The sequence below is a fragment of the Dactylosporangium maewongense genome, assembly GCF_039531485.1.
Taxonomy (GTDB): Bacteria; Actinomycetota; Actinomycetes; order Mycobacteriales; family Micromonosporaceae; genus Dactylosporangium; species Dactylosporangium maewongense.
The window spans coordinates 171,742-227,951 of sequence record NZ_BAAAQD010000011.1 but is presented as its reverse complement, the minus strand read 5'-3'; the positions used below and the strand labels follow the sequence as shown (position 1 = coordinate 227,951).

53 protein-coding genes and 2 pseudogenes (2 of these 55 only partly in view) are annotated in these 56,210 nt (G+C 73.5%); 31 read left to right on the top strand and 24 right to left on the bottom strand.

The genetic code is table 11. The features are described from left to right. The 3 genes from ABD332_RS27465 to ABD332_RS27455 all read left to right on the top strand — a co-directional run. A protein-coding gene (locus ABD332_RS27465; protein ID WP_344505035.1) for a lysophospholipid acyltransferase family protein crosses the window boundary here: on the top strand, positions 1–637 show its 3' portion. The gene continues 77 nt to the left of window position 1, outside the view; the window shows 637 of its 714 coding nt (coding positions 78–714); the start codon falls outside the window, past its left edge; its stop codon occupies positions 635–637. 53 nt (positions 638–690) lie between these two features. Next, entirely contained in the window at positions 691–1,635 is a 945-nt protein-coding gene (locus ABD332_RS27460) for an acyl-ACP desaturase (protein ID WP_344505034.1), read from the top strand. Between the two features lie 132 nt (positions 1,636–1,767). Next, a complete protein-coding gene (locus ABD332_RS27455) occupies positions 1,768–2,133 on the top strand; it encodes a histone-like nucleoid-structuring protein Lsr2 (RefSeq protein WP_344505033.1) in 366 nt (121 codons plus the stop codon). 62 nt (positions 2,134–2,195) lie between these two features. Here the strand turns inward: ABD332_RS27455 and ABD332_RS27450 are convergent, their stop codons facing one another. From ABD332_RS27450 to ABD332_RS27430, 5 genes are all read right to left on the bottom strand, one after another. Next, the gene (locus tag ABD332_RS27450; RefSeq protein ID WP_344505255.1) at positions 2,196–4,466 is read right to left on the bottom strand and encodes a fibronectin type III domain-containing protein; all 2,271 of its coding nucleotides are present in this window, start codon (positions 4,464–4,466) and stop codon (positions 2,196–2,198) included. 123 nt (positions 4,467–4,589) lie between these two features. After that, positions 4,590–5,288, bottom strand: a complete 699-nt coding sequence (locus ABD332_RS27445) for a GNAT family N-acetyltransferase (RefSeq protein WP_344505032.1) — start codon at positions 5,286–5,288, stop codon at positions 4,590–4,592. Between the two features lie 122 nt (positions 5,289–5,410). Further along, on the bottom strand, positions 5,411–7,942 hold the full coding sequence (locus ABD332_RS27440; protein WP_344505030.1) for an FtsX-like permease family protein: 2,532 nt from the start codon (positions 7,940–7,942) through the stop codon (positions 5,411–5,413). Between the two features lie 5 nt (positions 7,943–7,947). Next, a complete protein-coding gene (locus tag ABD332_RS27435; protein ID WP_344505029.1) occupies positions 7,948–8,721 on the bottom strand; it encodes an ABC transporter ATP-binding protein in 774 nt (257 codons plus the stop codon). A gap of 17 nt (positions 8,722–8,738) precedes the next feature. Beyond that, on the bottom strand, positions 8,739–8,876 hold the full coding sequence (locus tag ABD332_RS27430) for a hypothetical protein (protein WP_344505028.1): 138 nt from the start codon (positions 8,874–8,876) through the stop codon (positions 8,739–8,741). 131 nt (positions 8,877–9,007) lie between these two features. Between ABD332_RS27430 and ABD332_RS27425 the strand changes: the two genes are divergently transcribed. Then, positions 9,008–9,208: a hypothetical protein gene (locus ABD332_RS27425; protein ID WP_344505027.1), complete on the top strand. Its 201-nt coding sequence runs from the start codon at positions 9,008–9,010 to the stop codon at positions 9,206–9,208. A gap of 7 nt (positions 9,209–9,215) precedes the next feature. Here the strand turns inward: ABD332_RS27425 and ABD332_RS27420 are convergent, their stop codons facing one another. Genes ABD332_RS27420 through ABD332_RS27410 form a run of 3 tightly spaced genes read right to left on the bottom strand, consistent with a single transcriptional unit; the run spans position 9,216 to position 13,389 of the window. Beyond that, entirely contained in the window at positions 9,216–12,080 is a 2,865-nt protein-coding gene (locus tag ABD332_RS27420) for an AfsR/SARP family transcriptional regulator (protein ID WP_344505026.1), read from the bottom strand. A gap of 41 nt (positions 12,081–12,121) precedes the next feature. Then, positions 12,122–13,195: a flavin-containing monooxygenase gene (locus tag ABD332_RS27415; RefSeq protein WP_344505025.1), complete on the bottom strand. Its 1,074-nt coding sequence runs from the start codon at positions 13,193–13,195 to the stop codon at positions 12,122–12,124. After that, entirely contained in the window at positions 13,192–13,389 is a 198-nt protein-coding gene (locus tag ABD332_RS27410) for a heavy-metal-associated domain-containing protein (RefSeq protein ID WP_344505024.1), read from the bottom strand. The genes ABD332_RS27415 and ABD332_RS27410 overlap by 4 nt, the downstream gene beginning before the upstream one ends. Before the next feature lie 186 nt (positions 13,390–13,575). On the opposite strand from ABD332_RS27410, the pseudogene ABD332_RS27405 reads away from it, so the two are divergent. After that, positions 13,576–15,834, top strand: a pseudogene (locus tag ABD332_RS27405) (heavy metal translocating P-type ATPase); the annotation flags it as partial. A 1,021-nt stretch (positions 15,835–16,855) separates the two neighbouring features. Here the strand turns inward: ABD332_RS27405 and ABD332_RS27400 are convergent. Then, a complete protein-coding gene (locus ABD332_RS27400) occupies positions 16,856–17,383 on the bottom strand; it encodes a helix-turn-helix domain-containing protein (protein WP_344505022.1) in 528 nt (175 codons plus the stop codon). 61 nt (positions 17,384–17,444) lie between these two features. Between ABD332_RS27400 and ABD332_RS27395 the strand changes: the two genes are divergently transcribed. Next, positions 17,445–17,792: a hypothetical protein gene (locus tag ABD332_RS27395; RefSeq protein WP_344505021.1), complete on the top strand. Its 348-nt coding sequence runs from the start codon at positions 17,445–17,447 to the stop codon at positions 17,790–17,792. Continuing rightward, the gene (locus ABD332_RS27390; protein ID WP_344505020.1) at positions 17,789–18,778 is read left to right on the top strand and encodes an alpha/beta hydrolase family protein; all 990 of its coding nucleotides are present in this window, start codon (positions 17,789–17,791) and stop codon (positions 18,776–18,778) included. Before ABD332_RS27395 ends, ABD332_RS27390 begins: the two co-directional genes overlap by 4 nt. Here the strand turns inward: ABD332_RS27390 and ABD332_RS27385 are convergent. Next, positions 18,772–19,356: a helix-turn-helix domain-containing protein gene (locus tag ABD332_RS27385; protein WP_344505019.1), complete on the bottom strand. Its 585-nt coding sequence runs from the start codon at positions 19,354–19,356 to the stop codon at positions 18,772–18,774. The two genes, ABD332_RS27390 and ABD332_RS27385, sit on opposite strands and share 7 nt — an antisense overlap. 66 nt (positions 19,357–19,422) lie before the next feature. Between ABD332_RS27385 and ABD332_RS27380 the strand changes: the two genes are divergently transcribed. Further along, complete coding sequence (locus ABD332_RS27380; RefSeq protein WP_344505018.1) at positions 19,423–20,028, top strand: class I SAM-dependent methyltransferase; 606 nt, start codon at positions 19,423–19,425, stop codon at positions 20,026–20,028. Positions 20,029–20,069: 41 nt separating this feature from the next. On the opposite strand, the gene ABD332_RS27375 is transcribed toward ABD332_RS27380, so the two are convergent. Further along, on the bottom strand, positions 20,070–20,639 hold the full coding sequence (locus tag ABD332_RS27375; RefSeq protein WP_344505017.1) for a DUF1349 domain-containing protein: 570 nt from the start codon (positions 20,637–20,639) through the stop codon (positions 20,070–20,072). A 110-nt stretch (positions 20,640–20,749) separates the two neighbouring features. Between ABD332_RS27375 and ABD332_RS27370 the strand changes: the two genes are divergently transcribed. Then, positions 20,750–21,442 carry a type 1 glutamine amidotransferase domain-containing protein gene (locus ABD332_RS27370; RefSeq protein ID WP_344505016.1) on the top strand — a complete coding sequence of 231 codons (693 nt, stop codon included), beginning with the start codon at positions 20,750–20,752 and terminating at the stop codon, positions 21,440–21,442. Positions 21,443–21,476: 34 nt separating this feature from the next. On the opposite strand, the gene ABD332_RS27365 is transcribed toward ABD332_RS27370, so the two are convergent. The 8 genes and pseudogenes from ABD332_RS27365 to ABD332_RS27335 all read right to left on the bottom strand — a co-directional run bounded on the left by ABD332_RS27365 (position 21,477) and on the right by ABD332_RS27335 (position 31,754). After that, positions 21,477–22,652 (bottom strand): MFS transporter, encoded by a 1,176-nt coding sequence (locus ABD332_RS27365; RefSeq protein WP_344505015.1) that lies wholly within the window; start codon positions 22,650–22,652, stop codon positions 21,477–21,479. 62 nt (positions 22,653–22,714) lie between these two features. Next, positions 22,715–23,953, bottom strand: coding sequence for a type III PLP-dependent enzyme (locus ABD332_RS27360; RefSeq protein WP_344505013.1), 1,239 nt, complete (start codon positions 23,951–23,953; stop codon positions 22,715–22,717). Positions 23,954–24,117: 164 nt separating this feature from the next. Next, the gene (locus tag ABD332_RS27355; protein ID WP_344505012.1) at positions 24,118–26,904 is read right to left on the bottom strand and encodes a putative bifunctional diguanylate cyclase/phosphodiesterase; all 2,787 of its coding nucleotides are present in this window, start codon (positions 26,902–26,904) and stop codon (positions 24,118–24,120) included. Between the two features lie 116 nt (positions 26,905–27,020). After that, positions 27,021–27,965 (bottom strand): ROK family protein, encoded by a 945-nt coding sequence (locus ABD332_RS27350; protein ID WP_425552300.1) that lies wholly within the window; start codon positions 27,963–27,965, stop codon positions 27,021–27,023. A gap of 267 nt (positions 27,966–28,232) precedes the next feature. After that, a pseudogene (locus ABD332_RS60110) lies at positions 28,233–28,427 on the bottom strand (sugar kinase); the annotation flags it as partial. 100 nt (positions 28,428–28,527) lie between these two features. Next, entirely contained in the window at positions 28,528–29,787 is a 1,260-nt protein-coding gene (locus ABD332_RS27345) for a sugar ABC transporter permease (RefSeq protein ID WP_344505010.1), read from the bottom strand. Next, on the bottom strand, positions 29,784–30,557 hold the full coding sequence (locus ABD332_RS27340; RefSeq protein ID WP_344505009.1) for an ATP-binding cassette domain-containing protein: 774 nt from the start codon (positions 30,555–30,557) through the stop codon (positions 29,784–29,786). Before ABD332_RS27340 ends, ABD332_RS27345 begins: the two co-directional genes overlap by 4 nt. A 99-nt stretch (positions 30,558–30,656) precedes the next feature. Next, a complete protein-coding gene (locus tag ABD332_RS27335; protein ID WP_344505008.1) occupies positions 30,657–31,754 on the bottom strand; it encodes a sugar ABC transporter substrate-binding protein in 1,098 nt (365 codons plus the stop codon). A 303-nt stretch (positions 31,755–32,057) separates the two neighbouring features. Between ABD332_RS27335 and ABD332_RS27330 the strand changes: the two genes are divergently transcribed. Continuing rightward, complete coding sequence (locus tag ABD332_RS27330) at positions 32,058–33,020, top strand: hypothetical protein (RefSeq protein ID WP_344505007.1); 963 nt, start codon at positions 32,058–32,060, stop codon at positions 33,018–33,020. A 5-nt stretch (positions 33,021–33,025) separates the two neighbouring features. Here ABD332_RS27330 and ABD332_RS27325 read toward each other — a convergent pair whose 3' ends face one another. Then, positions 33,026–33,898 (bottom strand): L,D-transpeptidase family protein, encoded by an 873-nt coding sequence (locus tag ABD332_RS27325; protein ID WP_344505006.1) that lies wholly within the window; start codon positions 33,896–33,898, stop codon positions 33,026–33,028. Between the two features lie 19 nt (positions 33,899–33,917). Here ABD332_RS27325 and ABD332_RS27320 point away from each other — a divergent pair, with 19 nt between their 5' ends. The 13 genes from ABD332_RS27320 (at position 33,918) to ABD332_RS27260 (ending at position 45,277) form a co-directional block, all read left to right on the top strand. After that, positions 33,918–34,688 carry a M15 family metallopeptidase gene (locus tag ABD332_RS27320; RefSeq protein ID WP_344505005.1) on the top strand — a complete coding sequence of 257 codons (771 nt, stop codon included), beginning with the start codon at positions 33,918–33,920 and terminating at the stop codon, positions 34,686–34,688. Between the two features lie 91 nt (positions 34,689–34,779). Further along, a complete protein-coding gene (locus ABD332_RS27315) occupies positions 34,780–36,297 on the top strand; it encodes an outer membrane protein assembly factor BamB family protein (protein ID WP_344505004.1) in 1,518 nt (505 codons plus the stop codon). A 14-nt stretch (positions 36,298–36,311) separates the two neighbouring features. Next, positions 36,312–37,664, top strand: coding sequence for a tetratricopeptide repeat protein (locus ABD332_RS27310; protein ID WP_344505003.1), 1,353 nt, complete (start codon positions 36,312–36,314; stop codon positions 37,662–37,664). Positions 37,665–37,758: 94 nt separating this feature from the next. Then, positions 37,759–38,019: a hypothetical protein gene (locus tag ABD332_RS27305; protein WP_344505002.1), complete on the top strand. Its 261-nt coding sequence runs from the start codon at positions 37,759–37,761 to the stop codon at positions 38,017–38,019. A gap of 1 nt (position 38,020) precedes the next feature. Next, entirely contained in the window at positions 38,021–38,587 is a 567-nt protein-coding gene (locus ABD332_RS27300) for a tetratricopeptide repeat protein (RefSeq protein ID WP_344505001.1), read from the top strand. 159 nt (positions 38,588–38,746) lie between these two features. Then, entirely contained in the window at positions 38,747–39,385 is a 639-nt protein-coding gene (locus ABD332_RS27295; RefSeq protein ID WP_344505000.1) for a TetR-type transcription factor C-terminal domain-containing protein, read from the top strand. A gap of 74 nt (positions 39,386–39,459) precedes the next feature. Further along, a complete protein-coding gene (locus ABD332_RS27290; protein ID WP_344504999.1) occupies positions 39,460–40,437 on the top strand; it encodes a nuclear transport factor 2 family protein in 978 nt (325 codons plus the stop codon). Continuing rightward, the gene (locus tag ABD332_RS27285) at positions 40,434–41,186 is read left to right on the top strand and encodes a nitroreductase family protein (protein ID WP_344504998.1); all 753 of its coding nucleotides are present in this window, start codon (positions 40,434–40,436) and stop codon (positions 41,184–41,186) included. The genes ABD332_RS27290 and ABD332_RS27285 overlap by 4 nt, the downstream gene beginning before the upstream one ends. Then, positions 41,183–41,890, top strand: coding sequence for a nitroreductase family protein (locus ABD332_RS27280; RefSeq protein ID WP_344504997.1), 708 nt, complete (start codon positions 41,183–41,185; stop codon positions 41,888–41,890). Before ABD332_RS27285 ends, ABD332_RS27280 begins: the two co-directional genes overlap by 4 nt. Further along, positions 41,887–42,849, top strand: a complete 963-nt coding sequence (locus tag ABD332_RS27275; RefSeq protein WP_344504996.1) for a zinc-binding dehydrogenase — start codon at positions 41,887–41,889, stop codon at positions 42,847–42,849. Before ABD332_RS27280 ends, ABD332_RS27275 begins: the two co-directional genes overlap by 4 nt. Next, positions 42,846–43,607: an enoyl-CoA hydratase/isomerase family protein gene (locus tag ABD332_RS27270; protein WP_344504995.1), complete on the top strand. Its 762-nt coding sequence runs from the start codon at positions 42,846–42,848 to the stop codon at positions 43,605–43,607. The genes ABD332_RS27275 and ABD332_RS27270 overlap by 4 nt, the downstream gene beginning before the upstream one ends. A gap of 2 nt (positions 43,608–43,609) precedes the next feature. Further along, positions 43,610–44,095 (top strand): MaoC family dehydratase, encoded by a 486-nt coding sequence (locus ABD332_RS27265; RefSeq protein WP_344504994.1) that lies wholly within the window; start codon positions 43,610–43,612, stop codon positions 44,093–44,095. A gap of 150 nt (positions 44,096–44,245) precedes the next feature. Continuing rightward, the gene (locus tag ABD332_RS27260; protein ID WP_344504992.1) at positions 44,246–45,277 is read left to right on the top strand and encodes an extracellular catalytic domain type 2 short-chain-length polyhydroxyalkanoate depolymerase; all 1,032 of its coding nucleotides are present in this window, start codon (positions 44,246–44,248) and stop codon (positions 45,275–45,277) included. Between the two features lie 86 nt (positions 45,278–45,363). Here the strand turns inward: ABD332_RS27260 and ABD332_RS27255 are convergent, their stop codons facing one another. The 4 genes from ABD332_RS27255 to ABD332_RS27240 form a co-directional block, all read right to left on the bottom strand. Then, positions 45,364–45,630 (bottom strand): DUF6289 family protein, encoded by a 267-nt coding sequence (locus tag ABD332_RS27255; RefSeq protein ID WP_344504990.1) that lies wholly within the window; start codon positions 45,628–45,630, stop codon positions 45,364–45,366. A 78-nt stretch (positions 45,631–45,708) separates the two neighbouring features. Further along, positions 45,709–46,221 (bottom strand): flavin reductase family protein, encoded by a 513-nt coding sequence (locus ABD332_RS27250; RefSeq protein WP_344504988.1) that lies wholly within the window; start codon positions 46,219–46,221, stop codon positions 45,709–45,711. Next, the gene (locus ABD332_RS27245) at positions 46,218–47,039 is read right to left on the bottom strand and encodes a VOC family protein (protein ID WP_344504987.1); all 822 of its coding nucleotides are present in this window, start codon (positions 47,037–47,039) and stop codon (positions 46,218–46,220) included. The genes ABD332_RS27250 and ABD332_RS27245 overlap by 4 nt, the downstream gene beginning before the upstream one ends. Next, positions 47,036–47,758 carry an enoyl-CoA hydratase/isomerase family protein gene (locus tag ABD332_RS27240; RefSeq protein ID WP_344504986.1) on the bottom strand — a complete coding sequence of 241 codons (723 nt, stop codon included), beginning with the start codon at positions 47,756–47,758 and terminating at the stop codon, positions 47,036–47,038. The genes ABD332_RS27245 and ABD332_RS27240 overlap by 4 nt, the downstream gene beginning before the upstream one ends. A 198-nt stretch (positions 47,759–47,956) precedes the next feature. On the opposite strand from ABD332_RS27240, the gene ABD332_RS27235 reads away from it, so the two are divergent. The 8 genes in view from ABD332_RS27235 to ABD332_RS27200 are tightly spaced (at most 32 nt apart) and all read left to right on the top strand, a layout consistent with a single transcriptional unit that may run on beyond the window. Beyond that, positions 47,957–49,477, top strand: a complete 1,521-nt coding sequence (locus ABD332_RS27235; RefSeq protein WP_344504984.1) for an ABC transporter substrate-binding protein — start codon at positions 47,957–47,959, stop codon at positions 49,475–49,477. A 2-nt stretch (positions 49,478–49,479) separates the two neighbouring features. Next, a complete protein-coding gene (locus ABD332_RS27230; protein ID WP_344504983.1) occupies positions 49,480–50,349 on the top strand; it encodes an ABC transporter ATP-binding protein in 870 nt (289 codons plus the stop codon). Further along, positions 50,346–51,380: an ABC transporter permease gene (locus tag ABD332_RS27225; RefSeq protein WP_344504982.1), complete on the top strand. Its 1,035-nt coding sequence runs from the start codon at positions 50,346–50,348 to the stop codon at positions 51,378–51,380. Before ABD332_RS27230 ends, ABD332_RS27225 begins: the two co-directional genes overlap by 4 nt. Before the next feature lie 4 nt (positions 51,381–51,384). Then, complete coding sequence (locus ABD332_RS27220) at positions 51,385–52,260, top strand: ABC transporter permease (RefSeq protein WP_344504981.1); 876 nt, start codon at positions 51,385–51,387, stop codon at positions 52,258–52,260. Next, on the top strand, positions 52,257–53,048 hold the full coding sequence (locus ABD332_RS27215; RefSeq protein WP_344504980.1) for an ABC transporter ATP-binding protein: 792 nt from the start codon (positions 52,257–52,259) through the stop codon (positions 53,046–53,048). The genes ABD332_RS27220 and ABD332_RS27215 overlap by 4 nt, the downstream gene beginning before the upstream one ends. Before the next feature lie 32 nt (positions 53,049–53,080). Further along, positions 53,081–54,514 (top strand): zinc ribbon domain-containing protein, encoded by a 1,434-nt coding sequence (locus ABD332_RS27210; RefSeq protein ID WP_344504979.1) that lies wholly within the window; start codon positions 53,081–53,083, stop codon positions 54,512–54,514. Next, on the top strand, positions 54,514–55,698 hold the full coding sequence (locus ABD332_RS27205) for an acetyl-CoA acetyltransferase (RefSeq protein WP_344504978.1): 1,185 nt from the start codon (positions 54,514–54,516) through the stop codon (positions 55,696–55,698). The genes ABD332_RS27210 and ABD332_RS27205 overlap by 1 nt, the downstream gene beginning before the upstream one ends. Further along, positions 55,695–56,210, top strand: partial view of an SDR family NAD(P)-dependent oxidoreductase gene (locus ABD332_RS27200; protein ID WP_344504977.1) — the 5' portion only. It continues 387 nt past the right edge of the window; only the first 516 of its 903 coding nucleotides appear in the window; the start codon lies at positions 55,695–55,697; its stop codon lies off the right edge, out of view. Before ABD332_RS27205 ends, ABD332_RS27200 begins: the two co-directional genes overlap by 4 nt.

Genomic DNA, 56,210 nt, shown 5'->3' with positions numbered 1-56,210 from the left:
CGAGGGGGCCGAGCACGTGCCGACCACGGGTGGTGCGGTCATCGCCTGCAACCACGTCTCCTACCTCGACTTCATCTTCTGCGGCCTGGGCGCCAACGCGTCGAAGCGGCTCGTGCGGTTCATGGCCAAGGAGTCGATCTTCCGTCACAAGATCGGCGGCCCGCTGATGCGCGGGATGCGGCACATCCCCGTCGACCGGGAGGCGGGCATGGCGTCCTACAAGGCGGCGCTGGAGAACCTGAAGGCCGGCGAGGTCGTCGGCGTGTTCCCGGAGGCGACGATCAGCCAGTCGTTCACCGTCAAGGACCTCAAGAACGGCGCCGCCCGGCTCGCCGCGGCCACCGGCACGCCGCTGGTGCCGATGGTGCTGTGGGGCACGCAACGGTTCTGGACCAAGGGTCACCCGAAGAACCTGAAGCAGCGCGGCGTGCCGATCACGATCATTGCGGGTGAACCGCTGCACCCGACGCGCAAGGACAACGCCGACGCCGTCACCGCGGAGTTGCGGACCCGGATGACGGCGATGCTCGACCGCGCGCAGCGGGAGTACCGGGACCGTCCCGAGGGCGTGTTCTGGCAGCCCGCGCACCTCGGCGGCACGGCACCGACGCCTGAGTCGCTGCTGGCCGCCGACTAGTCGAGCGTGTTTCACTCTGTACCGATTCCGCCCCTGACACCAACGGAGGTTCCGTGACGACCGAGCCCACCGCCACCCTGGCCCTGCTCAACGAGCTGGAGCCGGTGGTCGAGGCCAACCTCAACCGTCACCTGGCCACGGCCAAGGAATGGTTCCCGCACGAGTACGTGCCGTGGAGCCAGGGCCGCGACTTCGACGGCCTGCTCGGTGGTGAGGCGTGGGAGCCCGGCCAGTCGAAGCTGTCCGACGTTGCGCGCACCTCGCTCATCGTGAACCTGCTCACCGAGGACAACCTGCCCAGCTACCACCACGAGATCGCCCTGGTCTTCGGCCGTGACGGCGCGTGGGGCACGTGGGTGCACCGGTGGACGGCGGAGGAGGGCCGGCACGGGATCGCGATCCGCGACTACCTGCTGGCGACGCGCGCCGTCGACCCGGTCGCCCTGGAGCGGGCCCGGATGACGCACATGGCGGGTGGGTTCAGCAACGCGTACGAGGGGCTCATCGAGTCGGTGGCATACGTGTCGTTCCAGGAGCTGGCGACCCGCGTGTCGCACCGCAACACCGGCACCGCCAGCGGCGACCCGATCTGTGAGCAGCTCCTGGCGAAGGTCGCCAACGACGAGAACCTCCACATGATCTTCTACCGCAACCTGCTCAACGCCGCGTTCGACGTCGCGCCCAACGCGGCGATGCGGGCAGTGACGAAGGTCGCGAAGTCGTTCCAGATGCCGGGCCACACCATCGAGAACTTCGGCCGCAAGTCGGTCCAGATCGCCATGGCCGGCATCTACGACCTGCGCCTGCACCACGACGACGTCCTCGCCCCGGTGCTGCGGCAGGTCAAGGCGTTCGAGCGGACCGGGCTGACCGGCGACGGCGAGGCCGCGCGCGAGGAGCTGTCGGCGTACCTGGCCGACCTCGACACGCAGGCGAGCCGCTTCGTGGAGCGGCGGGAGGCCACTCGGGCGCGGCAGACCGCCCGGGCCGCCGTCTGAACGCGGTTACTCTTCGGGTACGCTCCAGCGACCGTTCCGTGCCCGTCACTGCCCGTCTGACCGTTTTTTACGCGGAATTCGGGTTGTTGACGGGTGCGGAAGTAACTCCCCGTACCGGAAGGCAGCATCGTCATGGCCAGACGCGTGATCCATGAGCTGATCGACGACCTCGACGGCGAGCTCGCCGACGAGAGTGTCAGCTTCGGCCTCGACGGCGTGCAGTACACGATCGACCTTTCCGCGAAGCACGCCGCTGAGCTGCGCGAGGCCCTCGCGTCGTTCATCGGCGCCGCGACCAAGGTCGGCCGTCTCACCCCGGCTCCCACCGTCCCGGCTCGTCCGGGTGGCCGGGTCCGGCCGGTCCTGTCCGCCCGCGCCGAGCGGGAGCAGAACCGGGCCATCCGCGAATGGGCCCTGTCCAAGGGCATCGAGGTGTCCGACCGCGGCCGGATCCGTTCGGATCTCGTCGAGCGGTTCCACGCCGAGGCAGGACATTGAAGGTTCGTGTCACCACACACTGAGGGCATCCGCGGCACCGCGGGTGCCCTCAGTGTTCGACCCTAGTGTTTGAACCTCCGTGACGCGCCCACCAGCAGCATGCCGGCGATGACGAGGGCCGCGCCCGCGCCGGCGGTCCGCCCGACCGGGTCGCCCGTGACGGCCAGGACGCTGCCGCCGGCGTCGCCGAACGCGGTCGCCTCGTACTCCACGGCGACGGTCACCGCCATCGTCAGGAACCGCGGCTCCCCGCCCGTGTCGACGCCGGCCGCCACGAGCGTGTGCGGCCCGCCCTTGACGGCCTCCGGCACCGACACCTCGGCGCTGAACGTCCCGGCACCGTCGGTCATCGTCGTGGCGAGCACGATCGGCGTCGAGTAGACCGCCACCTTCACCGTCGAGTGCGGCGCGAAGCCCGACCCGGTCACCGTGAACAGCTCACCCGGCGCGACCTCGTCGCCGCTGGAGCCGCCGAAGTGCCCGATCCCGGCCGGCAGGTCCGCCGGCACCGTCACCTCGTGCGGCACCGCGACCTTCGCCGGCTCGCTCCACGCCGAGTTGCGTCCGTGCCGGCCGATCGCCATCACCGTCACCGAGTAGGTGTCGCCCCACTTGAGCCCGCTGATCGTGCACGAGTTGCCGGTCACGGTCTCGCACACGCCGTGGTCGCCGCCGGGCGCGGTCGCCAGGGCCTGGAACCGCGCCACCCCCGTCCCGGGCGCGCCGGCGATCCACGACACGGTGATCGCCTCGATCTTCGCCTCCGCGGTCACCGCCGTCGGCTCGCCGGGCGCGACGCTGGGCGTGCCGGTCGCGGTCACCCACCCCGACTCGCCCGAGACCGCGCCGTCGCTGCGGACGCTCACGGTGTACGAGGTGCCGTTCGCCAGTCCCTCGATGGTGCAGGTCGGGTGGGTGGTCACGCAGTCGCGGCCGGGCTCCTCCTCGACGTGGACGGTGTACCCGCCGACGGCGTGGTCCGGGTCCCACGGCGCCCGCCACTCGACGAGCAGCTTCTGGTCGCCGGGGGTGACGACGAGGTTGACCGGCTCGGGGATGTCCGTGGACTGCGCGGCCGGGCCGCCGGCGACGACCGGTGCCGACGCCGCGCTCGGTGCCGAGTCGCCGCCGGCGCCCTGCGCCACGACCCGGAACGTGTACGCGGTCCCCGGCTCCAGCCCGGTCACCGGGCACCAGGTGGTGGCGCCGTCCCCGGTCGCGCAGGTCTTCGACGCGTCCTGCACGGCGGTCACGACGTACCGGTCGACGCCCGCGGCCGGTGTCGCCGGCCCGGTCCACCCGACGCGCACCGACGTCGCCGACGTGACGGTGGCGTGCACGCCGGTCGGTGGCGCGGGCGGCCCGGCGACGACGACACCCGACGTGGCGGGGGCGGAGGGATCGGACGCGCCGGCGCCGCCGTATGCGACGACCTTCACGGTGTACGACCCGCCGGCCGCGACCCCGACGCGGATCTCGCAGGTGCCGGTGCCGGCGGTGGCGCCGAGGCAGCTGCCGGCGACGGACCCCTGCTGGTCGTACGCGGTCGCGACGTAGTGGTCGACGCCGGTCCCGTCGTGGGTCCACGCCACCCTGAGCCCGCCCGGCACCGGCACCACGACGACGCCGGTGGGCGCCTGGATCGCGGCCATCACCCCGGCGGTGTTCACGTCCACGCCGGCGTCGCCGGCCGGCTCGGCGTCCGCCGGTTCCGTGCCGGTGGCGTCGCCGTCGGAGGGGCCGCCGCTCGCCGAGTTGGTGGCGGCGGGTTCTGTACCGGTGGGCTCGACGGACGGCGCGGCGCCGCCCGACGGGTCGGCGGAACTGCCGGCACTCGTCGGGTCGCCCGCGCCCGCGTCGCCTGAGGGGGCACCGGGGGCTGGGCCGGGCTCGGCGACCGGTCCGGCGGCGGTCGCGTCGTCGACCACGGCGTCGGCCGGGTTGCCGTCAGCGTCAAGCGGCACGTGCCCCGAAGCCGCCCCACCCGCCGGTCCCGTGCTCCCCGCCGGGCTCTTGCTGCCGGCCGGGTCCGCGCTGCTCGGCGCCGCATTCGACGGCCGGGCGCGCTGCTGCGCCTGCGGCGCCTTGCTGGAGGCGGCCGGCGCGGGCGCCGGCACGGTCACCGCCGCACCCGACGGCCCAGGGGAGGCGGTGCCGCCGCCCATCAGCCCGGCGAACGCCGGCCCTCCCGTGACCACCAGCCCGACGAGCCCGGCGGTCACCAGCGCGAGGCCGGTGCGCGCCCGGCGGCGGCCCGGTCCGCGGCGACCCGCGGCACTCGACGTCAACCCGGACTGCGCACGCATCCCGTCCCCCGTCACGACGACCGTCACGCCCCTCAAGACGCGAACACGTTTCGCAATCTAACGACTACGTTGCGTGTACATCGTGAAAACCGGAGATCCGGGTCAGCTGACGGTGCAGGTGAGGCCGCACCGCGTCGCGATGCACCCCGACTACTGCACGCCTGCCCCCGCGGCACTGTCCGGCCCGGGTCCGGTCCTGCCCACCTGCCCACCCGACACGGCCCGCGCCAGCCGCTCGCGCAGGCCGTCGCGCACCCCCGGCCAGTCATCGTCGACGATCGAGTACACGACCGTGTCCCGCCACGACCCGTCCGCCCGCCGCCGGTGCTTGCGCAGCACCCCTTCCCGCGCCGCCCCGAGCCGTTCGATCGCCCGCTGCGCCCGTACGTTGCGCACGTCGGTCACCAGCCCGACCCGGACCGCTTCGAGGGTGTCGAACGCGAACGCGAGCATCAGCAGCTTCGCCTCGACGTTCGCGCCCGTGCCCCACCAGCGCTGCCCCAGCCACGTGTAGCCGATCGTGACCGAACGCAGCCCCGGGTCGGGGTCCGCGAACGAGGTCGTCCCCGCCACCTCCTCGGTGACCGCGTCGACCTGCGCGTAAGGCAGCCGCTCCCCACGCGCCCGCCCGGCCAGCGCAGCCATGATGTGCTGCCGCGCGTCCTGTACGGTGACCGGCCGGGCGAGCGCCCCACCCGCCGGGCTCTGCCAGCGGAAGATCTCCGCCGCCTCCTCCGGGCTTCCGGCCGCCCGGAGGTACCCCTCCGCGTGCTCGACCCGCAACGGCTCGAGCCGCACCCGGCTCCCCACGAGCTCCGGCATCGCGTACCACAGACCCTGATCAATCACGCCCGCATCATGACACCGGCCGGCGTCCCGCTCGGCCCCGACAGCGAGCTCCTGGGGTTCCGCGGAACCCCAGGAGCTCGGTGGTCACGACCTGCGGGTGGAGCAGGTGGTCGATGAGCGGGTCACGGGTGGGTGATCGCGGTGAGCACGTCGAGGCGGGCGGCCCGGCGGGCGGGGAGCAGGCCGGCGACCAGGCCGGCGGCGAGGGTGACGGCGACGACGAGGGCGAGCTGCGCGACCGGCAGGACGACCGCCGCCTCCGCGGCCGCGCCGAGCTGCCGCACCGTGCCGGCCCCGAGGGCGACGCCCAGGCCGACCCCGACCACGGTGGCGAGGGCGGCGAGGAGCGCCGCCTCGCCCCGGACCATCGTGCGCAGCTGCGTCCTGGTCATGCCGACCGCGCGCAGCAGGCCGATCTCGCGGGTCCGCTCCGACACCGACAGGGCCAGGGTGTTGGTGATGCCGAGCAGCGCGATGACGATGGTGAGCAGCAGCAGGGCGGTCACCAGGCCGAGGACCTGGTCGATGGTGGCGGTGCGGCCGGCGACGGCGGCCGCCTGGTCACGGACCTCGGCGGTGGGCATGTCGGCGAGGGCCGCGGCGAGGGCGCGCTGCCCCGCGGCGAGGCTCACGCCGCCGGCCAGCTTGACGAAGACGCTGGCGTCGACGTCCTCGGCGTAGTGCTTCGCGTACGTGTCCAGCGAGATGATGTAGTCGGTCTGCAGGGCCTGCGCGTCACGGTCGCGCAGGAGGCCGACGACCGGCAGGTCCTGGGTGCCGGTGCGGGAGAAGGTCATCGGCAGCCTGTCGCCGACGGTCAGCCCGCGTTCGGCGGCGACGTGCCCGGCGAGGATGACGCCGCCGGTGTTCAGCGCGTCGAGGCTGCCCGCGGTCAGCTTCAGCGCGGTGACCCGGGGCAGCGTGGCCGGGTCCACGGCGGTGAGTGCCGACACGGTCTCGCCGTCCTTCCAGTGCCCGTAGCGCAGCCGTGACGCCACCGCGACCTCCGGCAGCCCGGCCACGTGGTGGTGGACCGTCGCCGGCAGACCGCCGAGCATCTCGTTGCGGGCGCTCTCCACCACGAAGTCCGCGCTGACCGTCTCCGCGTAGGTCTGCTGCACCGACCGCTTCACCGAGGTCGCCAGCACGGCGGTGAAGCTGACCAGCGCCAGGCCGAGCGCGAGCGCCAGCGCGGTGGCGGCGGTCCGGCGGGGGGTCCGCGCCGCCGACTCGCTGGCCAGGCGGCCCGGCGTGCCGAAGCCGTGCAGCGGCCGGCCGAGCAGCCGTGCGGCGGCCGGCGCGAGGGCTGGCCCGGCCAGGGTCAGCCCCACGATCAGGGCGACCGCGGCCGCGGCGAGCAGTAACGTGCCGCCGGCGTTGAGGATCGCGGCGGTGACCCCGGCGACCCCGGCGGCCGCCGCGACAGTGCCGGCGACGGTGCGGGCGGTGCCGATCGGCTCGGCGGCCGCCGACCGGCGCATCGCCGCCACCGGGGCGACGCGGGCGGCGCGGCGGGCCGGGCCGTACGCGGCCAGCACCGTGACGAGCACACCGACGGCGAGCGACACCAGCACCGTGCGGAGGGTGATCACCATCGCGCCGTCCGGCAGCGCGATGCCGAACACGCCGGCCAGGCCGCGCAGCCCGATCGCGGCGCCGATGCCCGTGCCGAGGCCGAGCGCCGACGCGGCGACGCCGACGAGGAACGCCTCGCCGAGCACCGACCCGAGCACCTGGCGGCCGGTCGCGCCGGTGGCCCGGAGCACGGCCAGCTCGTGGGTGCGCTGGGTGACCACGATCGAGAACGTGTTGGCGATGAGGAAGGCGCCGACGAGCAGGCCGGCCGCGGCCAGCGCCAGCAGCATCACCTCCAGGTAGCCCACCTGGTTCTGGGCGGCGGCGGAGGCGGCGGCCGCGACGTCGCGGCCCGCGGTCACCTCGTAGCCGGAGCCGAGCGCGGCACCGATGGTGCGCCGCAGCGCACCGGTGTCCACGCCGTCGGCCGCCGTCACGGCCAGCTCGCTCACGCCGTCGCCGAGCCCCAGCATCCGCTGCGCGGTCGGCAGGCTGACCAGGGCCACCGTGCTGTTCGGCAGGCCGGGCCGGTCACCGAACCCGGCCAGGCCGACGACCTGGGCGGTCAGGTCGGTCCCGGCGTGGACGGTGACGGTCTGCCCGAGGGTGATGTGGTGGCGGTCGGCGGTGGCGGCGTCGATGACCACCTCGCCGTCGGCGGCGGGAGCCCGGCCGGCGCGCAGCGTGAACGCGCCGACCGGCGGCGGGGTCCAGGACTGCAGCAGGGACGGGCCGGAGGGGACGATCGCGGTGCCCCCGGCGACCAGCAGGCCCTGCCCGCGGACGATCGGTTCGGCGCCCGCCACGCCCGGCAGGGCCCGGACCTGGCGGACCGTCGCCGCGCTCAGCGGGTCGCGTTCGACCTCGACGCCCATCGCCGAGTCGAAGGCGGCGGCGTCGCGGACGGTGAGGTCGGTGCCGGCCGTCGCGGTCCGGAACTGGTCGTCGAGGACCTGCCGGGAGGTGTCGGTGAGGACCAGGGTGCCGCTGACGAAGGTGACGCCGAGGACGACGGCGAGCATGGTGAACGCCAGCCGGGCCCGGTGGGCCAGGGTGGTGCGCAGGATGAGGAGCCACATGGCCGTCAGCGCTCCTTCCGGGTGGTGGTGACGGTGTCGAGGCCGGACATCCGGGACAGCACGGCGGCCACGGTGGGCTCGGCGAGCTCGTCGACGACCCGGCCGTCGGCGAGGAAGACGACCCGGTCGGCGTACGCGGCGGCGTGCGGGTCGTGGGTGACCATGACGATCGTCTGTCCGAGGTCGTGGGCGGCATGGCGGAGGAAGTCCAGCAGCGCCTCGCCGGAGCGGGAGTCGAGGTTTCCGGTGGGTTCGTCGGCGAACACGATCTCGGGGCGGGTGACGAGCGCCCGGGCCACCGCCACCCGCTGCTGCTGGCCGCCGGACAGCTGCGCGGGCCGGTGGTGCAGCCGATCCGCGAGGCCGAGGGTGGTGACCAGCTTGTCCACCCAGTCGGCGTCGGGTCGGCGGCCGGCCAGCCGCAGCGGCAGCTCGATGTTCTCGGCCGCGGTGAGCGTCGGCACCAGGTTGAAGCTCTGGAAGACGAACCCGATCCGTTCGCGGCGCAGCAGGGTGCGCTGCCGCTCGCTCAGGCGGGTCACGTCGGTGTCGCCGAGCAGGACGTGGCCGGCGTCGGCGTCGTCCAGCCCGGCGAGCGTGTGCATGAGGGTGGACTTCCCGGAGCCGGATGGGCCCATCACGGCGGCGAACTGCCCGGCCGGGATGGTCAGGCTGGCGCCGTCGAGGGCGTGGACCGCGGTGTCGCCCCGCCCGTACGTCTTGACGACGTCGCGGGCCTCGACGGCGATGGTGCGGTGGGGTGCGGTGCTGATGCTCATGGACGTGGCTCCTCAGGTCAGGATTCGGCCGCGGCGGTACGCCGGCGGATGGGGATGCGGAAGCGTGCGCGGCGGGCGGAGCGGTACGCCTCGGCGTCGCGGATCAGGTCCGCGTGGCGTTCCCGGACGTAGTCGGTGAGGAAGAGGGGGTGCACGACGGACCTCCTGGCGTCGTCGGCGGTGTGCTGACACGCCGAAGACTCGCGGCACCGGCTGTCCGTGCCCTGGCCGGCCGCTGAGCGGCGGCGGACAGCGAGCGGACAGCGGCCCGCGGCACGCTGTCCGCATGCGTGACGAAGTGACTGTTGCCGTGCCGCCCGACCTGTGCCGGCGCTGCGTGCGGCTGCTCAGCCGGCACGTCAGCGACGTGCCGGGCGTGGTGTCCCTGCACGTGGGCGGGGGACTGCTGGCGGTCTCCGGCGACGTGGACGCCGCAGAGGTGCGGGCGGCCCGGGACCGGGCCGGCTTCCCGGTGCCCGGCGGCTAGCGGCAGGTCAGTGGCCGGCGGCCGCGGCGTAGGCCGCCCGCAGCTGGTCCCGGGCCCACGGGAACTCCCGGTCTTCGAGGAGCTCCAGGGCCCGCCGCAGGTCGTCCGCCGCGGCCGCGGCGTCGCCGCGCGTCAGGGCCAGCCTGGCCCGCCCCCACGCCGCCCACGCCGGGTTGCGCGGGTTGCGGACCCGCCGGGAGATCTCGTCGGCCTCGGCCAGCTCGGCCGGTACGCGCTCGGTCTGGCCCAGGTCGAGCCGGGTGTGCGCCAGGTGCACGAGGGCGAACGCGAGGCCGTGCAGCGAGCCGTACGCCCGGCACTCGTCGGCCGCGGACCGCAGCTGCGCCAGGGCCTCCTCGAGCCGTCCGGTCTGGCGCAGCGCGACGCCCAGGTGGGCGCGGGCGGCGCTGCTCATCATCCGGTCGTCGGCGGCGCCGAGCAGGTCGAGGCTGCGCCGCCAGTCGCGCACCGAGTCCTCGAACTCGCTGCACCGCAGGTTGATCAGCGCCTCCACGTAGTAGGTCATGGCGTGCCACCAGCCGTGGTCCTGGTCGCCCAGGTCCTCGCGGCTGCGCCGGATCAGCGCCCGGTGCTCGTCGGGGTCGCCGCCGTACTGCCCCTCGAAGGCCACGACGATGCGGGAGACGGCGGCCTCGTGGTCGAGGCCGAGGGCGGTGAACAGTGCGAGGCTTTCGCGGGCGGCGGCCCGTGACTCGGGCGTGGGGTAGTAGACGTACAGCAGCGCCAGCCCCTGCAGCGCCCGGGCCCGGGCGACGTCCGACCCGCCGCGGTCCAGCAGCGCGGTGATGGCGCGGACGCCCTCGTAGCGGGGACCGTAGTTCCAGAACGGCACGAGGGCGGCGGCCAGGCGCAGGCCGGGCTCCGGCGACTCCGCGGTGCGCTCGATGCAGAACTCGATGGCTGCGCGCAGGTTGTCCTGATCCTCCACCAGCAGGTCCCACGCCGGGCCGGTGTAGCGCACGAGCGGGCCGTGCTGTTCGGCCATCGCGATGCAGTGCGCGAGATGCCGCCGCCGGCAGTCGTCCTCCTCGCCGGCCTCGCGCAGCTTCATCCACGCGTACTCGCGGATCGTGACCAGCAGCCGGAACCGGCCGGTGCCCGGGTCGGCGGTCACCAGGGACTGGTCGACGAGGCGGAACAGCAGATCCGGGATGTCGGCGGGCTCGCTGCCACCGAATCCGCACACCTGCTCGGCCGCCGCCAGCGTCCAGCCGCCGCGGAACACGGCCAGCCGGCGCAGCAGGCGCCGCTCGCCCTCCGGCAGCAGGTCGTGACTCCAGTCGATGGTCGCGCGCAGCGTGCGGTGGCGCGCCTCGCTGCTGCGCGGCCCGGCGGTCAGCAGCGCGAACCGGTCCCGGAGCCGGTCCGCGATCTCAGCCGGGGGCAGCGCCTTGGCCCGGGCCGCGGCCAGCTCGATCGCCAGCGGCATGCCGTCGAGCCGGCGGCAGATGGACGCGACCGCCCGCGCGGCGTCGGCGTCCAGCTGCAGGCCGGGGCGCACGCTGCGGGCGCGGTCCAGGAACAGGCGGACGGCGGGGGAGGCGGCGATGGCGTCCGCGGCGGCGGTCTCGTCCGGCACGGCGAGCGGCCCCACGGCGATCTGGGTCTCGCCGGCGACGGCCAGGGCCTCCCGGCTGGTGGCCAGCACCCGGACGTCGGTGGTGGCCTGCAGCAGGTGGTCGACGACGACGGCAGCGGCGTCCACGACGTGCTCGCAGTTGTCCACCACGAGCAGCGCCCGCCGCTGTTTCAGGTGCTCGGCGACGGCCTCTGCGGCCGACGCGCCGGGGCCGGGGGTCTGCACGCCGAGCTGGGCGGCGAACGCCTCGGCCACGTCGGCGTCCGGGGCGAGGGCGGCGAGCCGGATGATGTGCACGGTGTCGGCGATCGCCGGCTCGACGAGCCGCGCGGTCTCCAGGGAGAGGGTGGTCTTGCCGACGCCGCCCGGGCCGGTGAGCGTGACCAGGCGGGCGGCGCGCAGCTCCTGGAGGGTCGTGCGGAGGTCCGCGTCGCGGCCGAGGAAGGACGACAGGCGAGCGGGCACGGCCACGGACGGGGCGGCCGGCGTCGCTGCCGGCATCGCCGGAGCCGCCGGGGTGGCCGGCGGAATCTCCTGGCGCAGGATGGCTTCGGTCAGCGCCCGCAGGTCCGGTGACGGGTCGATGCCGAGCTCCTCGGCGAGCCGGTGCCGCAGCCGCTGCTCGACGGCGAGCGCGTCCGCCTGCCGGCCGGCCCGGTACAGCGCCAGCATCAGCAGCCGGTGCAGCCGTTCGCGCAGCGGATGCTCCGCGACCATCGACTCCAGCTCGCCCACGACCGCGGCGTGCCGCCCGGTGCCCACCAGCAGCTCCAGCCGGTCCTCCAACGCGGCGAGCCGCAGCTCCTCCAGGCGCAGCCGCTCGGCGCGGACCCAGTCCGTCTCGCCCACGTCGGCGAGGGCCGGCCCGCGCCACAGGCCAAGCGCCTCGTCGTACGCGGCGAGCGCGGTGTCCTGGTCGGCGGCCGTCCGGGCCCGGGCGACCGCCTTGTCGAAGCGGTGGGCGTCCACCGCCTCCGGCGGCAGGGTGAGCTGGTAGCCCGGGGCGCGGGTGGTGAGCACGGCCGCGTCGAGCCCGGCGGATGCCAGCACGCGGCGGAGCTTCGACACGCGGATCTGCAGCGCGTTCGCCGCGTCGGCGGGCAGCTCCTCGCCCCACAGGGCGTCGGTGAGGGCGTCCGCTGACATCACCCGACCCGGCGACCCGGCGAGCCGGGCGAGCAGCGCGCGCACCGACGGCGCCGGGGACACCGGTGAGCGGCCGGGTGCCTGGACCTCGACCGGTCCGAGCACCCGGATCAGCGGCTCTGACATGTCTCACCCATGGTGCCGACGATCATACGTGCGGCGGCGGGTCAGCCGGTTCGTACAGCCGTCCGGTCGTGACCGGCCGCGGCGGCGGCGTGCCCGGCGATGAACTCGGCGTCGCGGCCGACCCAGCCGAGCACGGCCGAGCCGCGGGCCCGCTGCCACGGCAGCCCGACGAAGTACAGGCCGGGCCGGTCCGTCACGCCGCCGCGGTGCACCGGCGCGCCGCGGTCGTCGAGGACCGGTACGTGCAGCCACGGGTAGCTCGGCCGGAACCCGGTGGCCCACACCACCGTGGCGACGGGGTGCCGGGTGCCGTCGGCGGACACCAGCGCGTCCCGTTCCGCGTCGACGACCCGTCTCGTACGGCGAACGGTGCGCAGCAGGCCCCGCACGTCCGTGCCGATGATGGGGTTCTGCGCCCGGATCCGCGCGCCGATCCCGCGCTCCCCGGACAGGCCCATCGTGCCCAGCCGGGAGAACCACCAGAAGATGTCGCGGCCGAGCAACCGCTGCGGCAACGCCGTGCCCAGCTCGTCGTACGCGATGGTGACGCGCCGGCCGGCCGCGGCGAGCTCGGCGGCGATCTGCACGCTGGTGTTGCCGGCCCCGACGACCACGACGTCGCCGTCCGGGATCCCGGCGGGGTTGCGGTAGTCGCTGCTGTGCAGCTGGACGACCGACGGGGCGAGCCGGGCGGCGACCGCCGGCACGCTCGGCGTGTGGAAGGCGCCGCCGGCCACCACGACCTGCCGCGCCGTCCACTCGCCGGTGCCCGTCTCCGCGACGAACCCGTCGTCCGCGGCCGGCCGGAGCGCGGTCACCGCGCAGCCGGTGTGCACCGGCAGCGCGAAGTGCTCGGCGTAGCCGGCCAGGTAGTCGGCGACCTCGTCCTTGCCGGGGTGGCCGTCCGGGTCGCCGGGGAACGCCAGGCCGGGCAGTGCGTCGAAGCGGCGCGGGGTGAACAGGGTCAACGAGTCCCAGCGCCGCCGCCAGGCGTCGCCGACCCGCGGGTGGGCGTCGAGGATGGCGCAGTCGATCCCGGCCCGGCGCAGGTGGTGGCCCGTCGCCAGGCCGGCCTGGCCGCCGCCGACGACCAGCGTGTGCACGTCGGTGGTCATCGGGCGGCCTCGTAGCCGGCCTCGGCGATGGCGGCGCGGATCGCGCCGGCCTCGCCGCCGGTGACCCGGACGGTCCTGCCGGTGATGTCGACGTCGACGTGGCAGACGCCGGGCACTGCCGCGACCTCCTGGCGGATGGCGGTGGCGCAGTGGCCGCAGGTGATGCCGGGCACGGAGAACAGCTGCTCGTTCATGGTGGCTCCTCTCGGGTGGCGCTCCATGGCGGGGCGCCGGACGTGCCATCACCGTGCGGGCCGCCGCTGTCCGGCGGCTGTCCGTCCGCGCCCCGGTCCTGTCCAGCGCGGCCAGCGCGCGGACAGCGCGCCCCGGCAACGTCTGCGGCATCGGCCCGCGCGGCGGGCCCGACGAGGGAGGACGACATGACGACACCGACGGCGGTCTCGTGCCGGCTCGACATCGGTGGCATGACCTGCGCCTCGTGCGTGGGCCGGGTGGAGAAGGCGCTGATCCGCCTCGACGGTGTCGAGGCGGCGGCGGTGAACCTGGCGACCGAGGTCGCGACCGTCACCTACGACCCGGCCCGCGTCGGCACGCAGGACCTGGCCGAGGCGGTCCGGGCGGCCGGGTACACCGCGGCGCCACCCGCGGCGCGGCAGCCGGCCCGTCAGCCGGCCCGTCAGCCGGCGCGGCGCACCGAGGAGCCGGTCGACGACCGGGACCGGGAGCTGGCCGGGCTGCGGCGGCGCTGGCAGGTCGCGCTGCCGGTGGGCCTGGCGATGATGGTGCTGATGTACGTGCCGCTGCCCATCGACACGATGGACTGGCTGATGCCGCTGCTGCTGGTCGTCGCGTCCGTCGTGCAGGTCTGGGCCGGCGGGCCGCTGTTCGCCGCGGCGTGGGCCGCCGCGAGGCACCGCGCGGTCACCATGAACACCCTGGTGGCGCTGGGCACCACGGTCGCGTACGGCTACAGCGCGTTCGTCACCCTGTGGCCGGCGACCGCGGAGCGGGCCGGCCTGCCGCTGCACGTGTACTTCGAGATCTCCGTGGTGGTGCTCGCGCTGGTGCTGATGGGCCGGTGGATGGAGGCGCGGGCGATGCGCCGGGCGGGCGCGGCGATCCGGGCGTTGATGGACCTGCAGCCGCCGACCGCCCGGGTGGTCCGCGGCGGGGCCGACACGGAGGTGCCGCTCGCCGAGGTCGTGGTCGGTGACCTCGTGCGGGTCCGCCCCGGCGAGAAGGTGCCGGTCGACGGCGTCGTGACCGAGGGCGCGTCCACGGTCGACGAGAGCGTGGTCACGGGGGAGAGCCTGCCGGTCGACAAGACCGCGGGGGACCGGGTGATCGGCGCCAGCATGAACGGCACCGGGTCGCTGCTGATGCGGGCGACCGCGGTCGGCGCGGACACCACCCTCGCGCAGATCGTCCAGCTGGTGGAGCGGGCGCAGGGCGCCAAGGCGCCGATGCAGCGGCTGGTCGACCGGGTGTCGGCCTGGTTCGTCCCCGCGGTCATCGCGACGGCGCTGCTCACGTTCGCCGGTTGGGCGGTGTTCGGCCCGGACGGCGAGGCGCTCACGCTGGGCCTGGGCACGGCGATCGCGGTGCTGATCATCGCCTGCCCGTGCGCGCTGGGCCTGGCGACCCCGACCGCCACCATGGTGGGCACCGGCAAGGCGGCCGAGCTGGGCATCCTGCTCTCCGGCGGGGAGGCGCTGGAGCAGGCCCGGCGGCTGACGACGGTGGTGCTGGACAAGACCGGCACGATCACCCGCGGCCGTCCGGCCGTCACCCGGATCCGCACCGTCGGCGCGCTCACGGCCGACGAGCTGCTCGCCCTCGCCGCGTCGGCCGAGACGGGGTCCGAACATCCGCTGGGCGAGGCCATCGTCGCGTACGCGCGGCAGCGGGGCGGCACCGTCCCCGCGGCACGGTCGTTCACCGCGTTGCCGGGCCACGGCGTCGAGGCACGCGTCGGGGACCGGGCCGTCCTGATCGGCAACGCCGCGCTGATGCACCGCGACGGGATCGCGGTCGCGGCGCTGACCGCCGAGGCGGACCGGATCGCCGCCGAGGGCGGCACCCCGATGTACGTGGCGGTCGACGGCGACCTGGCCGGGCTGATCGCCGTCGCCGACACGGTCAAGCCGGAGTCCCGGGAGGCGGTCGCCCAGCTCCGGGCGCACGGCCTCGACGTGTGGATGCTCACCGGGGACAACCCGCTGACCGCCGCGGCGGTCGCCCGCGAGGTCGGCATCGAGCACGTCATCGCGGACGTGCGGCCCGAGGACAAGGCCGCGCACATCGCTCGGCTGCAGGACCGGGGCTCCGTGGTGGCGATGGTCGGCGACGGTATCAACGACGCGCCGGCGCTGGCCCGGGCCGACCTGGGTATCGCGATCGGCACCGGCACCGACGTGGCGATCGCGGCGAGCGACATCACCCTGGTCGGCGGCGACCTGCGCGGCATCGTGTCGGCGATCACGCTGTCCCGGCGCACGGTCACCACGATCAAGCAGGGCCTGGTGTGGGCGTTCGCCTACAACGTGCTGCTCATCCCGATCGCCGCGGGTCTGCTGTACCCGGTCACCGGGACCCTGCTCGACCCGTCGCTGGCGGCCGCCGCGATGGCGATGAGCTCGGTCAGCGTCATCACGAACGCGGCCCGGCTGCGCGGCTTCGACGCCGCCCGCACCGGCCTGTGGACCAGGCTCGGCGACTACGCCTACCTGGCCGGGATCGCCGTGCTCGCGGTGAGCCTGGGCGCCGGGCTGACCGTGCTGAGCCGCACCGAGGCAGCCGGCCGTGGCATGAACGGCGTGCTCGCCTGGGCGCAGAGCACCGGCATGCCGATGCGGCCCGCGATGAGCGTCATGATGACCACCGACACCCCGCCGCGGCCGGTGGCCGAGGACGACGTCCGGGTGCTGGTGGACGTGCCGGCCGGCACGCTGCCGGGCAGGCCCACCACCGCGCGGATCCGGATCACCGACGCCGTGACCGGCAGGCCGGTCACCGACGTCGGGCGCAGCCACGAGGCGTGGATGCACTTCATCGTCACCCGCGACGACCTGGGCACGTTCCTGCACATCCACCCGGAGCCGACCGGGGCACCCGGCGAGTTCCGGACCGAGCTGACGTTCCCCACCGCGGGCCGCTACCTGATCCACACCGAGTTCCGCCGCCGCGGGGCGATGGCCGACCTGATCGACCGGCACGAGGTGGTGGTGGACGGCCCCCGGCCGGAGCCGGCCGGACCGGCCGGGGCGTCGCCGCGCACCCAGGTCGTCGGCGGGCTGCGGGTCACCCTGGACGGCGACGCGAAGCTGGGCGGGAACACGTTCACGTACAGGTTCGCCGACGCCGCGACCGACGCCCCGGTGACCGGGCTGCGCCCCTTCCTGGCCGCGGCCGGCCACGTGGTGGTGATGCCGCTGGACGGCTCCGGCTTCGCCCACGAGCACGCCGAGGCCACCGATGAACGGGGCAGGCCGGTGTTCGCGCTGCCGTCGGCGCGGTTCGGCCCGGACCTGACGGTGCACGCGGACCTGCCCCGGCCGGGCCTCTACCGGATGTGGGGACAGTTCCGGGACGCCTCGGGCACGGTCCGGACGACCACGTTCACGGTCGAGGTCGAGCCTTAGGCCCGGCAGAGGCGAGGCCCTCCGGGATCCCGGAGGGCCTCGCGCGGTCGCCGCGGGCTCAGTCCGCCGGCATCAGGATGGTGCTCAGCAGCCGCCGGGTGCGGCCTTCCGGCGGCAGCTCCGCCCGCCGGGCGGCCGCCTCGCGCTGCTCGGCGATCAGCTCGGTGAGCTCCTCGTCGGTCAGGTGCAGCGCCAGCTGCCGGTAACCGACCAGGTCGCGGCCCAGGTCGACGTCGCCGCGGGCGAGGTAGCGGTCGAAATCGGCGAGCAGCCCGGCGGTGAAGGCGGCGAACGCTGCGCGGTGCTGCTCGACGGTCAGCTGCGTGGCCGCCTCGGGGCCGACGATCATGGCCTCGCTGTGCAGCCGGTAGGTGCGCTCGGCGGCGCCGCGCACCCGGCGCTCCTCGACCACCTCCAGCACGCCGGCCTCGGCCAGGGTGGCCACCTGCCGGTAGAGGGTCGCGGTCGCCACGTCGGGGAGCAGCTCGCGCAGCCGCAGCGTGGTGAGGTCACGCCCGCCGAGAAAGGCCTGCACGATCCGCAGCCGGACCGGATGCAGCAGCAGCTCCGCCGTCGTCATCGTCATCACGCCTCCCCGACCGTTCTCAAACTTGACATCGTTCGCATCGCTGAGAATAGTACAGGGCATGAGCGTCGTGTCCATGACCGAAGCCGCACTCACCATCGAGCTCACCGCCGCCGAGAAGGTCGCCGGACTCCGCGGCGACGTGACCATCCCGCTGACCGCGATCACCGCCGTCGAGGTCGTGCCGGACGCCCTCGCCGCCGGGCGCGGGCTGCGCGCCCCGGGCCTGGCGGTGCCCGGCCTGCGGAAGATCGGCACGTGGCGCACGTGGGACGGCGCCGAGTTCGTCGTCGCCGGCCGTGGCCAGGCCGGGGTGCGGCTCACGCTGACCGGCCACCGGCTCGCCTCGGTGCTGCTCGGCGACGACGACGCCGAGTCCCTGGCCGAGCGGATCCGGGCCGCCCGATGACCACCCCCGTGCGCGAGGTCGAGCTGCGCCTCCCCGGTGCGGACCGGGACCTCGCGGGCGCGCTGATCCTGCCCGGCGGTGCCGGGCCGTTCCCCGCGGCGGTGCTGGTCAGCGGATCAGGGCCGGTCGACCGCGACTCGAACGCCCCGAGGCTGGCGATCGACTCCACCCGGCAGCTGGCGCACGCCCTGGCCCGGGCCGGCATCGCGACGCTGCGCTACGACAAGCGCGGCGTGGGCGGGAGCCGGCTGCTGCGCGACGGCACCGTCGAGGGCAAGGACGGCTGGATGCGGGCCGGGCTGTTCGACAACGCCGACGACCTGGTCGCCGCGTTCACCGCACTCGCGGAGCGCCCCGACACCGACGCCGGCCGGCTGTTCCTCGTCGGGCACAGCGAGGGCGCGACCCTGGTGACCATCGCCGCCGCCCGGATGTCAGACGCGCCGGCCGGACCGCGCCCGGCCGCGGTGGTGCTGCTGGCCGGCGCCGCCCGGCCCGGCGACGCCGTGCTGCGCTGGCAGGCGGGCATGCTCGCCCCCACGCTGCCGGCGCCGGTCCGGGGCCTGCTCAAACTGCTGCGCACCGACCTGGTCCGCCAGGTCAGCCGCAACCACGACAAAATCCGCGCCACCGGCACCGACATCGCGCGCATCGGCGGCGCGAAGATCAACGCGAAATGGTTCCGCGAGTACCTCGACCACGACCCGCGCGACGACCTGGCCCGGCTGCGGATGCCCGTCCTCGCCGTCACCGGCACCAAGGACCTGCAGGTCGACCCTGCGGACCTGGCCGCGATCGCCGAGCTCGTGCCCGGCCCGGTGCAGACCTGGGCAGCACCGGACGTCACCCACCTGCTGCGCACCCAGCCCGGCGCGCCGTCGCTGCGCGCCTACAAGGAAGAGGTCCGCCGTCCGGTCGACCCCGCCGTCCTCGACCGCGTCACCGGCTGGCTGGCCGACCAGGGCGTGGCCGCGGACACTCATTGACCGCCGGGGCGGGGAGACAGGTGGGCGCGCTCACCCTGGGGGCCGAACATCGTGAGCAGCTCCGCGGGGTGGGGGCCGGCGCTGCCGATCCAGTGCGGGGTGCGGGTGTCGAACTCGGCGGCCTCGCCCGGGCCGAGCCGCAGGTCCTGCGTGCCGAGCACGAGCCGGACGTGGCCGTTGAGGACGTAGAACCACTCGTGCCCGTCGTGGGTCTGGAGCTTCACGGTGCGGGAGCGGCTCGCCGGTGGATAGATCACCTTGTACGTCTGGACGCCACCGGGGCGGTTGGTCAGGGGGATCACCGTCATGCCCGAGCGGCGGACGGGGCGCAGGTGGATGCGGGGGTCACCGGTGGGCGGCGCGGCGACCAGGTCGTCGAGCGGGACACCGTGGGCGCGGGCGAGGGGCAGCAGTTGCTCGAGGGTGGGGCGGAGCTTGCCGGTCTCCAGCCGGGACAGGGTGCTCGCGGTCAGGCCGGTCTCGGCGGCCAGGCCGGCGAGGGTGGCGTTGCGGGAGCGGCGCAGCGCGCGCAGGCGCGGCCCGACCCCGGCGAGCACGTCGTCCTCGGCACCACCCATGCCACCAGCATGCGGATCCGCAACAAGACTTGCAACCAGGCAACGGGCGCCGCGACGCTGGACGGCATGAGCGAGGCCGAACACTTCTGGGACGAGCACTACCGCACGCACAGCGCGCCCGGGCAGCGGGCCAACCCGCTGCTCGTCGAGACCGCCGGGGAGCGCACCCCCGGCACCGCGCTGGACCTCGGCTGCGGGGCCGGCGGTGACACGTTCTGGCTCGCGCGGCACGGCTGGCGGGTCACCGCCGTCGACGTCTCCGGCACCGCCGTCGAGCGGATCCGGGCCCGCGCCGGCGACCTCGACGTGACCGCCGAGCGGCACGACCTGGCGACCAGCTTCCCGAGCGGGACGTTCGACCTGATCTCCGCGCAGTACCTGCAGACCCCGCTCCCGCTGGACCGCGCCCGGGTGCTGCGGACCGCGGCGGCGGCGCTGCGCCCCGGCGGGCTGCTGCTGGTCGTCGACCACGGCTCGATCGCGCCCTGGTCGTGGAAACAGGACCCGGCCACGCGGTTCCCCACACCGGACGAGGTCGCCGCCGACCTGGCGCTCGACCCGGCACGATGGGTCAAGCGCCGGGCCGACATGCCGCAGCGCGTGGCGACCGGCCCCGGCGGGCAGACCGCCACCGTCACCGACAACGTCCTGCTGATCGAACGGACCGGGTAGCTACAAGACGCGCCGGTACATCGCGAAGTCGCCTTCGGGCGTCACTCGAGGTTGTCCCGCGACATCGGCGGGCCGATCCGCAGGTCGCGGAACGTCGCCTCGAGGCCGGCGCCCTCCGGCGAGCAGCACATGACGCCGACGTCCACCGTCTCGGGCAGGTCGAGGTGGCCGAGGCGCAGCAGCTGCCACGGCCCGTCGCCGGCGCGGCAGTGGACGGTCAGCGCGCTGCCGAAGCGGCTCACCCGCACGGCGGTCTCGGCCGCGGTGCCGGCGACCGGCGCCATCGACACGTCGGAGCACCCGCGGGTGAACACGGTGCCGACGTGCAGGGCGCCCGACGTGAGCTCCACACCGGTCTTCAACCAGGTGCGCTCGTCGGCGCGGACCATCATGCCGGCCTGGTCGAAGCGGGTCGTGTGCCGCGCGGACACCCGCACCTCGGCTGTGAAGTCGCCGGACACCGGCCGGTGGAAGAAGTGCCCGTTGTCGGTGGTCCAGCCGTAGAACGTCTCCCGCCAGAAGTCGGTGCGCGGGCCGGTGACGGCGCGCAGGACACCGTCCTCGACCGACCAGCTCGGCGGCTCGTGCAGCCAGGTCATGGTGTCCAGCACAGTGACGATCTTAACCGTCCTCCTGCCGCGGGCGGGGCCCGTGAGCCGACGGCGAGGAGTCATCCCTTGAGGTGGTCGCCGGGGCGCCGGGAACGGGGACGATTCAGGGCATGGGGAAGATCCTGTTCGTGATGACCGGGGCGAGCTACTGGACGCTCAGGGACGGCACCAGGCACCCGACCGGCTACTGGGCCGAGGAGTTCACGGCGCCGTACGCCGCGCTCACCGGCGCCGGGCACGAGATCGTCGTGGCGACGCCCGGCGGGGTCGTGCCGCACGTGGACGTGATGAGCCTGCGGCCGGCGATGGCCGGCGGCGAGCAGGTCGCCCTGGAGCAGGAGGGCGTGATCCGCGGCGCAGGGGAGCTGCGGCGGCCGGTCGCGCTCGCCACCGCCCGCCTCGAGGACTACGACGCGGTGTACTACCCCGGCGGGCACGGGCCGATGGAGGACCTGTGGCAGGACGCCGACTCGGGACGGCTGCTGACCGCCGCCCTCGCCGCCGGCATGCCCCTCGCCGTGGTCTGCCACGCGCCGGTCGCCCTGCTCGCCACCCGGCGCGACGGGGTGTCGCCGTTCGCCGGGTACCGCGTCACGGCGTACACCAACGACGAGGAGGAAGCCGTCGGGCTGGCGAGCCGGGCGAGGTGGCTGGCCGAGGACGAGCTCGTCGCCATGGGCGTCGAGTTCAGCCGGGGCGAGGTCTGGAAGCCGTACACGGTCGTCGACCGCAACCTGTACACCGGCCAGAACCCCGCCTCGGCGGGACCGCTCGCGCGGCAGCTGCTCAGCGGCCTTTCCTGAGCGGGACGGACGCCGGCGGCGCCGCGGCGGCCGCTCAGCGGGCCGTCCTGAACCGGACGAACGCCGACAGCGCCGCCGCCGCGAGGGTCGCCGCCGCCACGCCGCTGGTGAGGCCGATCGCCGGGGCGGCGACCAGCGCCGGCAGCAGCCGCACCGCGACCGCCCCGCCGAGCGCCCGGGTCGAGGCGCTCCACGCGAGGACCGTCGTCACCGTGCCCGGGGCGGCGTCGCGGGCGATGCGGGCGTCCATGCCGCCCTCGAACGCCGTCATCGACAGCCCCGACAGGAACTGCGCGAAGAACAGCCCGAGCAGGTGCGCCGGGGCGAGCAGCCAGCCGGCGAGCATGCCGACGCCCCACAGCGGCCAGGTGACCTGGATCGGCAGCCGGAGCCGGTCGACGAGCGAGACCGCCGACGACGACAACAGGCAGCCGGCGCTGAACGCGATCGCCGCGCCCGCCACCGCCGTGTGACCGTGCAGCTCGCTGGCGAGGGCCACGGACAGCAGGGTGGGCCCGGCCGCGAGGAGTGTGACGAACCCGCCACCGGTGAGGACCGGCCACGGCAGCCGGGGGCGGCGCCGCCGGACCCGGGTCCTGGCCGGGCCAGGTCCGGCGTCGGCGCCGTCGTCGACGCCCGCCGAGTCGCGGACGCGCGCTCTGCGTGCGGTGAGGATCGTGGGGACGAGGCTCAGCCCGTACACGAGAAACACCGCCAGCTGGAAATGCCCCCGCAGCGGCAGCAGCGCCGCGACGCCGGCCCCCGCGGCCTCGACGGCGGCGATCGACAGCGCGTAGCGGGTCATCGCCTGCGGCCGGGCGTCGACGGCGGCGACCTCGGCCCGCATCGCGGCGAACCCGGCGTAGGCGGCGATGTGCATGACGACGATGCCCGCCGCGACGAGCTTGCCGTCCCAGCCGGCGAGCAGCGCGGCGAGCGTCGCCACCCGCAGCACGCCCTCGGTCCCGCCGGCGAGCAGCAGCAGCGTGCGCCCGTGCAGGTGCCGGGCGAGCCGGCCGGTGACGGGCGCGGACAGCACGACGCCGATGAGCATGGCGGCGTTGAACAGCCCGGCGAGGGCGAGCCCGCCGCGGTCCACGGCGACGAGGTTGAAGACGGTCCAGCCCAGCGACAGGCCGAACGAGTCGACGAGCCCGGACACCATCAGCTCGCGCAGCCGCCCGGCGCGCCGGCGCCCGCCGGGGGTCACACTGCGATGGCGGGACGGGCGCGTGGGCCGGTGCGTCCGCGGGGGCGCAACGGCCGTGGCCATCAGCTGCCGCCCACCCGGGCACCGGGCAGGTGCACCGGCACCCGGGACGGGGCGACGCCGCCGACGAAGACGGGCTCCGGCGGTGGGAAGCCGTTGAAGTTGGAGGCGTAGCTCAGCGTGTACGCCCCGGCGGAGCCGATGTAGAGCTGGTCGCCGACGTCGATCGTGGACGGCAGGTTGACGCCGTAGAACATCGTGTCGGAGCTGTCGCAGGACGGGCCGGTGACGGTGAACGGCAGGTGCGGCACGAGCGCGTGGTCGGTGCGCGACGTCCACAGCGGGAACCGCCACTGCTGCACCGTCTGCTGCGTCTCCATCATGCCGTGGTAGGCGCCGATGTCGAGGTACAGCCAGTTCTCCCCGGCCCGGACCTCGCGGCCGAGCACCGAGGACACCATGACGGAGCTCTCCGCGACCAGGTGCCGGCCGGGCTCCGCGGCGAGGACCGGCGGCCGGTACGGCAGCAGCTCGTCGAGGGCCGGCACGATCGCGTCGGCGATCTGGGTCAGCGACGGCACCCGCTCGACGTAGCGGGCCGGGAAGCCGCCGCCGAGGTCGAGCATCTCCAGGTGGACGCCGTCGGTGGCGAGGGCCGCCATCAGCCGGCCGGCGGCCGCGATCGCCTGCCGCCACGCGCTGGTGGTCGCGCACTGCGAGCCGACGTGGAACGTGACGCCGTACGGCCGCAGGCCCAGCTCCCGCGCGAGCAGCAGCAGCGCCCGGGCCTCGTGCGCCTCCGCGCCGAACTTCCGCGACAGCGGGAAGCTGCTGGTTGAGTCGTCGACGCGCAGCCGGATGTAGACGGCGGCGCCGGGCGCGAGCTGGGCGAGCTTGTGCAGCTCACCCTCGGAGTCGAAGCTGAAGCGCCACAGGCCGGCCTTGCGGGCCTCGACGATCGCGGCGGGCGGCTTGATCGGGTTGCTGTACAGGACCTCGGCGGGGTCGACGCCGATCTCCTGCAGCATCCGCAGCTCACCGATGGAGGCGACCTCGAAGCCGGCGCCGAGCGAGGCGAGCGTGCCGAGGATGTCGGTGCTGGGGTTGCACTTCATCGCGTAGAACGTGGACACGCCCGGGATCGCGGCGGCGAACGCGGTGTACCGGTCCGCGACGGTGTCCAGGTCGACTGCCAGGAACGGCGTGGGCACGTCGAGACCCGCCAGGGCCCGCGGCCCGAGGGCGGCCGGCCAGTGGCCGGGCAGGTCCAGACGCGCCTGGTCGGTGATGGCAGCCGTCATCAATGAGCTCCTTCTCGTGATGCCTGGTGATCGCACGTCGGGGCGCGGCGGCTCGCGCCTCGCCCCACGGTGAGATCGGCACGCGCCGGCGGTTCCTGGACATGAGTGGCGTTGCTGGACGGGGGCGAACCCCACGCGGCCGCACCGGTGCGGCAACCGGGACCTCAGGCGGCGAGAGCGGCCGGGTCGCGCAGCAGGGCGCCGGCCTCGTCCGCCGGGAGCGGGCGGGAGAAGTAGTAGCCCTGGGCGAGGTCGCAGCCCATCCGGCGCAGCGCGAGGAACTGCGCGTACTGCTCGATGCCCTCGGCGACCGTCGCCATCCCCAGGCTCTGCCCGAGCTGCACGATCGTGCGGGCGAGGGCCGCGTCGGGGGTGGCGCCGCCGATGCGCTCGACGAAGGAGCGGTCGATCTTCAGCGTGTCGACGGGGAAGCGGCGCAGGTATGCCAGGGACGAGTAGCCGGTGCCGAAGTCGTCGATGGCGAGCCTGACACCGATCGCCTTGAGGCTGAGCAGGACCGCGAGGTTCTCCTCGGTGTCGGTCATCAGGACGCTCTCGGTCATCTCCAGGCACAGCCGCTCCGGCGGCAGCCCCGTGTCGGCGAGGACGCCGGCGACGATCGCGGGCAGGTCGGTCTGGTCGAACTGGCGGCCGGAGACGTTGACGGCCATCGTCAACACCCGGTCCGGGTCGCCGGCGCCCCACTCGACGCCCTGGCGGCACGCCTCTGCCAGGACCCACTGGCCGAGGGGGCGGATGAGGCCGGTCGACTCGGCGAGCGGGATGAAGTCGGCGGGGGAGATCATGCCCCGGACGGGGTGGTTCCAGCGCACGAGCGCCTCGAAGCCGGTGACGGTGCCGGAGCGCAGCTCGATCGTCGGCTGGTAGTACAGGACGAGCTCGCCGGTGCCTTCAGCGCCTCCAGTACCTCCAGTGCCTCCAGCGCCTCCCGTGCCTCCCGTGCCCTCCAAGGCGCGGCGCAGGTCGGCGGCGAGCTGCAGCCGGTCGACGAGCCCGGAGTGCATCGCCGGGTCGTAGCGGGCGAAGGTGCCCTCGCCGGCGGCCTTCGCGCGGTACATGGCGAGGTCGGCGTTGCGCATGAGCTGGTCGGCGTCGGCGGCGTCGGGGCCGGTGAGGGCGATGCCGATCGAGCCCCGCACGTGGATTTCCGTATTGTCGATATCGAATTGCAGGTCGAGGGCGTCGATGATGCGGGTGGCGAGGTCGTCGGCGTCATCCGCGTTGTCCACCACGTCGATGAGGACCGCGAACTCGTCGCCGCCGAAGCGGGCGACGGTGTCGCCGGGCCGGACCGCGGCGGCGAGCCGGTCGGCGACCTGCACGAGCAGCTGGTCGCCGGCGGCGTGGCCGAGGCTGTCGTTGACCTCCTTGAACCCGTCGAGGTCCAGGAAGAGCACGGCGATGTCGGCGTCGCCGCGGCGGCGCAGCGCGAGCTCGACCCGGTCCTTGAACAGGGCCCGGTTCGCGAGCTTCGTGAGGCCGTCGTGGAACGCCTCGTGGACGAGCTGGTCCTCGAGCTCCTTGCGTTCGGAGATGTCGCGGGAGTTGAGCACGAGACCCTGCACGTTGGCGTCGGCGAGCAGGTTGGTGATGGTGACCTCGGCGAGGCGGAAGTGCCCGTCGGCGTGCCGCATCGGGATCTCCACGACCCGGCTGGCGTACGGGGTGTCGGCGACCGCGCCGAACGCCTCCTCGAGGCGGGCGCGGGCCTCGTCGGGCAGGAAACCGGTGAGCCGCTGCCCGGCGACGTGCTCCCGGTCGTAGCCGAAGACACGGGTGATCGACTCGGACTGGTAGGTGATGGTGCCGTCGACGGCGACGACGGTGACGACGTCGGAGCTGTGCTGCACGAGCGCCTGGAAGCGCTGCTCGCTGGCGCGCAGCTCGGCGGTGCGGGCCTCGACCCGGTCCTCCAGGTCGCGGGTCAGGTTGCGGTTCTCCAGCAGGGTGAGCAGCTGGCGGCCGACGATGAGCAGGATGATCGCGGACCGTGACCAGGACACGACCGGGTCGTGCGCGCCGTGCCTGAGCACCTCGAACGTGCTGGTGCACAGGGCGCCGAGGACCGCGATGTAGGGCAGCATGACGCCGAGCGGGCGGGTCAGCGCGTCGGAGTCACCGGCCGCGTGCTCGAGGTCCGGTTTGCGGGACGCGACGAGGATCAGCACGAACCCGACGAACCAGCCGAGGTCGAGCACGGCGCCGGAGCCGTAGTTGTCGATGAGCGTCAGGTACGCGTAGCCGCTGTCGGACACCGTGAACGCGGCCAGCCCGGTCCCGACCAGCGGCAGCGACATGGGCCGGTGCCCGCCGGCACGCAGCCGGGCGAGCATGAACAGCACCACGGTGAGCACGACGACGTCGCCGCCCGGGTACCAGAGGGTGACCAGCAGCGCGAGGAAGCTGTCGGCGCCCTGCCGGGCGAGCGGGCCCAGGATCAGGATCCAGGTGATGAGCAGCAGCGACGCGGCGATCATGAGCCCGTCGAGGATGCTGCGGGCCTGCTGGGCGACGCTCTGCCGGCTCATCGGCAGCACGAGCAGCCCGGCCGCGGTGAACGGCATCATCCAGAAGTAGCCGGCGTCCGCGAGGGACGGGAACGGCACCTCGGTGCCCTGGATCGTCTCGTACCAGATGCAGAACATCTGCCCGACGCCCCAGGAGAACGCGCCGAGCCCGGTCAGCGCCCACGACCAGCGCACCCGGCGCGCGACTGGGCGCTGGGCCTCGCCCAGCGCCTTCGTCAGGCACCCCCACGCGGCGGCGAGCGCGGCGGCGAAGAGCGCGACGTTGGACGTGTTCTGGGCGACGATGGGCCCGCCGGCGCCGGTGACGAGCGCGACGAACAGCAGGGCGGTGACGGCGGCGGCGGTCCCGCACAGGATCGCGTACCCACGCGTCGGGACGACGTGCCGCAGCCTGCCCAGCAATGTCGCCTCCCGTCGCGGTTCCAGTCCAGCGCCGGAAAGATCGGGTGACGGGCAGGAGAGCTGAGGCGTCGCGGGGCCCGGCAACCGCACCGCACCCGGAATTACGGAATTGCTGGTTACGCGAAATCGAGGGGGTCGGCGAAGAGCGGCTCGAACGCGAGCTCGGCGGCGCCGAGCAGGGCGGCGTCCTCGCCGAGCACCGGGGTCCGCAGCCGGACGTGCTCGCGGCAGGCGGGCAGCGCGTTGCGGTTGAGGCGGCTGCGCACCTGTGCGGCGGATGCGAGGTACACCTCCCGCAGCGTGCCTCCGAAGATCACCATCTCCGGGTTGAAGATGTTGACGAGGTTCGCCACGCCGAAGCCGAGCCAGTCGCCGACCTGCCGGACCGCCGCCTGCGCCGAGGCGTCGCCCCGCCCGGCCGCGTCGACGACGGCGAGGATGCCGTCGCGCCCGGACGACGGGTTGCGGCCGGCGGCGGCGAGCAGCGCGTGCTCGCCGATCTCGGTCTCCCAGCAGCCGTGGGAGCCGCAGCTGCACGGCTTGCCGGCGGGGTTGACGACCATGTGCCCGACCTCGCCGCCGTAGCCGCCGTGGCCGGTGACGGGGCGCCCGGCGGCGATGATGCCGCCGCCGACGCCGGCGTCGCCGTAGAGGTAGACGACGTTGTCGCAGCCGACGGCGGCTCCGCGGGCGTGCTCGGCGAGCGCGGCGAGGTCGGCGTTGTTGCGCACCTGCACCAGTGCCCGGGTCGGCGCCGGCTCGGGACCGTCCGGCTCGCCGAGGTCCTCGTCGGTGTCGTCGGCGGCGTCGGTCCCGCCGGGTCGCCCGGGCCGCGCGGATTGCGCGGACCGGGTCAGCGCGCCGGACGGGTCGACCAGGTCGTGGGCCTGCGGCGTGCGCTGCGCGGGCACGATGCCCGCCGGGGCGGTGCGCACGCCGGTGGCGGGGAACAGGTCGACGCCGGTGCTGATGATGACGTCGGCGAGGGCCTCGCCGAGCGGCTGGTCGACCCAGCCGAGCTCGGGGCCGAGCCGGACGAACCCGTCCTCGCGGCGCACCATGGCGGAGACCGCCGCGGCGCTGCCGACGAGCCTCGCCCCCGGCGGGGCGGCCTTCTGCATCTGCCGGACGAAGTCGGCGATCGGCGCGACGACCTGGGCGGCGCTGCGGTCGCCGCGTTGCCGGACGGCGGCGTGCCGGTCGAGCACGACCCCGCCGAGCCCGACGCGGGCGGCGACGATCCGGTCGACCTCGACGGCGAACGCGAACACGTACACGTGCTCCGACTCGGGCCGCACGACCAGGGAGGGCCGGCCGGCGCGGCCGCGCTGCTCGCGGGGGACGCCCTCGCTGACGAGCCCGGCCGCCGCGAGGTCGGCGGTGAGCGCGCCGATCGTGCTGCGGTTGAGTCCCAGGCTCGTGGTCAGGTCGGCGCGGGACATGGCGCCGTGGAGGTGCACGGATCGCAGGAGAGCACCGAGGTTGCTCCTGCGGATCTCCTCCTGGCTGGGGCCGACGCGCATGCTCGACTTTCTCGTTGATGGCTGCCGCTAACCGTACGGCCGTCCCGCTGGCCGGACCAGAGCCGTTCTGGCAGCTGTTCCGACCGGCGGGACGGCGCGGCTATCTCAGCCCGGCTGATGCGGCCCGGCGGCGGGACAGGGCGTCGATGCCGGCGGCGGCGAGCAGCACGACACCGGTGACGATGAACTTCTGCCCGGCGCTGTACTGCATGAGGCCCATGCCGTTCTCGATGACGGCGACGACCGCGCCGCCGAGGACGGCGTCCAGGACCCGGCCCTTGCCGCCGAAGAGGCTGGTGCCGCCGATGACGGCGGCGCCGACGGCGTAGAGCAGCACGTTGCTGCCGCCGGTGTTGGGGTCGACGGACGCCTGCCGGGACGCGGCGATGATGCCGCCGACGGCGGCCATGCCGGAGCAGATGACGAAGACGGAGATGCGGATCGCGTCGACGTTGATGCCGGCCCGGCGGGCCGCCTCCTTGTTGCCGCCGACCGCGTACAGGTGCCGGCCGTAGGCGGTGCGGCTGAGCACGAACGTCCAGATCACCAGCAGGATGCCGATGAGCAGGACGACCATCGGCACGCCCTTCTGCGAGAACAGGATGTTGCGGCCGCGTTCGAGGTTGAGCACGTAGACGCCGACGCCCATGAGCGCGGCGATCGAGCCGACGCGCAGCGCGATCACCGACATCGGCTCGACGGCGAGCCCGCGGCGGGCGCGGCTGGTGCGCTTCCACAGCTGCAGCGCGGTCAGGGCGACGATCGTCACGCCGTACAGGATCCAGCCCTGCAACGGGGTGAACCGGCCGTCAAAGTTGATCATCTTGATGGTCGGGTCGTCGACCGAGATGATCGTGCCGCCCTTGATGAGCAGCAGCACCGCGCCCTGGAAGGCGAGGAACGCGGCCAGGGTCACCACGAACGACGGGATGCCGATCTTCGACACCAGCAGGCCGATGACGAGGCCGATGGCGACCCCGGTCACGACGGCGCCGAGGATCGCCACGTACCAGGGGAACCCGTGCGTGGTGAGCAGGGTCGCCAGGACCGCGGCGCAGACGCCGCTGGCGTACCCCGCGGACAGGTCGATCTCGCCGAGCAGCAGCACGAACACCAGGCCCATGGCGATGACCGTGACGGCGGCACCCTGGGAGAGCAGGTTGGCGAAGTTCGCGGCGCTGAAGAACACGGGCCGGGCGACCGAGAAGATGATCGTGAGCGCGATCAGGCCGAGGATGGCCGGCAGCGCGCCCATGTCGCCGCCGCGGACCTTCGCCAGGTACGTGCGCACGTAGAGGCCGAGGGTCGCCGGCTGGCCGTCGGTCGACTTCTCCTCCGGCGGCACGGTGGACACGGTCATGCCGTCGCTCCGTTCTTGCGCAGGCCGAGGTCGCCGCTGCGACCGGCGGTGATGAGCTCCACGACCTGGGAGTGGGTCACGTCGGTCGCGCTCACCTGGGCACACATCTGGCCGAGGTACAGGGCGGCGATGCGGTCGGCGACCGCGAACACGTCGTTCATGTTGTGCGAGATGAGCACGACGGCGAGGCCGTTGTCGGCGAGGCGCCGCACCAGCTCGAGGACCTGGGCGGTCTGCGCGACGCCGAGCGCGGCGGTCGGCTCGTCGAGCACGACGAGGCGGTTGTTCCACAGCACGGCCTTGGCGATCGCGACCGTCTGCCGCTGGCCGCCGGACAGGCTCGACACGTGCTGGCGGACCGACTTGACGGTGCGCACCGACAGCCCCGCGAGGGTCTCCGCGGCGCGCTGCTCCATCGTGATGTCGTCCAGGACGATGCCGCTCTTGATCTCGCGGCCGAGGAACATGTTCTGGACGATGTCGAGGTTGTCGCAGAGCGCGAGGTCCTGGTAGACGATCTCGACCCCGAGCGCGGCGGCGTCGCGCGGCCCGTGGACGCTGACCGGCTTGCCGTCGAACAGGTACTCGCCCGAGTCGATCGAGTAGATCCCGCCGAGGCACTTGACCAGGGTGGACTTTCCGGCGCCGTTGTCGCCGACGAGGGCGGTGACCTGGCCCGCGTACGCGGAGAAGTCCACGTCACGCAGGACCTGGACCGGTCCGAAGCTCTTGTTGAGCCCACGGACCTCCAGCAGAGGTGTGTCGGTCACGATGCTCCTTCTTGCATGTCCGACGACGGGTGGTGACGGCAGCGCGCAGGCCCGGTGTCCGCGCGGGGGGAACGCGGACACCGGGCCGGTCGGCTGGTGTTACTTGATGCCCGCCGTGGCGCACTTGGCGGCGAAGTCGCCGGTGCACAGCTCGGCGACCGTGACATAGCCGTCGTCGACGACGTCCTTCACGTTGTCCTTCGTGATCGACTTCGGGGTCAGCAGGACGGCGTCGACCTCACGCTTGCCCTCGGGGTCGGTCACCTTCTGCGAGGTGGCGCCCTTCTCACCCTTGGCCAGGCCGATGGCGAGCTTGGCGGCGGCGTCGGCCTCCTGCTTGACGGCCTTGTAGACGGTCATGCACTGGTCACCGTTGAGGATGTTCTGCAGGCCCTGGACGGTCGCGTCCTGGCCGGTCACCGGGACCTTGCCGTTGAGCTTCTGCTTCTTGAGGATGTTGATCGCGGCGTTGCCGAGGCCGTCGTTGGCGGCCAGGACGCCCGCGATGTTCGGCGTCGAGGTCAGCATCTGCTCGAAGACCGTGCCGGCGGTGGTGTTGTCCCACTCCGCGACCCACTGGTCCGGGCCCTTCACGTACTCGGCGCTGTCGTACTTGGCCTTGAGCACGCCGTCGTAGCCCTGCTTGAACAGGGTCGCGTTGTTGTCGGTCTGGGAGCCGTTGAGCTCGGCGATGACCGGCTTGGTGGCCTTCGCGTCGGTGAGGCACTTGACGAGGCCCTCACCCTGCAGCTTGCCGACCGCGACGTTGTCGAAGCTGACGTAGTACGCCGCCGAGCCGCCCAGCGTGAGCCGGTCGTAGTCGATGGTGGCGACGCCGGCGGCCTTGGCCTTGTCCAGCACGGCCTTGCCGGTGCCGGAGTCCAGGTTGACGATCATGAGGACGTTGACGCCGCCCGTGATCATCTGCTCGGCGATGGTCTGGAACGCGGCCTTGTCGTTCTGCGCGTTCTGGATGTCGTAGTCGACGCCGGCGGTCTTGAACGCCGCCTCGAGGTATTTGCGGTCCGCGGTCTCCCAGCGGGCCGAGGACTTGCTGTCAGGCAGGATCACGCCGATCTTCGGCTTCTTGGCGTTGCCGCCGCTGCCGGGATCGGCGGCCTTGTCGTCGCCGCAGGCGGTGAGACCGCCGGTGGCGAGGACGCCGACCGCCAACAGGGAGAGGATCCCTCTGCGCATTGCACGGGTCCTTTCGGATATGCGCCTCAGGGCGCTGGGGGGTTTCGGGGGCGGGGGGCACCGTCGGGGTGTCTTCGGGACGACGGTGATTGTTGTGTCCGGCAACGTATTCCTCCGCGACCGGTGGGCACAAGTCCACCGCGATTTCGAAAATGTTGTTGGCGGTAACAATTGCGCAACGCCGACGCAACCGCTCCCGCCGGCATGATCATCGCCGGATTCGGTTGCCAACTGGTTGCGTAGAACGTGAAACCTGAGCGTTGTTTCCGCTTCGCTCCATTCGCCGTGGCTATCCTCGAGATCATGATCACTCCGCCGTTCGCGCCGGAGATCCTTGCCGAGTTCCCGGAGCTGACCGCGCTCGGCCGGACCGCGACCCGACTGCACCCGCGCCGTGCCACCTCCGGCGTGCCCGGTGCCGGTTCCGGTGCCGGTTCTGGTGCCGGTTTTTGGGGGCCGGGCGCCGCTTCCCGCGCGGCAGGTGCCCCCTTCGGCGTGGCCGACGCCGGCGCGCCGCACGCCGCCCGGGTGCCCGATGCCGCCGTCCACCCGCCCAGGGCGGGGGACAGCCACGTCGGCGGCCCCCTGGCGTGGCCGGCCGACGAGCCGTGGCCGCTGTGCACGCACGAGCTGCGCGACGGCCGCCCGCACGCCAGGCCGAACCCGCTGATCCCGCTCGCCCAACTGTGGGCGTCGGACGTCCCCGACCTGCCCCGCACCGACCCGCACGGCGACACCTTCGACGTCCTGCAGGTCCTGTGGTGCCCGGTCGAGCACCTGCGCGACACCGCCGGCCCCGCAGTGCAGATCCGCCGCCGGCGCGCCGCCGACCTGCCCACCGACCTGCTGACCGACCCGCCACAGGGCGACGTCCAGCACGCCGGCTGGCTGCCGACGCCGTGCCTGCTGCACCCGGAGCAGGTCACCGACTACCCGTGCGCCGACGCGCTGCCGCCGGCCCTCCGCGACCGCATGCCGCCGGGTGTCGCGGCCGGGTTCGTCGCGCCCGGCTGGAAGGTCGGCGGCTACCCGCGCCGCCCCGGCGGGTTCCCGTGCCCGCACTGCGGCACGCCCAGCGAACTGCTCCTGGTCATCTCCGATCACGAGTACGACGACGAGTCGTTCCACTGGATCCCCCTCGAGGAGCAGGACCTGGACTGGTCCGCCCCCGACGGCGACGCGCACCAGCGCCCGACGGGCCTGCGCCTCACCACCGACGTGCACCTGTTCACCTGCCCCGGCTGCGGCGCCACCCACGTGAGCTGACCGGTTCAGTACCGCGACAGCTGGCCGGTCGGCGACAGCACGATCCGCGGGTTCGCCGCCGGGTTCAGCCACCGCAGCAGCGCCACCAGGTCACCGGTGGGCAGCGCGACGCAGCCGAGCGTCGGGTTGCCGTTGGTGACGTGCAGGAAGATGCCGGACCCGCGGCCCGGCGTCGCCGGCATGTTGTAGCGGATCACCGCGAAGTGGTTGTACTGCGGGCTGATCTGCCACAGCGGCTCGCTCGGCCCGCCGGGGTTCGCCCCGTGGTGGAACGTGTTGTAGCCGGGGGAGTCGCTGTTCTCGTCCCACCAGTCGTCCTGCACCACCCGGTGGTAGGTGTACTTCACGCCGGGGTTGGCGGAGATGCCGTACATGGTCCCGTCGAAGCCGAACACGCCGGTCGGGGTCGTCTTGTCGCCCTCGTGCTTGGCGCCGCTGAACCCGTTGGCGCCGATCTTCGCGGTCATCGCCGGCAGCGCCGGCTGCCACGCCCCGCCGGTCTTCGCGTAGGCCTGCAGGCTCGCCGTGGTCGCGGACGCGCTCGCCGCCTGCACGATCACGACCTGTGTCGTGCCGGACGGCAGCGTCCTGAGCCGCGACGCGTCGTTCGCCGCGACCGCCGCCGCGGCGGTCTTCGACGGCGACGGCTTCTTCGACGCGGAGGCCGACGCGGACGGTGACGCCGGTACCGACGGTGACGCCGCCACCGGTGTCGTCTCGGCCTCCAGGGGCGGCGCCGCGGCCTCCGACGCGGACGGGCTCGACTCCGGCTGCGCGGATCGGGAGGGCTTCCCGCCGCACGCCGTGAGCACCAGCAGCAATGTGGCGAGCGTGAGCAGGGCCTGTGGGGCGCGTCGTCTGCGCTGGTCAACCGGCACGACACATAGTATCGGCCGCATGCGCAACCGTTCCCGCACCCGCCCGGTCGCCGCCGTCCTGAAGTTGACGCTGGCGTCGGCGCTGGTCCTGCCCGTGCTCGCGGGTTGCGGGGGCGGATCCGGGGGCACCGCCGCGAGCGGGTCGCCGCCGTCACGGGCCGTCGCGGCGAGCCCGTCGACCGCGTCGCCGAGCGCCGCGTCGCCGAGCGCCGCCGGTACACCGGCCTTCGTCGGCACGGTCGAGGTGCTGTCCGCCGAGGCGCGGCAGCGGATGACCGGCGTGTCGTGGCGGCCCGGCTGCCCTGTCGGCCTCGACGACCTGCGGCTGCTGCGGCTGTCCTACGTCGGCTTCGACGGCACCGCCAGGGTCGGTGAGCTGGTCGTGCACCGCGCCATCGCCGACGCGGTCGTGCGGGTCTTCGGCAGGCTCTACGCGGCGCGGTTCCCGATCCGCAGCATGCAGACGATCGAGGCGTACGGCGGCAGCGACGACGCGTCCATGGCCGCGGACAACACGTCGGCGTTCAACTGCCGCAACGTCCCGAACACCACGCACTGGTCCAACCACGCGTACGGCCGCGCGATCGACGTCAACACCGTGGAGAACCCGTACCTGCCGGGGAAGCAGATCATGCCGTCCGCCGGCAAGGACTACCTGGACCGGCGTAATGTCAGACCCGGCATGATCGTGGCCGGTGACGTGGTCGTGACCGCGTTCAAGGCGGAGGGGTTCGCCTGGGGAGGCGCCTGGAAAACCGGCGTGGATTACCAGCATTTCGAAAAACCGTAATGGGGTGCCGCGCGGGGTGAGGCCGGTGGCACGGATCCCATAGCGCCGTTCGGGGGAGCCGCGGGTGGCGGCCGATCGACATACTGGCGCAATGTCACGTACGGCGGCCTTCCGCCTCTCCATCGCTGCTGCCCTGGCCCTGGTCGTCGGTGGGGTCGCCACCGCCGCGTACGCGCTGCGCGACACCGCCTCCGAGACCCCGGACGTGACCGCGACCGGGGCGCCCGCCGAGCCGGCGTCCCCGTCACCGGCGAAACCGGCGTTCACCGGCTGGTCGGACCCCGCGATGGTCGGCAAGCCGTACGGGACGAAGGTGCAGGGCCTGCTGACGTTCCGCGGCAACCCGACCCGCACCTACTACGGGCAGGGCCCGGTGCCGCGGGAGATGCCGGTGCGCAAGTGGCAGTTCCCGAAGACCGGCGGGTTGTGTCGCATGTCGGAGGACAAGGGCAAGACGACGCAGTGGTGCGGCAACGGCTGGACCGGCCAGCCCGCCGTGTTCGAGAAGGACGGCCGGACGTGGGTGGTGTTCGGCGCGTACGACGGCGCCATCCACTTCCTGGACGCCGCCACCGGCGAGCGGATCATCCCGGACTTCCAGACCGGCGACATCATCAAGGGCACCGTCACCATGGACCCAGACGGCTTCCCGCTGCTGTACTCCGGCTCCCGCGACAACTACTACCGGGTCATCGCCCTGGACCGGGGCAAGCCGACCGAGCTGTGGAAGCTGTCGGCGAACGCGGTGAAGCCGACGATGTGGAACGACGACTGGGACGGCTCCGGCCTGATCATCGACGACTACCTGTTCGAGGGCGGCGAGAACAGCCAGTTCCACATCGTGAAGCTCAACCGCGGCTACGACGCCAACGGCAAGGTGACCGTCGACCCGAAGCTGGTGTTCAACACCCCCGGCTGGGACCAGCAGCTGCTCAAGGACTTCGGCGACACCAACGTCTCCATCGAGAACTCCGTCGCGATCTACAAGGACGTCGTGTACTTCGCGAACTCGGGCGGGCTCGTGCAGGGCTGGGACATCAGCGGCCTGAAGGCCGGCAAGACCCCGACCCGCGTGTTCCGGTTCTGGACCGGTGACGACACCGACGCCTCGATCGTCATCGACGAGGACGGTTTCCTGTACGTCGGCTCGGAGTACGAGAAGGGCAACGCCCGCTCCAAGCAGGTCGGGCAGATGCTGAAGCTCGACCCGTCGAAGCCCGACAATCCCGTCGTCTGGTCGGTCAAGGACCAGGGCAGCAAGCCCGCCGGCATCTGGGGCACACCGGCACTGTTCAAGGACATCGCCATCTTCGACACGACCGGCGGCGACGTCATGGGCCTGGACCGCGCCACCGGCGCCGTGCGGTGGAAGTTCCACGTCCCCGGCAACGAGACCTGGCAGTCCCCGGTCGTCGTCGACGACACCCTGTTCATCGGCGACTGCTCCGGCGTCATGCACGCCTACGACGTGAAGGACACCAACGCCCAGCCGACGCTGCTGTGGGAGCTGAAGATCGGCGGCTGCATCGAGTCGACCCCCGCCGTCTGGAAGGGCGCCATGTACTTCGGCACCCGGGCCGGCGCCATCCACTCCTTGTCGGTCTCCTGACCCAGTATCCTAGGATGCGTTACGCGACGTGCGCGCCGGCACAAGCTGAGGATCCTGACCACCGCGCCGGGATGCAGGCCGACTGCATCCCGGCGGAGCTGGTCGCCCGCCTGGTGGAGCTCGGTCACGCCGGAGAGGTGGAGCTGCAGGCGGGGCGCGGCGAGTGGTTCTGCGCGCTGCACCTGGCGCGGGACCACGCCGGGCGGGGCCGGCAGGAGGAGGCCCTCGCCGTCCTCGCCCCGTTCGTCGCGACGGGCCGGTGGGTCGCGGTGGAGACCGCCGCGGGGCTCCTTGAGGGCTGGGGGCGGGCCGAGGAGGCGATCGCGCTGACCCGGGCGCACGCGTCCGGCGGCGGCGTCGCGGTGGCGTTCGCCGCCCGGCTGCTCGCCCGGCACGGCCGCGGCGACGAGGCGTTCGACCTCCTGGCGCCGCACCTCGCGGACCGGACCGCCGCCGAGGCGCTCGTCGACGTCGCCGGGACGGTCGGCCGGGACGAGGAGGCGGCCGTGCTGCTGACCGCCCGCGTCGAGACGCCCGGCCGTCGGGACTGCGGCTGCCCGCGGATGGAACCCGGCAATGCGGTGGAGCTGCTCGCCGCGATCCGGGAACGGCAGGGCCGCGTCGACGACGCGGTCGCCCTGCTGCACGCCGGGGACGTCACGCCCGACCTGCTGGCCGACCTGCTCGCCCGCCACGACCGGGTCGGGGAGCTGCGGGCGTACGCGGCCTCCGAGGTCATGGGTCACGCCACGGACCGGCTCGCGGCGCTGCTGGAGGAGCGCGGCGACGTGGACGGCGCGGTCGACGTGTACCGGCGGTGGCTGGAGGGGCCGGGTTGTGACGTCCGGTTGTCGCTGGCGGAGCTGCTGCTCCGGCACGGCAGGGACGACGAGGCGCTCGAGGTGCTGCGCGCGCTCGCGGACGGCCCCGGCGGCACGGAGGACGTCGTCGTCTACGCGGTGTGCGGGTACCACACCGACCGCGGCCGCCCGGACGAGGCCCTCGCCCACCTGGACCGGCTCAAGACCCGCGCCGGCGGCGAGGACTGGCAGTACTTCGGGCTGCGGCTGCACCTGATGGCCGCGTGCGGACTGCTCGACGAGGCGGTCGACCTGGCGCGGACCGACCCTCCCGAGGGGGAGCCGTGGTTCGCGGTGATGACGGTCGCCGCCATCCTCGCCGACGCGGGCCGCACCGAGGAGGCCCTCGCCGTGCTGGAACGCGACGCGCCGGACCTCGTCCGCGACCGGGCGGGGCTGCTCATCGAACTCGGCCGGGTCAAGGAGGCCGTGGCGCTGCTGCAGGCGCCCGTGCCGCAGCCGACCTGGCAGGAGCCGGTCGACCCGGTCGACGAGCCGCCCTTCTGACCGGCCGGGCTACAGTGTCCGCCGTGGACGCCGAGGATCTTGACTACCGCGCCCGCACGCCGCGGCCGCGGGCCGGGACGAGGAGGCCGCGGCGTTGCTGACGGCCCGCATCGAGGCGGGCGGCGCCCGGCCGCACCACTGTCTCGAGTGTCTCGAGCCGTTCAACGCGTTGGACCTGCTGGCCGCGATCCGGGAGCGGCAGGGCCGGGTGGACGAGGCGGTCGCCGTGCTGCGCGACCGGGAGGCGACCTCGGTGAACGGCCGTGACGCGCTCGCCGAGCTGCTGGCCAGGCACGACCGGGTATCACGGGGACGCCGCGCGACGTCTCGCGGAGCTGCTGGAGGAGCGCGGTGACGTGGAAGGCGCGATCGCCGTCTACCGCGACCCCGGCGACTCGGGGTCCCGCCGGGTCTTCGGCCTGTCGTATCTCGCGGAGCTGCTGGTGCGGCACGGCCGCCCCGACGAGGCGACGGAGGTGCTGCGGGAGCTCGCTTCCACGTGCACGGACGACTGGAGCGTCGACGAGCTGTGCACGCACCTCGCGGCCCAGGGGCGCGCCGGGGACGGGCTGGCCTTCCTGGATGCCCTCGGCTTCGACGAGTGGGAGTTCTTCAGGATGCGGCTGGAGCTGATGGCCGGCTGCGGCCGTCTGGACGAGGCCCTCGAACTGGCGGCCGCGCACCCTGAGGGCGGCACCGGCTACGCGGCCGAGACCGTCGCTGGACTGCTCGCCGGCGCCGGACGTACGCAAGAGGCGGTCGACGTGCTCGAACGCCCCGGGTCCGGCTGGGGGAGTCGGGCGCTTGCCGGCTACCTGCTCGACCTCGGCCGGGTGAAGGACGCCGTGGCGGTGTTGCAACGGCCGGTGCTCAGGCCGACCTGGCCGGCTCCGGTGGGACCGGTCGATGGGCCGCCGTTCTGAGCGTCGCGTTCTAGGCTGTATGAGGGTGACAGCACGAGGCGGTGCGCAAGCTGGCACTTCGCGCCGTACCCTGTGCGCACGAAAGTTTGAGGGGTCCAGCAGCAAACCTTCCGACCGGACGGTAGGCTCTGGGCTCCGCAGCGATACAGGAGGCCGTAAATGGCTCGTGCGACGTCCGCCCGGCCGGAGTCGACCCGCCGCCGGCAGCGGTGGCCGGACGGGTACGACCCGGAGAACACCCGCAAGTCGCTGATCACGAGCGCGCTGGACCTGTTCGAGAAGCGCGGCTTCGACCGCACGTCGGTGCAGGAGATCGCGGACCAGGCGCAGCTGACGAAGGGTGCGTTCTACCACCACTTCGAGAGCAAGGACGACCTGCTGCGGCACATCCAGGAGGAGTACCTGGAGGCCCAGCTCACCGCGATCCAGCAGATCGAGGCCGGCAGCGACGACCCGGCGGTGCGGGTGCGCGAGCTAATCCGGTTCAGCCTGACCAGCGTGGCCGAGTACCGGGCGCACGTGACGATCTTCTACCAGGAGCGGCGGTACCTGACCGGGGAGCTGTTCGCGGAGGTGACCCGCAAGCGGGACCTGGTCGAGGCGGCCTTCGCCGGGATGGTGCAGGACGGCGTCACGCGGGGTGTGTTCCGCGCGGACGTCGACGCCCGGATCGCCACGTTCGGTCTGGTCGGCATGTGCGCGTGGGCGTACCAGTGGCTCAACCTGAGCGGCCCGCTGAGCGTGGACGAGGTGGCGCGCCAGTTCAGCGCCATGGTCCTGGAGGGCCTGTACGCCTGATGGGCAGGGCGAACCCTTGAGGGGGCCGCTCCCGGTGTGATAGATACCTTCCAGTCGGAATGATTGGAGGGTCCATGACACGGGCGGTTCGGGCAGGCATGGACTTCGTCACCGCGCTGGACCGGGGCAGCCTCGGCGGCCTCGCCCGGCTGTGCGCGCCCGGCGCGACCTGGTGGGTCGACACCGGACCGGACCGCCGCGGCGGCGACCCGGCGGTGTCGCCCGGCGGCAGCGGCCGGTTCCCGCTGCACGGGCTGATGCGCATGGACGACAAGCTCGCGCTGATGCGGTCGCTCGGCCCGAAGGCGTTCCCGACCGGCTGCCGGCAGATCCCGCGCCGGGTGATCGCCGGGACCGACGTGTGCGTCATCGAGGTCGAAGGCCACGGCCTGCACGCCTCCGGCCTCGAATACGCCAACCGGTACGCGTTCGTGTTCGACGTCGACGCCGCCGGGGCGATCGTGTCGGTGCGCGAATACCTCGACACCATCCACGCCCAGCACGTCGTCGGCGCCGGCGCCCCGGTGCCCCGCACCACCCTGGACCACGTGCCCGGACCCGGCGGCCAGCGGCCGGGCAGCCGGGCGGAGGAGCTGGCGCTCGCGCTGTGGCCGGCCCTCGCCCGAGGCGACGTCGATGCCTTCGCGGCGCTGTTCGACGCCGGCGCCACCTGGTGGACCGACTCCGGCCGGGACCGTGAGCGCGGGCGGCTGCACCGTACCGGCGACATCACCGCGAACGGCCCCTTCCACGGCACCGTCGCCATCGCCGACAAGCTCACCGCGATGCGGGCCAGGATCGCGTCCGGTGCCTACGCCTCCGCGGCCGTCACCGTCACCCCGCACCGGTGGGTCGCCGACGACACCCTCGTGGCGATCGAGGCGAGCGGCGACGCGACCCTGGGCGGCGGGCCCCAGCAAGAGAACCGGTACCAGAACCGCTACCTGTGGGTCGTGGACACCGCCCCGGACGGGATCGCGCAGGTCCGGGAGTACTGCGACACCCTGCACATCGCCGACCTGATGGGCTACGACGCGGAGGTCGGAGCATGACCGGGCTTCCCTTCACCGACCTCAACCACGTCCTCACCACCACCCGGTCGGTGCGGCTGCGGCTGGACTACGACCGGCCGGTGCCCCTCGACGTGATCGGCGAGTGCCTCCAGCTGGCGGTGCAGGCCCCGACCGGTGGCGCCGCCGAGGACTGGCGCTGGGTCGTCGTCGGCGACCCGGACCGCAAGGCCGAACTGGCCCGCCTGTACCTGGACGCCTACCTGGAATACGTGCACAAGCCGCTGCACAGCGCCGAGGGCGCCGAAAGCCGGATCGTGCGCGGCCGCCTCGGCGGGGTCGACGAGCACGGCGCGGTCAGCGCCCGGACCGCGCGGATCCTCGGCGGCGCCGAGCACCTCGCGCACCACATCGGCCGGGCGCCGTTCCTGGTCATCCCGTGCGCGACCCGGCCCAACCCGGCCAAGGGCGGCCCCGGCACGCACTCGGCCGTGTACGGGTCGCTGTATCCGGCGATCTGGCAGTTCAACCTCGCGCTGCGGGCCCGCGGGCTCGGCACCGTCATCACCACCCTCCACCTGCACCACGCCGCCGCCGCGGCCGAGCTGCTCGGCATCCCCGACGACGCCCTGCAGATCACCATGCTCCCGATCGCGTACACCCAGGGCACCGACTTCAAGGTCGCCGCCCGCAAGCCCGTCAGCGACGTCGCCTTCCTCGACCGGTGGGGCGACCCGCTGCCCTACGAGGACAAGCCCGTCGACCGCCTGACGGGAGAGGACACCGCATGACCGTCCCCGCCGTGATCACCGACATCGACGAGGTCCTGACCACCACCCGCGCGGTGCGGCACCGCATGGACTTCACCCGGCCCGTCGACCGCGCCGTCGTCGAACACTGCCTGCGGCTGGCCCAGCAGGCGCCGATGGGCTCCAACCTCGAGGACTGGCGGATCGTCGCCGTCGACGACCCGGCGCTGAAACGCCGCATCGGCGCGCTATACACCGAGGTGTGGCACCAGACCGTCGAGGGGCCCCTCGCGGGCGGTGAGGCGGCGACGACCACCCGGCTGTCACCGTCGGTGCGGCCCGACCCGGCGTCGCAGGCCCGGCAGGCGCGGATCCTGACCGCGGTCAAGTACCTGGTCGACCACCTCGAGGAGGTGCCGGTCCTGATCGTGCTGTGCAGCACCAAACCGGTCCCGCAGCGCCCGGTCGGCGGCACCGCGTCCGGCTACTACGGCTCGATCTTCCCGTTCGCCTGGTCGTTCCAGCTGGCGCTGCGCTCCCGCGGCCTGGGGTCGGTGATGGCGACCGCGCTGGCGCACAAGGCGACGCAGGTGCGGGAGGTGCTCGGCCTGCCCGACGACTGGCGGCCGATCACGCTGCTGCCGGTCGCCTACACCAAGGGCCTCGACTTCCGGCCCGCAGCCCGCGCCGACCTCGGCGACGTGACGTTCTGGAACGGTCCCACCGAGCGGGCCGGGTCCGCGTGAGGGCCGCCTACGTCACCGAGCCGTCCCCGGCCGACCCGGTCGCCGCGATCCGGGTCGGCGACCTCGACACCCCCGCGGTCCCCGACGGCTGGGTCCGCGTCGACGTGCGGGCCGGCGCGCTCAACATGCACGACCTGTGGACGCTGCGCGGCGCCACCCGGCACCCGGGCACCGGCCCGCACGTGCTCGGCAGCGACGCCGCCGGGGTGGCCGGCGGGCAGGACGTCGTGGTCTACCCGGTGCTGCCCGCGCCCGGCGGGAACGGCGGGCGGGCCGTCGCGCACGCGACCCTGCTGCCCGACGCCGGTCACGGCGTGCTCGCCGAGCACATCGCCGTCCCCGCCGCACACGTCCTGCCGCGCCCGGCGCACCTGGACTGGGCGGAGGCGGCGAGCCTGCCGACGGCGTGGCTGACCGCGTACCGGATGCTGTTCACCAAGGCCGCCCTCGCCCCCGGGCAGGTGGTGCTGATGCAGGGCGCCGGCGGCGGCGTGGCGACCGCCGCGGTCAGCCTGGCCGTCGCGGCCGGCGCCACCGTCGTCGTCACCTCCCGGTCCGAGCGGAAACGGGAGCGGGCCCTCGAGCTCGGCGCCGCCGCGGCGTTCGACACCGGCGCTCGGATCCCGGAGCCCGCCGACGTCGTCGTCGAGACCGTCGGCGCAGCGACGTTCGAGCACTCGACCCGCTCCACCCGCGTCGGCGGGACGATCGTCGTCTGCGGCGGCACCAGCGGCTTCACCGCGAGCCTCGACCTGACCCGGCTGTTCGCCCGGGAGATCACCGTCCACGGGTCGACGACGGGATCCCTGGCGGAGTTCCGGGCGCTGCTCGACTTCGTCGCCGAGCACCGGCTCCGTCCGGTCGTCGACAGCACCGTCGACCTCGCCGACATCTCCACCCAGGCCACGCGGATGCTGTCCGGCGCCGCCTTCGGCAAGCTCTGCGTGCGTGTCGCATGACCGCTCCAGAGCGCGGGCCTGTGGTGGTGACCAGGCGAGGGGCGGCGCTGTGGGCGCGGATCGACCGGCCCGGCGCCGGCAACGCGTGCAGCTCCGCGGTCATGGCCGGCCTGGAGGAATGGCTCGCAGCGGCCGACGAACCCGGCATCCGCGTCCTCGTACTCACCGGCACCGGCCGCAGCTTCTGCGCCGGCGCCGACCTCGCCGAGGCCACGGCACTGCTCCGGGACCTGACCGCGCTGCGGAAGTTCCTGGACCGGGGCCGGAGGCTGGTCCGTGCGGTCATGGCCGCCGGTGTACCGACGATCGCCGCCGTCAACGGTGCCGCGTTCGGCGGCGGCCTCGAACTGCTGCTCGCCTGCGACGTCGCCGTCGCCGCGGACACCGCCCGGATCGGTGACCGGCACATCGCCGTCGGCCAGGTCCCCGGCTGGGGCTCCAGCGTGCTGCTGCCGCTCGCCGTCGGGCCGGCGGCCGCCCGGCGGCTGCTCATCGCGGGCGAGACCTGGACCGGCGAGGACGCCGCGCGCCGCGGGCTCGTCAGCGAGGCGGTCCCCGCCGCGGACCTCGACCGGCACGTCGAGGCCCTCGCCGAGCGGATCGCCGCCCTGGACGAGGCGGCGGTGCGGCGCATGCTGCGGGTCGCCCGGCCGGTCGTCGCCGCCGACGCGTGGGACCGCGAATGGACCACCCTCACCGAACACGTCACCGCCCTCGCCACCGAACACGCCACCGAACACGTCGTCGAACCGGAGTGACCATGCGACCCGTCCGTCTCACCACCGTGCCCGCCCCCGGCGACCTGCTCGGCCTGGTCGGCCGGGAGCTCGGCGCCAGCGAGCCGCAGGTGCTCACCCAGGACCAGGTGGACCAGTTCGCCGACGTCACCAGGGACCACCAGTGGATCCACGTCGACGTCGAACGCGCCCGCTCCGGCCCGTTCGGCACGACGATCGTGCACGGGTTCTTCACCCTCGCCCTGGTGCCGCGCCTGCTCGCCGACATCCTGGAGGTGCAGGCCTACTCGATGGGCGTCAACTACGGCCTGGACCGGGTCCGCTTCGTCAAGCCGCTTCCGCCGGGCGTCCAGATCCAGGGCACCGCGACGCTGCTGTCCGCGAAGCCGATCGAGGCCGAGGCCGGTCGTCCCGCCGGCGTGCAGGCGAAGGCGTCGGTGGTCGTGGAGTTCGCCGAGACCGGCGAGACCTGCTGCGCCGCGGAGATCCTGTTCCGCTACTACAGCTGAACCACAGCGGACAGGTCAGGCGGCGCACGGCCAGAGCCGGACATGCCGGCCACACCCGCGGACATCGAACTATGTGCCTGGCGTCGATGGTTCGCCGGCGCCTGGTCCCCCTAGCCTCGGCGGACACACCCCGCCGCCACGGGAGGATCCATGAGATTCCTCGTCCGCTCCGTCACGGCCGCCGCCGTGACCGCCCTGCTCGTGCTGGCCGGCGCCGTGCCGGCGCGGGCCGCGAACCCGCCCACCAAGCCGCCCGTCGCCGGATCGCTCGGCACCTACAACGTCTCGTCCGTGTACGTCGCCGGCGTCTCGTCCGGCGGCGCGATGGCCACGCAGCTGCACGTCGCGTACTCGTCACGGATCCAGGGGGCGGCGATCTTCGCGTCCGGGCCGTACTACTGCGCCCAGAACAACGCCGGCCAGGCGCTGTACGGCTGCATGGACAACGTGTGGCCGACGTACCTGACGAATCTGCAGACGTACACGCGCACCTGGGCGGCATACGGCTGGATCGACCCGGTCGGCAACCTCTCCGGCCGGCCCGTCTACGTGTTCCACGGCAACGGCGACACCACGGTCAAGAAGTCCGTCAACGACGACCTGGTCCGCTACTACCAGCATTTCGGCGCGAGCGTGCAGTACGACAGCGGCTCGCCCGCCGGGCACGCCTGGGTCGGTCCGTACGGGACGGTCAGCTGCTCGGCCACCGCGTCACCGTTCCTCAACGACTGCGGCACCGACCCACAGAACGCGTTCCTGCGCAAGCTGTTCGGCTCGGTCAACGGGCCCAACACCGGCGCGCTCGGTGGCCGGCTGATCAGCTTCAGCCAGAACACCTTCGCCGTCAACGGCTACGCCAACGGGATCAGCATGGGCGCGACCGGTTTCGCGTACGTCCCGTCGGCGTGCACCGCAGGCCAGTCGTGCCGCCTGCTCGTCGCGCTGCACGGCTGCAAGCAGGCCTACACCGAGGTCGGCACAGCCTTCGTCGACCGGGCCAATCTCAACCAGTACGCCGACACGAACAGCATGATCGTGCTGTATCCCCAGGCGCTCGCCACTGCGGTCAACCCCAACGGCTGCTGGGACTGGTGGGGCTACCTGGGCGCGACCAACTACCCGATCAAGGGCGGGGCGCAGCTGGAGACCATCATGAACATGGTGCGCCGCCTGGACGGCTGAGCGGTGCTCTGCCGCGCCGGGCTCACGGCGCGTCCACGGTCGACTTCCTGGACGCGCCGTGAAGGGCGACCCGGCCGGGCCGGGCGTCACACCGGGCCGGGCCCGCCCCCGCAGCCCTGCACGATGTAGGTCGAGTAGCCGGCTTTGATGCCCCAGTCGAGGACGACGCCCTGACAGTTCGTGGTGTGCCCGCCCTGTTGGTGGGTGCGCGCGGCGTCGGAGTAGAAGAGCCAGCCGCACATCGTGTCGGCCGGACACGCGCTGTACGCGGCGGCCGGCGTGACCGGCGCCAGCACAAGCGAACCTGCGACCACTGCGGATGCCAGCGCGAAGCGACGGAACAACGAAGTCATAAAGTGATGGTCGCCAATGTACTGCCGAAGTGCAAGAGCTCCAGGTGGACGCTCAATCCGGCGGGCGGCTGGGCGGACCTACTCGGTGGGGCCGGTGGGGGCGACGAACCGGCCGCGGTAGAACGACAGGGCCGGGACCTTCGTCGGCTTCAGGTGCACGTGGTCGACGTCCACCAGCACGATGACGTGGTCGCCGCTGGTGATCACCTCGTCGCGGACCCCGGCCAGGATCGCCGGGGTGCCGGGCAGCAGCGGCACGCCGTCCGGGCCGGGCGCCCAGGACACGCCGCTGAGCTTCTCCGCGCCGGACAGCCCCGAGGTCGCGAACCGCCGGGCGATGTCCTCCTGGTCCTGGCCGAGGATGTGGATCGCGATCCGGTCCGCCGCGACGAGCACCTTGAAGCTCGACGACGACGTCGCCACGCAGAACAGCACCTTCGCCGGGGACAGCGAGACCGACGTGAACGAGTTGACGGTCAGCGCCGCCACGGCACCGCCGGCCGCCGTCGCGGTCACGGCGGTCACCCCGGTGGGGAAGTGCCCGCAGACCTGGCGGAACTCGGCGGAGTCGAACAGGGGCTCGGTCGTCATCGGTCCACCGCCGGGGGAGAGGAGTTGGGAGCGTCGGGGCGCAGGCCGCCTTCGAGCTGCACCAGGCACAGGGTGTGCCCACCGGGGTCCTTCACCAGGTGGAGCCGCCCGTGCGGGCTGTCGACGGGGCCGACGGTCGGCGTGCCGCCCAGGTCGGACACCCGCGCCAGCGCGTCGTCGAGGGAGCCGACGTTGAAGTACGTGATCCACTTCGACGGGATGATGTTCGGCCACTCGTTGTCCAGTTCCAGGACGCCGGCGACGGGCACGTCGCCGAGCATGAGGACCGTGTACGGGCGGGCGGTCGGCGAGTCGTCGCGCTGCTGGGTGGCGTAGCCGAACAGGTCCTGGTAGTAGGCGACCGAGCGTTGCGGCTCGCCGGTGTCCAGCTCGTTCCAGCACAGGGCGCCGACGGTGTTGAGCGTCTGCACCCCCGCCCGGGACTCACCCTGGTACAGGCCGAACGCCGCGCCGAACGGGTCGACGACCACGGCGCCGGTGCCGGCCGCCGGCAGGTAGCGCGGCGGGGTGACGAGCTCCCCGCCGAGCGTGACGGCCTGGTCCGCGGAGCGTGCGACGTCGTCGACGGCGAAGTAGGCGATCCAGCCGCGGGGCCGGCCGCCGTGCAGGCCCGTGGCGTCGGAGATGCCGGCGACGTCGTGCCCGTCGACGCTGCACATCCGGTACGTGGTCGCGCCGAGCTGCTCGTGCCGCACGGTCCAGCCGAGCAGCGCGCGGTAGAAGTCCTCGGCCTGCTGCGGGTCGGTGGTGCACAGCTCCACCCAGACGGCCTCACCGGCCTGGAACGGCGGGTTCACGCGGTCACGCTCGCGACGATCGTGCGGGCGGAGACCTCGTAGGCGTGCTCCGGGGAGCCGGTGGCGAGGCTCGACTCGACCACCTCGACGACCGCGCGCAGGGTGTGCGGCGGCACGGCGGCGAGCGCCTCGACGAGGGCGTCGACCTCGCTGTCGAGATCGTCGTCGGCGACCACCCGGGCGACCAGGCCCCAGCCGAGCAGTTGGTCGGCGGTTGCGGTGCTCGCGCCGGTCGCCAGCGCGTACGCGTGCGGGCGGGGGAGGGCCTGGGCGATGGTGTGGCCGACGCCGGCGGGGGCGAAGCCGAAGCGGGCCTCGGGCAGCGACAGCCGGGCGCCGGCGGCGGCGACCGGCAGGTGGACGGCGCTGAGCAGGCCGGCGCCGAAGCCGATGACGTGCCCGCGGACCGCGCTGACCACGGGCACCGGCAGCCGTCTGATGCGGTGCAGCGCGGCGTCGCTGTCGCGCAGCCCGGCGGCGACCGCCTCCTGGGTGGTGTCGGCGAGCGCGGCGAACGACGTGGTGTCCCAGCCGCCGCAGAAGTGCCGGCCCGCCATGTCCAGTCGGATCACGGCGCAGGTGCCGTCCGCGGCGGCGGTCTCCATCGTGGCGACGAGCCCGGCGAGGGCGCCGTCGTCGAAGCAGTTGCCGCGGGCCGCGTTGTCGTAGCGGACGCGGGCGACGCGACCGTCGTGTTCGCGGGTGAGGGTGATGGCCACCGCCGGATCATACATACCAGTCGGTATGAAGACAACGATGCTGGCAGACGGGGGTGTGTCACGCGGTCGTTACGGACCTGACACCAGTTGGACCTGTTGACTTGATACCGGCTGGTCGGTACTTTGTGGCCAGCGTCACGGCCGCGGCTCGCGGCGACATGACGGGTCAATCGTTGTGAAGGACGTCCATACATGCTCATGAGCTCCTTGCGATCCCGGCGGCCTCTGGCGCTGGTCGCCTCCCTTGCCCTCGCCGGCGCCGGCCTCGCCGCCTGTGGTGACTCGAAGCCCGGCACCGCCCAGTCGGCCGGCCCGTTCACCGTCCGGGCGCTGCTCGCGGCCCAGCCCGCGACCCTCGACCCGATCGTCGGTGCGCGGTCGGCCCAGATCGTCTGGGCCACCATGCTCGAACCGCTGATCAACACCGACGCCGGCCTCAAGGCCGTCGACACCGGCCTCATCACGAGCTGGACCCGCACCGACGCGACCACCTGGACGTTCAAGGTCCGGCCCGACATCAGCTTCAGCAACGGCGAGAAGGCCGACGCCGCGGCGGTCGCCAACACCCTCACGCTCACCCGTGACACCGCGGCGTCGCAGCTCAAGTCGTACTTCACCAACGTCGCCGACATCGCGGCGCCGGACGCCACCACGGTCGTGGTGAAGACCAAGACCTCCCAGTACAACCTCGCGGACCTGCTCACCACCGTCTACCTGGTGCCGCCGAAGTACTACCAGGAGAAGGGCTCGGCGGGCTTCGCCGCGGCCCCAATCGGCACCGGCCCCTACGTGTGGGCCGGCTCGAACGCGGGCCGCGACATGTCGGTCAAGAAGAACCCCGACTACTGGGGCCCGAAGAAGGCGATCAACGACGGCATCACCTTCACCTGGGCCAACGAGGCCGCGCAGCGGCTCGCCCTGATCCAGAGTAAGAGTGTGGACGTCTCGTTCGACCTCCCGCCGGCCCAGGCCACCACGGCCAAGAAGGCGGGCATCACGGTGACGAGCACCGAGACCGCGATCAAGATCATCGCGTTCCTCGACTCGACGAAGCCGCCGTTCGACGACCCGAAGCTGCGCGAGGCGGCCGCCCTGGCCATCGACCGGGACGCGATCGTCAAGGGCATCTTCGACGGCCAGGCCGTCGCCGACGCCGGCCTGCTCAACGTCAGCCCCGGCCAGAAGCCGGCGCAGAGCGTGACCGCCGACCCGGCCAAGGCCAAGGAGCTCGTCGGTGCCGCCGCCCCGGCGGTGCAGATCCACTACCCGGCGGCGCAGTACACCAACATCGAAGAGGTCTCCCAGGCCGTCGGCGGTGCCCTCGAGAAGGCCGGCTTCAAGGTCACGTACGTGCCGATCGACTACGGCACCCTCGTGAAGCGGGTCGTCGGCCGTCAGGTCCCCGGCATCTCGATCTTCGCCGGCGTGCCCAACGTCGCCGTCCCGGACTTCTTCGCCAGCGGCTTCATGAAGACCAAGTCGATCACCGGCAACTGCCCGGACCCGAAGATCGACGACCTGGCCCAGAAGGCCCTGGAGCAGACCGACGCCGCCGCGGCCGCCCCGATGTACGAGGAGCTCAACACGATCGGCGTGGTCGAGAAGCACTGCTACGTGCCGCTGTACCGGCAGGTGTTCAACTACGCCACCGCCGGCGGCGTCAAGGGTCTGGTGTTCGGTCCGCTGAACACCGTCGACTTCACCCAGACGACCCACTGACAATGTCCGACGTCGTGCAGAACGGGATGCCGGGCGGCGACGCCCGGCACCCCCACGCCCTGGAAAAGACCCCAGCCAGGACCCCGGATCGGGGTGCGCCGGTGCTGGAGGTCGACGACCTGGTCGTCGAGCACCGCAACCGGCGCACCGGCGAGGTGTTCCGGGCCGTCGACCACGTGTCGCTGCGCATCGGCGCCGGCGAGAGCGTCGCGGTCGTCGGCGAGTCCGGCTCGGGCAAGACCACCCTCGCCATGGCCGCGACCGGGCTCGGCACCCGCGGCGAGGGCGACATCCGGCTCCTCGGGCACTCGCTGTCCTCGGTCGGCCGCAAGCAGCTGCGCCGGCTGCGGCCCGAGGCGCAGGTGGTCTTCCAGGACCCGCACGGCTCGCTCGACCCCCGCCAGTCCGTGCGGTCCGGGCTGCGGGAGCTGCGCTCGCTGCAACCGGAGCGCACCTCCTGGATCGAGGACACCGCCCTGCTCGAACGGGTCCGGCTCGAGCCGTCGATCCTCGACCGCTACCCGCACCAGCTCTCCGGAGGGCAGGCGCAACGGGTCTGCATCGCCCGGGCACTGCTGATGCGGCCCCGGCTCATCGTCGCCGACGAGCCGACGTCCGGGCTCGACGTCTCCGTGCAGGCCGACGTGCTGGCCCTGCTCAAGGAGATCCGCGCGACGACCGGCGCGGCCCTGCTCATGATCAGCCACGACCTGGCCGTGGTCCGCTCGGTCTGCGACGTCGTGCACGTCATGTACCACGGCCGGGTCGTCGAGTCCGGGCCCTGCGAGACCGTCTTCGCCCGGCCCCAGAACGACTACACCCGCGAGCTGCTCGCCGCGATGCCAGGAGCGCGATGGAGGTCACGGCAATGAAGACCAGCCCGGTCCCGGCGGCGAACAACGTCGCACCCACGCTGACCAAGGCCGGCATGCCGGCGGCGCCGCCCGGCGGGGCGACCCCGGCGAAGAGCGGCCGGTCCAGGCGGGCCGGTGCGCTGCGCCGCGCCGCCGCCCGGATCGCCGCCCTGCTGGCGTCGCTGCTGATCGCGCTGAGCATGGCGTTCATGCTCGGCCGGCTGTCCGGCGACCCGACCACGACCATCCTCGGCCCGATGGCGACACCCGAGCAGCGCGAGGCCCTGCGCCACGAGCTCGGCCTCGACCGGCCGCTGCTGGTCCAGTACCTCGACTACCTCAAGGGCGTCTTCACCGGCGACCTCGGCCAGTCGCTGCAGTTCTACCAGTCGAACACCTCGATGATCATGGACCGGTTGCCGTTCACGCTGCAGCTCGTCGCGGCCGGCATGGCCCTCGCCATCCTCATCGGCGTCCCCCTCGGCGTGCTCGCCGCCAGGCGCGAAGGCACCTGGTGGGACCGGGCCGCGTCGACCGTCGCGCTGCTCGGCCAGTCCGTGCCGGTCTTCTGGTTCGGGATGATGCTGGTGGTGCTGTTCGCCGTGAACCTCGGCTGGCTGCCGGCCGGGCAGTCCGGCACCCCCGCACACCTGGTGCTGCCGGCGCTGACGATGTCGGTGTACCCGATGGCGCAGATCGCCCGCCTCACCCGCGCCTCGATGAGCGAGGCCCTCGCGGAGCCGTACATCGACGCCGCCAAGGCCCGCGGCATCCTCGGCCGCCGGGTGGTGTGGCGGCACGCGTTCAAGAACGCCATGATGCCGATCCTCACCATCGTCGTGCTGCAGACCGGCATCCTGCTGTCCGGCGCGGTCGCCGTCGAGTACGTGTACTCCTGGCCCGGCCTCGGGCAGCTCGCCCTGCAGGCCATCCAGTTCCGCGACTTCCCGCTCGTCCAGGCGATCGTCGTGTTCGGCGCGCTGGTCTTCGTCCTGCTCAATCTGCTCGTCGACGTCATCCATTCGATCGTCGACCCGAGGGTGAGGTGACGGCATGAGCCAGTTGGAGCTTGAACTCAAGCCGGCCGAGGCGCCCCGCCGGTCCAAGCGGACGTCGGCGTTCTGGCTGGCGGTGCCGATCGCCGTGGTCGCCGTCGCCGTGTTCGTCCTGCCGCTGACCGGCCTGCTCCCCGCCGCCGGCCAGGACCTGAACGCGACCCGGCAGCCACCCGGCTTCCTGAGCGGCGGCTCCTGGTCGCACCCGCTCGGCACCGACAAGCTCGGCCAGGACCTGCTCACCCAGTTCGTCGAGGCGGGCCGGCTGACCATCATGATCGGCCTGGTCGGCGCGGTCGTCGCGATCGGCCCCGGCACCCTGCTGGGCCTGCTCGCCGGGTACTTCCGCGGCTGGGTCGACCGGGTCATCTCCGTGCTCATCGACGCCCAGCTCGCGCTGCCGTTCATCCTCGTCGCCCTGGCGATCATCGCGAACCGGGGCAGCTCCCTGCCGGTGCTGTTCCTGGTCCTGGCGCTCACCGGCTGGGCCGTCTGCGCCCGGGTCACCCGGTCGGCGACCCTCGCGATCCGGGAACGCCAGTTCGTGCTCGGGCTGCGCGCCGCCGGCGCGTCGGAGCTGCGCATCGTGTTCCGGCACATCCTGCCCAACCTCGGCGGCACGATCGTCGCGCTCGGCACCCTCCAGGTCGGCACCGCGATCCTGATCGAGAGCGCGCTCAGCTTCCTCGGCCTGGGCGTGGTGCCCCCGATGAACAGCTGGGGCTCGCTGCTGGCGGCCGGCCAGGACGAGCTGAGCACGGCCTGGTGGATCGCGTTCTTCCCCGGCTTCGCGGTCACCGTCCTCGTGCTGCTGGTCAACCTGCTCGGCGACGCCCTGCTCACCCACTACGACCCCCGCAAGAGGCGCCGATGACCAGCCTGCTGCACGTGTCCGGCCTGTCCATCTCGGCCCGCCTCACCGCCGGGCACCTCAGGCTGCTCGACGGCGTCGACCTCGACGTGGGCCGCGGCCAGATCGTCGGCGTCGTCGGCGAGTCCGGCAGCGGCAAGACCACCCTCGCCCGCTCCGTCGTCGGCCTGCTCGAACGCAACGTCACCGTCGAGGCCGGCACCGTCGAACTGGCCGGCGACGTGGTGGTCGCCCCCGGCGTCGACCGCACGGACCGGATCCGCGGCACCGCCGTCGGCATGGTCTTCCAGGACGCGTCCCGGTCGCTGAACCCGCTGATGAAGGTCCGCACCCACCTCGGCGAGGTGCTGCGCCGGCACGTCCGCGACATCGGCAAGGCCGACGTCGAGCGGCGCTCCGTCGAGGTCCTCGAACAGATGCGGATCAGCGACCCGGCCCGGGTCCTGGACAGCTACCCCCACCAGCTGTCCGGCGGGCTGCGCCAGCGGGTCGCGATCGGCCTCGCCGTCGTCACCCGCCCGGCGCTCGTCATCGCCGACGAGTGCACCACCGCGCTCGACGTCACCACCCAGACCAAGGTCGTCGCGCTGTTCCGGACCCTGGTCGACGAGCTCGGCATCGGCCTGCTGTTCGTCACCCACGACCTGATGCTCGCCAGCGACCTCTGCGACCGGATCGCGGTGATGAGCCGCGGCCAGGTGGTCGAGCAGGGCGGCGTCGAGGACGTGCTGGACCGGCCGCGGCAGGACTACACCCGCCGGCTGCTCGCCGCCATCCCCTCGTGGACCTGACCGCTGTGGACCCGACCTCTGTGGAGCGTTCCTTGACTGACCAGGGTATCGACGCGTACGCGGCCTACCTGCCCGCCTACGTGCTCACCGACAACCGCCTCGACCCGGCCGGCGGGCCCGCCCCGGCCAAGGGCCCGGCCCGCAGCGTCGCCGGCTACGACGAGGACGTGATCACGATGGCCGTTGAGGCGCTGCGGCACCTCGCGGCCGCCACCCCGGCCGGCCGGCACCTGCTGCTCGCCACCACCAGCGCACCCTACGAGGCGAAGACCTCCGCCGGGATCGTGCACGAGGCGCTCGGGCTCGACCCCGGCGTCAGCGCCGTCGACCTGCGCGGGCACCGCTCCGGCGCGGCCGCCCTCGACCTGGTGGTCCGGGCCGGTGCCGTCGCCGCCGCCGCCGACCTGCGCACCACCCGCCCCGGCGCCCCCGACGAGCTCGCCCAGGGCGACGCCGCGGCCGCGTTCGCCGGCGGCGCCGGGCACGCCGCGGTGCTGCTGGCCCGCGCCGGGCACACCACCGAGATCCTCGAACGGTGGCGGCTGCCCGGCGAACGCCACGACCGGGTCTGGGACGAGCGGTTCACCGCCGAGATCCTCGCCGCCGCCGGCCTCGACGCGGCCCGCCGCGCCCTCGCCGAGGCGGCCCTGGACGCCGTCGACCACGTCGTCGTCTCCTCCTCCAACCCGCGGGCGGCGGCCGCCCTGCGCCGGGCGCTGCGCGGCACGGTGCCCTCCCAGCAGGACGCCGCCCTGGAACGGGCCACCGGCTTCACCGGCGCCGCCCACCCGGGGCTGCTGCTCGCCGCCGCGCTCGACGACGCCGAGCCGGGACAGACGATCCTGCTGCTGTCCGCGACCGAGGGCGCCGACGCGTTCGTGTTCCGCGCCGGCGACGGGGTCCGCGACGCCCGCAGCGGCCCGTCGGTGCGCGACCAGCTCGCCGCCCGGCAGGTCCTCGGCTACGGCCGGTACCTGCGCTGGCGCGGGCTGCTGGACGTGCAGGGCCCGGCCCGCCCCGCGGCACCGGCCCCGGCGGCGCCGCCGATGCACCGCCGGGCCGGCTGGAAGTACCGCCTCGAGGGCAGCCAGTGCGGCGCCTGCGGCCGGGTCACCACCCCGCCGGGCCGGGTCTGCGCCGCCTGCGGCATCGCCGGGGCCGGCGAGGCGAAGGTGTCGCTGCGGGACCGGACCGCCCGGGTCGTCTCCGTGACCCGCGACCACCTGACCACGATGCCGGAGCCGGAGGTCGCGGTCGTCATCGCCGACGTCGACGGCGGCGGCCGGCTCAGCGCCTACGCCACCGACGTCCCGCCCGGCGACGTCACCGTCGGCATGGCGATGACACCGACGTTCCGCCGGCTGTGGACCACCGACGCGATCCACAACTACTTCTGGAAGCTCCGCCCGGCCCCGACCCCGGACCCGACTCAGGACCCGACTCAGGACACGGAAGGAACGCACTGATGGGCAGCAGGCGCACCACCCATGACGTCGCGATCGTCGCGATGGGCTGCACCCCGTTCCGCGACCACTGGCACTCCTCCGCCGACGACCTGCTCGTCGACGCCGTGCAGGAGTGCGTCGGGTCGCTGCCGTCGGTCACCCTCGACGACGTCGACGCGTTCTGGGTCGGCACCCAGGGCTCCGGCATGTCCGGGCAGACCCTGGCCCGGCCGCTGCGGCTGACCGGTAAACCCGTCACCCGGGTCGAGAACTACTGCGCCACCGGGTCGGAGGCGTTCCGCAACGCGGTGTTCGCGGTCGCGTCCGGCGCCTACGACATGGTCATGGCGACCGGCGTGGAGAAGCTCAAGGACTCCTCGTACTCCGGGCTGTCGGCGGTGTACCCGCCCGCGGACGGCACCGACGTCGACTGGACCGCACCCGCCGGGTTCTCCCTGCTGGCCCCGGCCTACCAGGAGGCGTACGGCGTCGACGCCCGCGACATGCGCAGCGCCCTGACGAAGGTCGCGATGAAGAACCACGCGAACGGCGCCCTCAACGAACGCGCCCAGTTCCGCAAGGCCGTCACCGCGGAGACCGTCGAGCGCTCCCCGCGCATCGCCGGGCCGCTCGGGGTCATGGACTGCTCCGGCGTGTCCGACGGTGCCGCCGCCGCCATCATCGTGCGGGCCGAGGACGCACACCGGTACACCAGCAAACCCATCTACCTCAAGGGGATGAGCTTCGTCGCCGGGTCCGGTGCGGGCCTGGCGTCGGACGGCTACGACTTCACCAGCTTCCCCGAGGTCGTCGCCGCCGCCCGCCAGGCCTACGAGCAGGCGGGCGTCACCGACCCTGCCGAGCAGATCTCCCTGGCGGAGGTCCACGACTGTTTCACCCCGACGGAGGTGGTGCTCATGGAGGACCTCGGGTTCTCCGAGCGTGGCAAGGCGTGGCGGGACCTGCTCGACGGCCGCTACGACCTCGGCGGCGCGCTGCCGGTCAACACCGACGGCGGCCTGAAGTCCTTCGGCCACCCGATCGGCGCGACCGGGCTGCGGATGATGTTCGAGTGCTTCACCCAGCTGCGGGGCGAGGCCGGGGCCCGGCAGGTCCCCGGCGCGAAGCTCGCCGTCGCCCAGAACCTCGGCGGCCAGCCCGGCTCCTGCGTCGCGTTCGTCGCCGTCCTCGGGAGCGAGCGGTGAGCGCCGTGAAGCTGGACGGGCGGGTCGTGATCGTCACCGGCGCGGGCAACGGCATCGGCCGGGCGCACGCCCTGTCCCTCGCGGCGCACGGCGCGTCCGTCGTCGTCAACGACCTTGGCGGCGGCGTCGACGGTACGGGCACCGGCGGCGCGGCGGACAAGGTCGTCGAGGAGATCCGCGCGGCGGGCGGCACCGCGACCGCGTCCACGGACTCCGTCGCGACACCGGCGGGCGGCGCGGCCCTGGTGCGGACCGCCGTCGACGCGTACGGCACGGTCGACGCCGTCATCCACAACGCCGGCATCCTGCGCGACCGGACCCTGGCGAAGCTCACCGACGACGACGTGCAGGCCGTCCTCGACGTGCACCTCACCGGCGCGTTCAACGTGCTGCGCCCCGCCTGGCCGGTCATGGCGGCGCAAGGGTACGGCCGGGTCGTGCTCACCAGCTCGTCCTCCGGGCTGCTCGGCAACTTCGGCCAGTCCAACTACGGCGCCGCGAAGGCCGGCCTC

Excerpts from the sequence above, each read along its gene's own strand:
- ABD332_RS27455 (WP_344505033.1), top strand. The coding sequence starts at position 1,768 with ATGGCCAGACGCGTGATCCATGAGCTGATCGACGACCTCGACGGCGAG.
- ABD332_RS27440 (WP_344505030.1), bottom strand. The coding sequence starts at position 7,942 with ATGTGGCTCCTCATCCTGCGCACCACCCTGGCCCACCGGGCCCGGCTG.
- ABD332_RS27435 (WP_344505029.1), bottom strand. The coding sequence starts at position 8,721 with ATGAGCATCAGCACCGCACCCCACCGCACCATCGCCGTCGAGGCCCGC.
- ABD332_RS27425 (WP_344505027.1), top strand. The coding sequence starts at position 9,008 with ATGCGTGACGAAGTGACTGTTGCCGTGCCGCCCGACCTGTGCCGGCGC.
- ABD332_RS27420 (WP_344505026.1), bottom strand. The coding sequence starts at position 12,080 with ATGTCAGAGCCGCTGATCCGGGTGCTCGGACCGGTCGAGGTCCAGGCA.
- ABD332_RS27415 (WP_344505025.1), bottom strand. The coding sequence starts at position 13,195 with ATGACCACCGACGTGCACACGCTGGTCGTCGGCGGCGGCCAGGCCGGC.
- ABD332_RS27410 (WP_344505024.1), bottom strand. The coding sequence starts at position 13,389 with ATGAACGAGCAGCTGTTCTCCGTGCCCGGCATCACCTGCGGCCACTGC.
- ABD332_RS27400 (WP_344505022.1), bottom strand. The coding sequence starts at position 17,383 with ATGACGATGACGACGGCGGAGCTGCTGCTGCATCCGGTCCGGCTGCGG.
- ABD332_RS27395 (WP_344505021.1), top strand. The coding sequence starts at position 17,445 with ATGAGCGTCGTGTCCATGACCGAAGCCGCACTCACCATCGAGCTCACC.
- ABD332_RS27390 (WP_344505020.1), top strand. The coding sequence starts at position 17,789 with ATGACCACCCCCGTGCGCGAGGTCGAGCTGCGCCTCCCCGGTGCGGAC.
- ABD332_RS27385 (WP_344505019.1), bottom strand. The coding sequence starts at position 19,356 with ATGGGTGGTGCCGAGGACGACGTGCTCGCCGGGGTCGGGCCGCGCCTG.
- ABD332_RS27380 (WP_344505018.1), top strand. The coding sequence starts at position 19,423 with ATGAGCGAGGCCGAACACTTCTGGGACGAGCACTACCGCACGCACAGC.
- ABD332_RS27370 (WP_344505016.1), top strand. The coding sequence starts at position 20,750 with ATGGGGAAGATCCTGTTCGTGATGACCGGGGCGAGCTACTGGACGCTC.
- ABD332_RS27360 (WP_344505013.1), bottom strand. The coding sequence starts at position 23,953 with ATGACGGCTGCCATCACCGACCAGGCGCGTCTGGACCTGCCCGGCCAC.
- ABD332_RS27350 (WP_425552300.1), bottom strand. The coding sequence starts at position 27,965 with ATGGTGCGCCGCGAGGACGGGTTCGTCCGGCTCGGCCCCGAGCTCGGC.
- ABD332_RS27345 (WP_344505010.1), bottom strand. The coding sequence starts at position 29,787 with ATGACCGTGTCCACCGTGCCGCCGGAGGAGAAGTCGACCGACGGCCAG.
- ABD332_RS27335 (WP_344505008.1), bottom strand. The coding sequence starts at position 31,754 with ATGCGCAGAGGGATCCTCTCCCTGTTGGCGGTCGGCGTCCTCGCCACC.
- ABD332_RS27330 (WP_344505007.1), top strand. The coding sequence starts at position 32,058 with ATGATCACTCCGCCGTTCGCGCCGGAGATCCTTGCCGAGTTCCCGGAG.
- ABD332_RS27320 (WP_344505005.1), top strand. The coding sequence starts at position 33,918 with ATGCGCAACCGTTCCCGCACCCGCCCGGTCGCCGCCGTCCTGAAGTTG.
- ABD332_RS27315 (WP_344505004.1), top strand. The coding sequence starts at position 34,780 with ATGTCACGTACGGCGGCCTTCCGCCTCTCCATCGCTGCTGCCCTGGCC.
- ABD332_RS27310 (WP_344505003.1), top strand. The coding sequence starts at position 36,312 with ATGCGTTACGCGACGTGCGCGCCGGCACAAGCTGAGGATCCTGACCAC.
- ABD332_RS27295 (WP_344505000.1), top strand. The coding sequence starts at position 38,747 with ATGGCTCGTGCGACGTCCGCCCGGCCGGAGTCGACCCGCCGCCGGCAG.
- ABD332_RS27290 (WP_344504999.1), top strand. The coding sequence starts at position 39,460 with ATGACACGGGCGGTTCGGGCAGGCATGGACTTCGTCACCGCGCTGGAC.
- ABD332_RS27285 (WP_344504998.1), top strand. The coding sequence starts at position 40,434 with ATGACCGGGCTTCCCTTCACCGACCTCAACCACGTCCTCACCACCACC.
- ABD332_RS27280 (WP_344504997.1), top strand. The coding sequence starts at position 41,183 with ATGACCGTCCCCGCCGTGATCACCGACATCGACGAGGTCCTGACCACC.
- ABD332_RS27270 (WP_344504995.1), top strand. The coding sequence starts at position 42,846 with ATGACCGCTCCAGAGCGCGGGCCTGTGGTGGTGACCAGGCGAGGGGCG.
- ABD332_RS27265 (WP_344504994.1), top strand. The coding sequence starts at position 43,610 with ATGCGACCCGTCCGTCTCACCACCGTGCCCGCCCCCGGCGACCTGCTC.
- ABD332_RS27260 (WP_344504992.1), top strand. The coding sequence starts at position 44,246 with ATGAGATTCCTCGTCCGCTCCGTCACGGCCGCCGCCGTGACCGCCCTG.
- ABD332_RS27255 (WP_344504990.1), bottom strand. The coding sequence starts at position 45,630 with ATGACTTCGTTGTTCCGTCGCTTCGCGCTGGCATCCGCAGTGGTCGCA.
- ABD332_RS27250 (WP_344504988.1), bottom strand. The coding sequence starts at position 46,221 with ATGACGACCGAGCCCCTGTTCGACTCCGCCGAGTTCCGCCAGGTCTGC.
- ABD332_RS27235 (WP_344504984.1), top strand. The coding sequence starts at position 47,957 with ATGAGCTCCTTGCGATCCCGGCGGCCTCTGGCGCTGGTCGCCTCCCTT.
- ABD332_RS27230 (WP_344504983.1), top strand. The coding sequence starts at position 49,480 with ATGTCCGACGTCGTGCAGAACGGGATGCCGGGCGGCGACGCCCGGCAC.
- ABD332_RS27225 (WP_344504982.1), top strand. The coding sequence starts at position 50,346 with ATGAAGACCAGCCCGGTCCCGGCGGCGAACAACGTCGCACCCACGCTG.
- ABD332_RS27220 (WP_344504981.1), top strand. The coding sequence starts at position 51,385 with ATGAGCCAGTTGGAGCTTGAACTCAAGCCGGCCGAGGCGCCCCGCCGG.
- ABD332_RS27215 (WP_344504980.1), top strand. The coding sequence starts at position 52,257 with ATGACCAGCCTGCTGCACGTGTCCGGCCTGTCCATCTCGGCCCGCCTC.
- ABD332_RS27205 (WP_344504978.1), top strand. The coding sequence starts at position 54,514 with ATGGGCAGCAGGCGCACCACCCATGACGTCGCGATCGTCGCGATGGGC.